General features: G+C 66.4%; 56 protein-coding genes and 1 riboswitch. Of the genes, 23 read left to right on the top strand and 33 right to left on the bottom strand.

What is annotated here, in order from left to right; genetic code table 11:
* The first annotated feature begins 5 nt into the window (after positions 1–5).
* The 4 genes from JMF82_RS09670 to JMF82_RS09655 all read left to right on the top strand — a co-directional run bounded on the left by JMF82_RS09670 (position 6) and on the right by JMF82_RS09655 (position 2,045).
* Complete coding sequence (locus tag JMF82_RS09670) at positions 6–149, top strand: hypothetical protein (RefSeq protein ID WP_201314323.1); 144 nt, start codon at positions 6–8, stop codon at positions 147–149.
* Between the two features lie 20 nt (positions 150–169).
* Positions 170–520, top strand: coding sequence for a hypothetical protein (locus tag JMF82_RS09665; RefSeq protein WP_201314322.1), 351 nt, complete (start codon positions 170–172; stop codon positions 518–520).
* A 139-nt stretch (positions 521–659) separates the two neighbouring features.
* Entirely contained in the window at positions 660–1,496 is an 837-nt protein-coding gene (locus JMF82_RS09660; RefSeq protein WP_201314321.1) for a GAF domain-containing protein, read from the top strand.
* An 81-nt stretch (positions 1,497–1,577) separates the two neighbouring features.
* Positions 1,578–2,045, top strand: a complete 468-nt coding sequence (locus tag JMF82_RS09655; RefSeq protein WP_201314320.1) for an SRPBCC domain-containing protein — start codon at positions 1,578–1,580, stop codon at positions 2,043–2,045.
* 65 nt (positions 2,046–2,110) lie between these two features.
* Here JMF82_RS09655 and arr read toward each other — a convergent pair whose 3' ends face one another.
* Both arr and JMF82_RS09645 read right to left on the bottom strand, forming a co-directional pair.
* Entirely contained in the window at positions 2,111–2,512 is a 402-nt protein-coding gene (gene arr / locus JMF82_RS09650) for an NAD(+)--rifampin ADP-ribosyltransferase (protein WP_201314319.1), read from the bottom strand.
* 166 nt (positions 2,513–2,678) lie between these two features.
* Positions 2,679–3,590 (bottom strand): LysR family transcriptional regulator, encoded by a 912-nt coding sequence (locus JMF82_RS09645; protein WP_201314318.1) that lies wholly within the window; start codon positions 3,588–3,590, stop codon positions 2,679–2,681.
* 128 nt (positions 3,591–3,718) lie between these two features.
* On the opposite strand from JMF82_RS09645, the gene JMF82_RS09640 reads away from it, so the two are divergent.
* The 7 genes from JMF82_RS09640 (at position 3,719) to JMF82_RS09610 (ending at position 10,366) form a co-directional block, all read left to right on the top strand.
* A complete protein-coding gene (locus JMF82_RS09640) occupies positions 3,719–4,282 on the top strand; it encodes an ester cyclase (RefSeq protein WP_201314317.1) in 564 nt (187 codons plus the stop codon).
* 11 nt (positions 4,283–4,293) lie between these two features.
* Entirely contained in the window at positions 4,294–5,313 is a 1,020-nt protein-coding gene (locus JMF82_RS09635; RefSeq protein WP_236585388.1) for a polysaccharide deacetylase family protein, read from the top strand.
* Positions 5,314–5,353: 40 nt separating this feature from the next.
* Positions 5,354–6,067, top strand: coding sequence for an SDR family oxidoreductase (locus JMF82_RS09630; RefSeq protein WP_201314316.1), 714 nt, complete (start codon positions 5,354–5,356; stop codon positions 6,065–6,067).
* Positions 6,060–6,500: a VOC family protein gene (locus JMF82_RS09625; protein ID WP_201314315.1), complete on the top strand. Its 441-nt coding sequence runs from the start codon at positions 6,060–6,062 to the stop codon at positions 6,498–6,500. The genes JMF82_RS09630 and JMF82_RS09625 overlap by 8 nt, the downstream gene beginning before the upstream one ends.
* A gap of 79 nt (positions 6,501–6,579) precedes the next feature.
* Positions 6,580–7,014, top strand: a complete 435-nt coding sequence (locus JMF82_RS09620; protein ID WP_201314314.1) for an Rrf2 family transcriptional regulator — start codon at positions 6,580–6,582, stop codon at positions 7,012–7,014.
* Positions 7,015–7,168: 154 nt separating this feature from the next.
* Entirely contained in the window at positions 7,169–9,454 is a 2,286-nt protein-coding gene (locus JMF82_RS09615) for a nitric-oxide reductase large subunit (RefSeq protein ID WP_201314313.1), read from the top strand.
* A gap of 192 nt (positions 9,455–9,646) precedes the next feature.
* The gene (locus tag JMF82_RS09610) at positions 9,647–10,366 is read left to right on the top strand and encodes a c-type cytochrome (protein ID WP_236585387.1); all 720 of its coding nucleotides are present in this window, start codon (positions 9,647–9,649) and stop codon (positions 10,364–10,366) included.
* 60 nt (positions 10,367–10,426) lie between these two features.
* Here the strand turns inward: JMF82_RS09610 and JMF82_RS09605 are convergent, their stop codons facing one another.
* The 5 genes from JMF82_RS09605 to JMF82_RS09585 form a co-directional block, all read right to left on the bottom strand.
* Complete coding sequence (locus JMF82_RS09605; RefSeq protein ID WP_201314312.1) at positions 10,427–10,957, bottom strand: nucleoside 2-deoxyribosyltransferase; 531 nt, start codon at positions 10,955–10,957, stop codon at positions 10,427–10,429.
* Between the two features lie 84 nt (positions 10,958–11,041).
* The gene (locus JMF82_RS09600) at positions 11,042–11,257 is read right to left on the bottom strand and encodes a hypothetical protein (protein ID WP_201314311.1); all 216 of its coding nucleotides are present in this window, start codon (positions 11,255–11,257) and stop codon (positions 11,042–11,044) included.
* A gap of 408 nt (positions 11,258–11,665) precedes the next feature.
* Positions 11,666–11,854, bottom strand: coding sequence for a hypothetical protein (locus JMF82_RS09595; RefSeq protein WP_201314310.1), 189 nt, complete (start codon positions 11,852–11,854; stop codon positions 11,666–11,668).
* Positions 11,855–12,037: 183 nt separating this feature from the next.
* Positions 12,038–12,895 carry a sigma-70 family RNA polymerase sigma factor gene (locus JMF82_RS09590; RefSeq protein WP_201314309.1) on the bottom strand — a complete coding sequence of 286 codons (858 nt, stop codon included), beginning with the start codon at positions 12,893–12,895 and terminating at the stop codon, positions 12,038–12,040.
* Positions 12,896–12,999: 104 nt separating this feature from the next.
* Complete coding sequence (locus JMF82_RS09585) at positions 13,000–13,305, bottom strand: antibiotic biosynthesis monooxygenase (RefSeq protein WP_201314308.1); 306 nt, start codon at positions 13,303–13,305, stop codon at positions 13,000–13,002.
* A 260-nt stretch (positions 13,306–13,565) separates the two neighbouring features.
* On the opposite strand from JMF82_RS09585, the gene JMF82_RS09580 reads away from it, so the two are divergent.
* Together JMF82_RS09580 and JMF82_RS09575 are read left to right on the top strand one after the other, a co-directional pair.
* Entirely contained in the window at positions 13,566–14,423 is an 858-nt protein-coding gene (locus JMF82_RS09580) for a PP2C family serine/threonine-protein phosphatase (protein ID WP_201314307.1), read from the top strand.
* Entirely contained in the window at positions 14,420–15,373 is a 954-nt protein-coding gene (locus tag JMF82_RS09575; protein ID WP_236585386.1) for a LysM domain-containing protein, read from the top strand. The genes JMF82_RS09580 and JMF82_RS09575 overlap by 4 nt, the downstream gene beginning before the upstream one ends.
* A gap of 21 nt (positions 15,374–15,394) precedes the next feature.
* On the opposite strand, the gene JMF82_RS09570 is transcribed toward JMF82_RS09575, so the two are convergent.
* The 4 genes from JMF82_RS09570 to JMF82_RS09555 form a co-directional block, all read right to left on the bottom strand.
* Positions 15,395–17,098 carry a protein kinase gene (locus JMF82_RS09570; RefSeq protein ID WP_201314306.1) on the bottom strand — a complete coding sequence of 568 codons (1,704 nt, stop codon included), beginning with the start codon at positions 17,096–17,098 and terminating at the stop codon, positions 15,395–15,397.
* Positions 17,099–17,101: 3 nt separating this feature from the next.
* The gene (locus tag JMF82_RS09565) at positions 17,102–17,626 is read right to left on the bottom strand and encodes an FHA domain-containing protein (protein WP_201314305.1); all 525 of its coding nucleotides are present in this window, start codon (positions 17,624–17,626) and stop codon (positions 17,102–17,104) included.
* 389 nt (positions 17,627–18,015) lie between these two features.
* Positions 18,016–18,213: a hypothetical protein gene (locus JMF82_RS09560; RefSeq protein ID WP_201314304.1), complete on the bottom strand. Its 198-nt coding sequence runs from the start codon at positions 18,211–18,213 to the stop codon at positions 18,016–18,018.
* A 30-nt stretch (positions 18,214–18,243) separates the two neighbouring features.
* Positions 18,244–18,870, bottom strand: a complete 627-nt coding sequence (locus JMF82_RS09555; RefSeq protein WP_201314303.1) for a glutathione S-transferase — start codon at positions 18,868–18,870, stop codon at positions 18,244–18,246.
* A 112-nt stretch (positions 18,871–18,982) separates the two neighbouring features.
* On the opposite strand from JMF82_RS09555, the gene JMF82_RS09550 reads away from it, so the two are divergent.
* Positions 18,983–19,453 carry an Lrp/AsnC family transcriptional regulator gene (locus JMF82_RS09550; protein ID WP_201314302.1) on the top strand — a complete coding sequence of 157 codons (471 nt, stop codon included), beginning with the start codon at positions 18,983–18,985 and terminating at the stop codon, positions 19,451–19,453.
* 37 nt (positions 19,454–19,490) lie between these two features.
* Here the strand turns inward: JMF82_RS09550 and JMF82_RS09545 are convergent, their stop codons facing one another.
* Positions 19,491–20,483: an aldo/keto reductase gene (locus tag JMF82_RS09545; protein WP_201314301.1), complete on the bottom strand. Its 993-nt coding sequence runs from the start codon at positions 20,481–20,483 to the stop codon at positions 19,491–19,493.
* 150 nt (positions 20,484–20,633) lie between these two features.
* Between JMF82_RS09545 and JMF82_RS09540 the strand changes: the two genes are divergently transcribed.
* Positions 20,634–21,533: a LysR family transcriptional regulator gene (locus JMF82_RS09540; RefSeq protein ID WP_201314300.1), complete on the top strand. Its 900-nt coding sequence runs from the start codon at positions 20,634–20,636 to the stop codon at positions 21,531–21,533.
* Positions 21,534–21,725: 192 nt separating this feature from the next.
* On the opposite strand, the gene JMF82_RS09535 is transcribed toward JMF82_RS09540, so the two are convergent.
* Entirely contained in the window at positions 21,726–23,762 is a 2,037-nt protein-coding gene (locus tag JMF82_RS09535) for an amidohydrolase family protein (protein WP_201314299.1), read from the bottom strand.
* A 224-nt stretch (positions 23,763–23,986) separates the two neighbouring features.
* Here JMF82_RS09535 and JMF82_RS09530 point away from each other — a divergent pair, with 224 nt between their 5' ends.
* Positions 23,987–24,355 carry a hypothetical protein gene (locus tag JMF82_RS09530; RefSeq protein ID WP_201314298.1) on the top strand — a complete coding sequence of 123 codons (369 nt, stop codon included), beginning with the start codon at positions 23,987–23,989 and terminating at the stop codon, positions 24,353–24,355.
* Positions 24,356–24,519: 164 nt separating this feature from the next.
* On the opposite strand, the gene JMF82_RS09525 is transcribed toward JMF82_RS09530, so the two are convergent.
* Positions 24,520–25,272, bottom strand: a complete 753-nt coding sequence (locus JMF82_RS09525; RefSeq protein ID WP_201314297.1) for a glutathione S-transferase family protein — start codon at positions 25,270–25,272, stop codon at positions 24,520–24,522.
* Positions 25,273–25,464: 192 nt separating this feature from the next.
* Between JMF82_RS09525 and JMF82_RS09520 the strand changes: the two genes are divergently transcribed.
* On the top strand, positions 25,465–27,798 hold the full coding sequence (locus JMF82_RS09520; RefSeq protein WP_201314296.1) for a S9 family peptidase: 2,334 nt from the start codon (positions 25,465–25,467) through the stop codon (positions 27,796–27,798).
* A gap of 207 nt (positions 27,799–28,005) precedes the next feature.
* Here the strand turns inward: JMF82_RS09520 and JMF82_RS09515 are convergent, their stop codons facing one another.
* A complete protein-coding gene (locus JMF82_RS09515; protein ID WP_201314295.1) occupies positions 28,006–30,135 on the bottom strand; it encodes a M56 family metallopeptidase in 2,130 nt (709 codons plus the stop codon).
* Position 30,136: 1 nt separating this feature from the next.
* Positions 30,137–30,523: a BlaI/MecI/CopY family transcriptional regulator gene (locus JMF82_RS09510; protein WP_201314294.1), complete on the bottom strand. Its 387-nt coding sequence runs from the start codon at positions 30,521–30,523 to the stop codon at positions 30,137–30,139.
* 353 nt (positions 30,524–30,876) lie between these two features.
* On the opposite strand from JMF82_RS09510, the gene JMF82_RS09505 reads away from it, so the two are divergent.
* The 4 genes from JMF82_RS09505 (at position 30,877) to JMF82_RS09490 (ending at position 33,184) form a co-directional block, all read left to right on the top strand.
* Complete coding sequence (locus JMF82_RS09505; RefSeq protein ID WP_201314293.1) at positions 30,877–31,074, top strand: hypothetical protein; 198 nt, start codon at positions 30,877–30,879, stop codon at positions 31,072–31,074.
* A gap of 5 nt (positions 31,075–31,079) precedes the next feature.
* Entirely contained in the window at positions 31,080–31,946 is an 867-nt protein-coding gene (locus JMF82_RS09500) for a prohibitin family protein (protein WP_201314292.1), read from the top strand.
* A 150-nt stretch (positions 31,947–32,096) separates the two neighbouring features.
* Complete coding sequence (locus tag JMF82_RS09495) at positions 32,097–32,567, top strand: bacteriohemerythrin (RefSeq protein ID WP_201314291.1); 471 nt, start codon at positions 32,097–32,099, stop codon at positions 32,565–32,567.
* Positions 32,568–32,713: 146 nt separating this feature from the next.
* The gene (locus tag JMF82_RS09490; protein WP_201314290.1) at positions 32,714–33,184 is read left to right on the top strand and encodes a bacteriohemerythrin; all 471 of its coding nucleotides are present in this window, start codon (positions 32,714–32,716) and stop codon (positions 33,182–33,184) included.
* Between the two features lie 43 nt (positions 33,185–33,227).
* Here the strand turns inward: JMF82_RS09490 and JMF82_RS09485 are convergent, their stop codons facing one another.
* From JMF82_RS09485 to JMF82_RS09475, 3 genes are read right to left on the bottom strand one after another with little or no spacing between them, the layout of a single operon-like run.
* Entirely contained in the window at positions 33,228–34,232 is a 1,005-nt protein-coding gene (locus tag JMF82_RS09485) for a ribonucleotide-diphosphate reductase subunit beta (RefSeq protein ID WP_201314289.1), read from the bottom strand.
* Positions 34,233–34,261: 29 nt separating this feature from the next.
* Positions 34,262–34,489 carry a hypothetical protein gene (locus JMF82_RS09480; protein ID WP_201314288.1) on the bottom strand — a complete coding sequence of 76 codons (228 nt, stop codon included), beginning with the start codon at positions 34,487–34,489 and terminating at the stop codon, positions 34,262–34,264.
* Positions 34,490–34,499: 10 nt separating this feature from the next.
* A complete protein-coding gene (locus JMF82_RS09475; RefSeq protein WP_201314287.1) occupies positions 34,500–36,989 on the bottom strand; it encodes a ribonucleoside-diphosphate reductase subunit alpha in 2,490 nt (829 codons plus the stop codon).
* Between the two features lie 149 nt (positions 36,990–37,138).
* Positions 37,139–37,354, bottom strand: a riboswitch (cobalamin riboswitch).
* Positions 37,355–37,578: 224 nt separating this feature from the next.
* On the opposite strand from JMF82_RS09475, the gene JMF82_RS09470 reads away from it, so the two are divergent.
* Positions 37,579–38,826, top strand: coding sequence for a cation:proton antiporter (locus JMF82_RS09470; RefSeq protein ID WP_201314286.1), 1,248 nt, complete (start codon positions 37,579–37,581; stop codon positions 38,824–38,826).
* 20 nt (positions 38,827–38,846) lie between these two features.
* Here the strand turns inward: JMF82_RS09470 and JMF82_RS09465 are convergent, their stop codons facing one another.
* The 9 genes from JMF82_RS09465 to JMF82_RS09425 all read right to left on the bottom strand — a co-directional run bounded on the left by JMF82_RS09465 (position 38,847) and on the right by JMF82_RS09425 (position 46,702).
* Complete coding sequence (locus JMF82_RS09465) at positions 38,847–39,695, bottom strand: hypothetical protein (RefSeq protein WP_201314285.1); 849 nt, start codon at positions 39,693–39,695, stop codon at positions 38,847–38,849.
* Between the two features lie 97 nt (positions 39,696–39,792).
* Positions 39,793–41,865, bottom strand: coding sequence for a M13 family metallopeptidase (locus tag JMF82_RS09460; RefSeq protein WP_201314284.1), 2,073 nt, complete (start codon positions 41,863–41,865; stop codon positions 39,793–39,795).
* 134 nt (positions 41,866–41,999) lie between these two features.
* A complete protein-coding gene (locus JMF82_RS09455; protein ID WP_201314283.1) occupies positions 42,000–42,359 on the bottom strand; it encodes a hypothetical protein in 360 nt (119 codons plus the stop codon).
* 256 nt (positions 42,360–42,615) lie between these two features.
* A complete protein-coding gene (locus JMF82_RS09450; protein ID WP_201314282.1) occupies positions 42,616–43,152 on the bottom strand; it encodes an SRPBCC family protein in 537 nt (178 codons plus the stop codon).
* A gap of 32 nt (positions 43,153–43,184) precedes the next feature.
* Positions 43,185–43,847, bottom strand: a complete 663-nt coding sequence (locus JMF82_RS09445; protein ID WP_201314281.1) for a glutathione S-transferase family protein — start codon at positions 43,845–43,847, stop codon at positions 43,185–43,187.
* Positions 43,848–43,868: 21 nt separating this feature from the next.
* The gene (locus JMF82_RS09440; RefSeq protein WP_236585390.1) at positions 43,869–44,459 is read right to left on the bottom strand and encodes a YceI family protein; all 591 of its coding nucleotides are present in this window, start codon (positions 44,457–44,459) and stop codon (positions 43,869–43,871) included.
* Between the two features lie 192 nt (positions 44,460–44,651).
* A complete protein-coding gene (locus JMF82_RS09435) occupies positions 44,652–44,984 on the bottom strand; it encodes a DHCW motif cupin fold protein (protein WP_201314279.1) in 333 nt (110 codons plus the stop codon).
* A gap of 28 nt (positions 44,985–45,012) precedes the next feature.
* Positions 45,013–45,996: an NAD(P)-dependent oxidoreductase gene (locus tag JMF82_RS09430; protein WP_201314278.1), complete on the bottom strand. Its 984-nt coding sequence runs from the start codon at positions 45,994–45,996 to the stop codon at positions 45,013–45,015.
* Positions 45,997–46,063: 67 nt separating this feature from the next.
* Entirely contained in the window at positions 46,064–46,702 is a 639-nt protein-coding gene (locus JMF82_RS09425; RefSeq protein WP_201314277.1) for a flavin reductase family protein, read from the bottom strand.
* Positions 46,703–46,785: 83 nt separating this feature from the next.
* On the opposite strand from JMF82_RS09425, the gene JMF82_RS09420 reads away from it, so the two are divergent.
* Complete coding sequence (locus JMF82_RS09420) at positions 46,786–47,490, top strand: helix-turn-helix transcriptional regulator (RefSeq protein WP_201314276.1); 705 nt, start codon at positions 46,786–46,788, stop codon at positions 47,488–47,490.
* A gap of 39 nt (positions 47,491–47,529) precedes the next feature.
* Here JMF82_RS09420 and JMF82_RS09415 read toward each other — a convergent pair whose 3' ends face one another.
* The 5 genes from JMF82_RS09415 to JMF82_RS09395 form a co-directional block, all read right to left on the bottom strand.
* A complete protein-coding gene (locus JMF82_RS09415; RefSeq protein WP_201314275.1) occupies positions 47,530–48,429 on the bottom strand; it encodes a DUF2167 domain-containing protein in 900 nt (299 codons plus the stop codon).
* 127 nt (positions 48,430–48,556) lie between these two features.
* Entirely contained in the window at positions 48,557–49,939 is a 1,383-nt protein-coding gene (locus JMF82_RS09410) for a M28 family metallopeptidase (RefSeq protein WP_201314274.1), read from the bottom strand.
* A 404-nt stretch (positions 49,940–50,343) separates the two neighbouring features.
* Positions 50,344–51,117, bottom strand: a complete 774-nt coding sequence (locus tag JMF82_RS09405) for a glutaminyl-peptide cyclotransferase (RefSeq protein WP_201314273.1) — start codon at positions 51,115–51,117, stop codon at positions 50,344–50,346.
* Between the two features lie 41 nt (positions 51,118–51,158).
* The gene (gene dbpA, locus JMF82_RS09400) at positions 51,159–52,535 is read right to left on the bottom strand and encodes an ATP-dependent RNA helicase DbpA (RefSeq protein WP_201314272.1); all 1,377 of its coding nucleotides are present in this window, start codon (positions 52,533–52,535) and stop codon (positions 51,159–51,161) included.
* Positions 52,536–52,576: 41 nt separating this feature from the next.
* On the bottom strand, positions 52,577–54,016 hold the full coding sequence (locus tag JMF82_RS09395) for a sugar porter family MFS transporter (protein ID WP_201314271.1): 1,440 nt from the start codon (positions 54,014–54,016) through the stop codon (positions 52,577–52,579).
* Positions 54,017–54,663: the final 647 nt, after the last annotated feature.

The following is a 54,663-nucleotide window of genomic DNA, read 5'->3' as shown; positions in this document are numbered from 1 at the left end:
GTGACATGAGCGAGAAGACCTGTGCCGCGTGCGATTACCCGCTGGATGAAAACGCCATCAAGGTGACCATCGGCCATCGCGTGGTCGAAGTATGTTGCGAGGAGTGTGCGCAGAAGTTGCGCGAGGCCAGCGCCAAGGCCAGCGCATGAGGCTGGGCCAGCCCCTGGTCATGGCGATCGCCGTGCTGGGCGCTGGCCCGCTGGCATCCGGCGCCGGGCAGGAACACGCGGCGCCGGATGCCATCGCACGCCAGGTGCGGGCCTGCCTGCATGATCACTATGCGAACCAGGACAGGCTGGCCATGGTCGATCGTGTGTTCGGCATCGAGGAACGCCTCGGCGCCTATCGTGCCGCTCGCACCCGGGCCGAACTGGTGGCGCGCCTCAACGCCGACCTGCGCGTCGCGACCGGCGATGCCGGCGTGCGCGTCGATGAAGGCAAGGTGGCATCCGCTGGGGATGTCGGCGCCTATGCGCTCGGCGAAGGACTGCATCTGGTCGTGCCTGCCACGCGGCGGTGAGCCGTGCTTCCGTTCGTTGCCATGACCGTCGGTGCGATGATTCCGTTCGCCACTACAAAAATTCCTATCGGCCGGCGCGCGCGGCACGCCTTCGTCTTCCCGCATACTGGCGTCGTCAGGTTGCAAGGGGGAGCGTGCCATGGCCACGTCCAAGCCGACGTCCGAGTATGTCTGGCCACCCGCGGTGGTGGGCTTCGACATGCCTTCGCCTTCCGTGGCCGGCCATGAGGGCGGGAAACCTGTCATGGTTGCCTTCTTCAGTGGCCGGCCCGACCACTACTGGATCGAGGCCTTCGCGTCGGAGGTCTGCGATTTCAAGTCGCAACACGAACTGGCCGACGTGCGCATCGACGCGCGCGGCCTGGTGGTCACCGGGCCCGCGCGGCAACTCCGCAGCCTTACCGGGCATCTGCGCGACTTCGTGCATCGCGTATCACGCATCAGCCTGCAGCGGCGCGTTCTGGAAAGGATCAGCCGGAAGGACGTGTCGACGTCCGGCCATGCGGAAAATGCGGCCGCCGTGCGCGACGTGGAGCTGGTGGCGAAGCTGCCGATGGTGGCATCGATTCTCGAAGCCGTCTCGCGCGAGACGGGCATGCGCTTCGCCACCGTTGCGCGCGTATCCGAAACGCGCTGGATCGCCTGCGCCGTCTACGACACGATCAACTTCGGCTTGCGCGTCGGCCAGGACCTCGTCCTGGAAACCACCATCTGCAATGAGATCCGCGAACACGGCCATACCGTGACGTTCGATCACGCCAGCACGCACCCCTTGTACTCCAGGCATCCGACGCCTGCGCTGTATGGCTTCGAGAGCTACATCTCGGTGCCGATCTATCGCGCGAACGGGCGCTTCTTCGGCACCTTGTGCGCGGTGGATCCCGAGCCGCGGTCGATCGACCAGTCCACCATCCAGGCCTTCGAGCACTTCGCCAGCGCGCTGGGCGAAGTGATCGACGCCGCCATGCCGGAGTAGCCCGCGCTGGACAAGGCACGGGGCCAACAGGCGTAACATCACGCTTCTGCCGGCGGAAGCCGGGCTGGAACGAGAGCGACGATGGCCACCAGCGAGCGCACGCACAAGGCTTTCCGTGACATCCACGCAACTCCCGCGGCGGTCTATCGCGCCTTCCTCACGCGGGAAGCCATGTCGAGCTGGCTCCCGCCTGCCGGCGCCAAAGGCGTTTTCGATGCGTTCGAGCCTCATGCGGGCGGTCGCTTCCGGTTGACGCTCACGTTCGACGCCGCCCAGGGCAAGTCCACGGAGCACAGCGACGTGGTCCATGGCTGGTTTACCGAATTCGTGCCTGACCGGCGCATCGCGATGGTGGTGGAGTTCGACTCGACCGATGCGGCCTTCGCAGGCCGCATGACCATGACGTGGGAGCTGCAAGCCACATCCACAGGCACGCGCGTGACAACGATCGCCGGGCACGTGCCTGTCGGTATCAGCCAGGGTGATCACGAGATCGGCATGCAATCGAGCCTTGCCAATCTGGCGGCGTTTGTAGAGCGAACCAACTAGGCGAAGCAGGCGCGTGCAGGAGCGTGCCTCGCTGGTGGAATGCGGAAGGGACGTCCAAACCTGGCTCAGTCGTTGATGGCCTCGACACCCTGGCGCCTGAGCTCTTCAACGCGGTCGAGCATGTCCTTCAGCCGCTCGGGCGAATGGCCGGTCCACGGCGACACTTCACCGACTACCCGGAACGGATGGCGCGATCGATAGAACAGGGTCGGGTTGCCGGGAAACTTCTTGTCGGTGAGATTGGGGTCGTCCTCGATGGGGCCGGTGGGCTCCACGATGTAGATCCGGCCGCGCCCTTCGCCGACCGCGAGTTCCGCGCCCCAGGTGGCCGCATCCAGCGTGGCACTGAGGTAGACAAAGGCTGCCCGTTCCCGCTTGCCGTCATTGGAGGCGTACCCCGGTGCGATCAGGTCACCTGACTGCAGGTCGACCTTGGTGCCGTGATAGTAGATGGGCGCATCAGCCATGGTGTCACTCCGCTACCTGTCATTGTCGACAGGCCGGCGATGCGGGGCCAAGGAAGGGGACTTTCGGCAAGTCCCCCCACGTTGTATACGGCAACAGTGGGGCGCATGGCGCCTCTTCTTTGTGCCGCGTGAAAGCCGGCGCGAGTGATCGACACCGGCGGCATGTTCAGCCGGATGCCGACGTTCCCCAGCGCCATGCCTTGCCCAGGCGCTCGCTCAGGAAATCCACCAGCGCACGAACGCGCGGCGCGAGATGGCGCTGGCTGGGATAGAGCGCATTGAGGGGCGCGGCGGAGATCGCGAAATCAGGCAGCACCCGCACCAGGCGCCCCTGCGCGAGATCATCGCCCACGTCCCAGATCGATTTGCGCGCGATGCCCGCGCCCTCCAGCGCCAGCGTGTGCGCCGCGCCGCCATCGTTGGTGGTGAAGGCCGCCATGACCTGCACGGAAAGTCTTTCCTCGCCGTCGAAGCGCCATATGGCGCGACGTTGCTCGCCGATGAGAATGCATTGGTGATGCACCAGTTCCGCGGGGTGTCGCGGCATGCCGAATTGCTTGAGGTAGGCCGCCGACGCGCAGAGCACGCGAAAGTTGGGGGCCAGCGGGCGTGCGATCAGCGATGAATCCTCCAGGCTGCCGTAGCGGATGGCGACATCCACGCCGGCGTCGAGCAGGTCCACCACGGCGTCGGTCACCATCAGTTGCACGCTCACTTGCGGATGCAGGCGCTGGAAGGCGGCGAGCGCGGGTGCAATCCACTGGCGGCCGAGCTCGCCGGGAGCGGTGATGCGTACCGTGCCGCTGATCGCCTGCGCGCGACCGGATACGACGCTTTCGGCCTGCTCGACCGCCGCCATGATCCGCAGCACTTCGGCGTGAAAGGCCTCGCCTTCCTCCGTCAGCGCCTGCCGCCGCGTGGTGCGCTGGAGCAACCGCACGCCCAGTTCCTTCTCCAGCTGCGCCAGGCGCTTGCTGACCACCGTCAACGACAGGTCCATGTCGCGCGCGGCGGCCGACAAGCTGCCAGTCGCCACCACTCGCGCGAAGGTCCGCAGGCCCGGGAGATTGTCGATCATGGCGTCATTATGGAAAAAAAAGAAAGGATGATCGGGCGATTAAAGGGTATTTCCGCCCGGATGGGCAAGTGACCATGCGCTCAACCCGGCCATGCCGCCATGTCACGACCCCGTCAAAGGAAGCGCCCATGAACGTCACCGCACCCTCCGCGATCCGCCGCGGCCTCCGCTGGTCCTCGACCTTGCTGCTGGCGCTGGCCGCCGCCGCGCCGGCCCTGGCCGGCCCTGGCGACCTGGTCCAGCCGAAGGTGCTGGTTGCCGACCACAGCCTGCCGCCGCAGACGCTGGAGGCGGAAGTCCTCGCCGCCCGCCGTTACGACACGTTCTGGAACACCGGCGACGAAGCCGTGGCGCGCGCGGCGTTGGCGCCGACGTTCTTCGACAACACGCTGCCGCAAGGGCGGCCGCAGGGTATCGATGGCGTGCTGAAGGCGTCGAAGGCCTTTCGCACCGCCGTGCCGGATCTTCGCAGCGAAGTGACGCAGATGATCGTGGCGGGTGACCGCGTGGTGACGCATCTGCATTTCACCGGGCACTTCAGCGGCACGTTCGGTGGCAAGCAGGGACAAGGCCAGCCGATCGACTTCATCGCCACCGACATCTATCGCATCGCCGATGGCCGCATCGCCGAAGACTGGCATCTGGAAGACAACCTGGCCTTCCTCCAGCAGGCAGGCCTCGTGACGAAGTGAAGGAGACCGACATGCATACCGCCGACACGCTTTCAACCGATGGCCTGCAAGCCAGCCGCCGCAAGTTCCTCGCCAGGGCCGGCGCAGCCGCGGGCGGCATGGCCGCGATGGCGCTGGCCGCGCACGCGAAAACGCAGGCTCCCACCACCATGCCCAACGCATCCTCGTCCGGTGAAGGCAGGTTCTGGCCAGGCGATACGCGGCTGGTCATTTCGATCTCCATGCAGTTCGAGGCCGGTGGCCAGCCGCCCAAGGGCACCGACAGTCCGTTTCCGCAGGTGGAGTTTCCGCAAAGCGTGCCCTCCGATCCGGCGACCAACACATGGTTTGCCTACGGCTATCGCGAAGGCATCCCGCGCATGCTCGACCTGTGGGACAGGCACGGCGTAAAGGTCACTTCCCACATGATCGGCGAGGCGGCCAAACGCCACCCGGAACTCGCCCGCGAGATCGTCGCGCGCGGCCACGAAGCGGCGGCACATGGCCCGCAGTGGCGTTCGCAATACGCGATGGCGCGCGAGGAGGAGAAGCAGTTCATCGCCGAAGGCGTGCGCATGGTGGAAGAGGTCACCGGCCAGCGTCCCGTCGGTTACAACGCGAACTGGCTGCGGCGTGGACCGCACACGTTGTCGCTTTTGCAGGAACTGGGGTTCCTCTACCACATCGACGACCTGAGCCGTGACGAGCCCTTCATCGAGCAGGTCAACGGCAAGGATTTCGCGGTGGTCCCGTACACGCTGCGCAACAACGACATCCTGCTGGTCGAAGGCCGGCACTACTCGCCGGACAAGTTCCTCGGGCAGATCAAGCGCGACTTCGATGAGCTGTATCGCGAAGCCGGCGCGCGCCGCCGCCTCATGTCGATCAGCGCGCATGACCGGATCAGCGGCTCGCCGCAGATGGTCGGCGCGTGGGATGCGTTCATCCGCCATGCCAAGGCCAGGCCGGGCGTGGCGTTCATGCGCAAGGACGAGATCGCGCGGTTCGCCCTGCAGAGCCCGTTGACGCTGCGCGAATCCGAAACCATCTGACCGCGCCAGTGCGCGCAGTCGCTTCTACCGAGGATCCAACATGACATCGCTTGCTTCCCAATCCGTGCTGATCGTTGGCGGCAGCTCCGGCATCGGCGCCGCCGCGGCCGAGGCCTTTGCCGCGCTTGGCGCCCACGTGACCATCGCCGCGCGCGACCGGAAAAGACTCGATGCGGCCGCCGCCGCGATCGGGCACGGTGTACGCACGGCCGTGCTGGACACCACCCGCGATGACGACGTGGCGGCGTTCTTCGCAAGCGCGGACACGTTCGACCACGTCGTCATCTCCGCCGCCCAGACACCGACGGGCCCGGTACGCGGCCTGGCGCTGGACGACGCCTATGCCGCGATGGACAGCAAGTTCTGGGGCGCGTATCGGGTGGCGCGCGCGGTGCAAATCAACGAGGGTGGATCACTGACGTTCATCAGCGGCTTCCTGAGCGTTCGCCCAAGCAGGAACTCGGTGCTGCAGGGGGCCATCAACGCGGCGCTTGAAGCCCTGGCCCGGGGACTTGCGATCGAGCTCTCGCCGGTACGCGTGAACACCGTGTCGCCCGGCCTCATCGCGACGCCGCTCTGGTCGAAGCTGGAAGCGGGTGCGCGCGAGGCGATGTACGAAAACGCATCGGCACGGCTGCCGGCGCGCCGGGTGGGCCAGCCGGAAGACGTCGCCAATGCGGTGGTGTACCTGGCGAGCACGCCCTATGCCACCGGCTCGACCGTGCGGGTCGATGGCGGCGGCGCCATTGCCTGATGACAGCGCTGCCGTGAAGCTCGACCACGTCACCATCGTCACGCACGACCTCGAGCGGGCCCGCCGCTTCTTCACCGAGGTGGTGGGCCTGCACGAAGGCGAGCGTCCGCCGTTTGGCGTGGCCGGCCACTGGCTCTACGACGATGACCGGCGGGCCGTGCATCTCGTCGACGCCACGGAGCCGGCATCAGCCGAAAGGCGCGCGCCACGCATCGACCATCTCGCCTACCGCGTGCCGGACGCCCAGGCGTGGGCCGGGCTCACCATGCGACTGGAACGTCATGGGCTGCGCTATGGCGTCGCGCGCGTGCCACCATCAGGCGCCATGCAGCTGTTCGTCTCGCTCGGCCCTGGCGTGACCGTCGAGTTCCTGCTCGACCCTTCGCCAGGACGCGGGCATTTACCTGGCGCCGGTCTCCTTCGAGACGGATAGTCGCGGCAGGCCGCGCCGATGGTCGCCCGGCATGGCGTGCACTATGATGCATTGGATATACATATTTTTAGTGCATGCCATGCGCCTGAATACCTTCACGGATTACTGCCTGCGTACCCTGATGTACCTCGGCCTGAACACCGATGAGCTGGCGACGCGCGCCGATATCGCGGCGGCGTATGGCATATCGGACAACCACCTGATGAAGGTCGTGCACTGGCTGGCGCGCCAGGGCTATATCGAAACGGTTCGCGGCAAGGGCGGCGGCATGCGGCTCGCCCATGCGGCTGCCGACATCAGCATCGGCGAACTCGTGCGCGCCAGCGAGTGCTCCACCCCGCTGGTGGAATGCTTCGAGGCAGGCAATCGCAACTGCCGCATCACGCCCTCGTGCCGGCTCAAGGGCATCCTGGCCGAGGCCATGGAAGCCATGTTCGCGACGCTCGACCGCTACACCCTCGCCGACCTGATCGTGAAGCCCAGGCCGCTCGCGAACCTGCTGCAGATCGCCTGACTCCACCCAGGATTCTCGGGTTCCATTCGGCTCCCAAGACGCATTGACGCAGCTCAAGGTGAAACATGCATTTCGGATGTATGTTTCGCGCCATGGTCACATGCGTATGCCTTTTCATGCGGAGCCATGCGCCCCGCTTATCGGGAGCACACTGATGCAATCAACACGGAAACTATGGCGCTGGCTCGCCATCATGTTTTTCGCGTCCTTCGCCGTCCTGGGGTGGCTGGGGCGCGAGATCTACCTGTCGGCGCCCCCCATTCCCAAGCAGGTGGTCACCACCGACGGGCGGGTGATCTTCACCGGCGAACAGATCCAGCGTGGCCAGGAAGCCTGGCTGCAGGCGGGCGGCCAGCAACTGGGCACCGTCTGGGGACATGGCAGCTATGTCGCGCCCGACTGGTCGGCCGACTGGTTGCATCGCGAAGCGCTCGGCTATCGCGAGCTTATGGCGCAGTCGCACTACGGTCGGCCGTATGAGGAGCTCGACGCTGCCGCCAAGGGCTCGGCGGACGCGCTGATGAAGTCCACCCTGCGCGGCAACACCTATGACGCCGCCACCGGCACGCTCACCATCGACGCCGATCGCGCCCAGGTGATCCAGCAGGTGGCCGGGCACTACACGTCGCTGTTCGGCACCGACCCCGCGCTGGACAAGCTGCGCGAACAATACGCGATGATGCCTGGCTCGCTGCCGGACAAGCAGGATCTCACCGCGCTGCCTGCCTTCTTCTTCTGGTCGTCCTGGGCCGCCGCCACGGATCGCCCGGGCGAAACGCACCTGTCGTACACCAGCAACTGGCCGCACGAGCCACTGGTCGACAACGTGCCGACCGCCGCCAACGGCATGTGGTCGATCGCCAGCTTCATCGGTTTGATCGCCGCCATCGCGGGCATGGTGTGGTTCCATGCCGCCCATCACGAAGAAGGCGACCCCGTCGCTCCCAAATCAGACCCGCTGTTCAATCTCGCGCCGACGCCATCGATGCGCGCCACCATGAAGTACTTCTACGTGGTGATCGCGCTGATGGCCCTGCAGGTGATCATGGGCGTGATCACCGCGCACTACTCGGTCGAAGGCAACAGCTTCTTCGGCATACCGCTCGGCGCGGTGCTGCCCTTCGTGGCCAGCCGCACGATACACACGCAGTTGGCCGTGCTGTGGATCGCCACCGCGTGGCTCGCCACCGGCCTGTACATCGGCCCCGCGTTGTCGGGCAAGGAACCGACGTACCAGAAGCTCGGCGTCAACGCCTTGCTGGTTGCGCTGGTGGTGGTCGTGGCCGGCTCGCTGGTCTGCGGCTGGCTCGGCACCATGCAGAAGCTGGGCTTCGACTATGGCTTCTGGATCGGCAACCAGGGCCTGGAATACACCAGCATGGGTCGCATCTGGCAGATCCTGCTGTTCGTCGGCCTGCTGTTCTGGCTGTTGCTGATGGGGCGCGCGTTGTGGCCCGCACTGATGCGTCCGTCGGAGAGCCGCGGCCTCATCGCCATGGTGTTCATCGCCGCCACCTGCATCGGCCTGTTCTATGCCACCTCGCTCACCTGGGGCCAGCACACGCACTATTCGATGATCGAGTACTGGCGCTGGTGGCTGGTGCACCTGTGGGTGGAAGGCTTCTTCGAAGTATTCGCCACCGCCGTCATCGCGCTGATCTTCTCCCGCCTGGGCCTGATCCGCGCCTCGACCGCCAACGCCGCCATCGTGCTCGAGACCATCGTGTTCCTGTTCGGCGGCATCCTGGGCACGCTGCATCACCTGTACTTCACCGGCACGCCGACCTCGGTCATAGCCGTGGGTGCGATGTTCTCCGCGCTGGAAGTGGTGCCGCTGGCGATGATCGGCTTCGAAGGCTACCGCAACTACCAGCGCAGCAAGGCCGCGCCCTGGGTCGCCAACTACAAGTGGATCATCCTCTGCTTCATCGCCGTGGGCTTCTGGAACACCGTCGGCGCGGGCCTGCTCGGCTTCGCCATCAATCCGCCGATCTCGCTGTACTACGTGCAGGGCCTCAACCTCACCCCGGCACACGGCCATGCAGCGCTGTTCGGCGTGTACGGCATGCTCGGCATCGGCCTGATGCTGTTCTGCCTGCGTGGCCTGGCGCCGCGTGCGAACTGGTCGGACTCGCTGCTGAAGTCCATGTTCTGGCTGCTCAACATCGGCCTGGCCATGATGGTGTTCATCTCGCTGGTTCCTTCGGGCATCTACCAGGCCTGGACCAGCGTCGAGTACGGCCTGTGGTATGCACGTTCGCCGGAGGTGGTCCACTCGGCCTTCATGCAGTGGATGGTGTGGCTGCGCGTGCCGGGCGACGTGGTGTTCGCACTGGGCATCGTCAGCCTTGCCACCTTCGCCTGGAAACTGCTCGGACGGAGCAAGGCACCGGCACCAGCCACGGTGATCGCCGCACAGGCGAGCCACTCCGAAGCCTGAGCAACACGCTCGACGAAAGGAGGCTGGCGCCATGGCCAGCCTCCTTTTCCCTTGGCCAACGAAAAGCGCCGTACGGCACACGAGGTGAAGCGTGCTGCGCATTTCCCTGGCGCGATGAAGGAATCGCCTCGTTATCCCATGAAACACCCACAACGTCGGCGACGCGCATCAGTGCGCGCGGTTCGCCTGATCATGGCATCGGCCATCTATGCGGCCTGCGCGTTGGCCAATGCCGCCGCGCAATCGGCCAGCGGTGGGGGTGCAGGCGTTCCCGATACCCTCGGGCAACGCGTCATCGCCTGTACGTCCTGTCACGGGCAACGGGGTGCCGGCTCGCCGGGCGGCCGGGCCGGCCCGCGCATCGCGGGGCAGCCGGCGGCCTATCTGGCGTTGCAGCTCACGTATTTCCAGAGCGGCCAGCGCAAGAACGATGCCATGCAGTACATCACCCAGCCACTCACCCCGGCCTATGCGAGGGAGATAGCGGAGTATTTCGCGAGCCAGGTCGTGGTCGGTGACGCCGCCAAGGTCGCAGCCCCGGCAGACGGCGTGATGCCGCGCGGTGAAGACGTCGTGCTCAGGGGTGATCCGAGTCGGGGCGTGCCGCCGTGCGCGAGTTGCCATGGCAGCCGATTGACCGGCCGCGAGCCGCTGATCCCCGGGTTGACCAGCCTGTCGTACCGGTATCTTGCCTCCCAGTTCGCCCAATGGCGCTCGCACTCGCGAGCGGCGGATCGGCCCTATTGCATGAGCGTCGTGGCCAATCGCATGAGCGAAGCCGAAATCGATGCCGCGGCCCGGTGGCTCGCCAATCGCCAGGCTGCCGATGTGCTCCCGGGTGACGCTGCGATGGAAAATGACCCGCCGCTGCCGGATTGGTGCGTGATGGATGAGGCCGGCGGGGAATGGTGAGCGCATATCGCTCCAGCTCGCCCCGAACGCCGCACCAATGCCCGCCCGGCACGCCTGTGCCTACTGCCCGGAGGGCCGCAAGACACCCTGGACTTCCCTGGACGACAGCAGGGATCGCAGGTCGGCATAAAGGCCGCTGAGCGAGTGATGGATCATGAGGTTGTCGAACAGGCCGAAATCCTCGACGAGCATGCCTTCCTCGTCGATCCAGTTGTCGCCTCCCACGGTCGTCCTCGGGCTCACTCGCGTCACGTAATGAGAGAGCGCGGACGAGTAGGCGAAGACCTTCTTGCCTTGTGAGTAGGCATAGCCGATCTCCCACACCGTGCCGACGTCCGCCGATGGGCCGCGAAAGGGCTCAAGGTTGGCGAAAACCAGCGAGGCGCGATCGATCAGGGCGAGGTTCTTCCTGAAGATCTGCAGCGACAGGGCTTCCTTCGTCGAGGTGTGCGACACCTGGCCGTCGTTGTCGGCCGGAATGAGCGGCTCTACGCCGTACTGCCTGCATAGCGCGCGTACTTCATCGGCCTTCTCCTGCGCGTTCTGCAGGAACACGTCGGGGCCAGCCATATATGCCTTGATGCGATGCATGACGTTCGCCCTATCGGATGGCCTTCATTGCACGAGCCACATCAGGACCAGGTGGCAAGCATGATGGTACGCGTCGTGGAGACATCACCGCGGATCACGGCTTCTTTTTTTATCGGCGGTGGAAGCGCGCTTCACAGCCGGCTCGGCCTTTCGCCCGTCGGCCTGGCCCGCGGGTCGAGCCGTCTTGAGCCGCCCGGGCGTGCTGATGGCGACTTCGATGGCGCCGTCGGATACCCGCGACACGGTCAATCGCACATCGACGGCATTCGCCCGTTGTCGCCGGCCAGGCACCTTGAGCATGGGTGATTCCTTTCGTGGATACGAAAGGAACGAGCATAGGGAGAAGGCGCGATCACCCCATTGCCCTAGGTCATGGGGCCGCTCCTGGTTGTCGCGGAATGCCTCGCCGGCGCGGCATGGGCAGGGCAGGAGGCAGGGGAATCCCGATCGCGGCGAGCGCCGTGCCGGATCCACACGAGCTGCATGAGCACGTCTTGATGGCGAGGCGGCGGTTATCGGCACCTGCGCTGCTGGCCTTCAGTGTCGCTTGGAGGCTTTCCAGAAGCGCGGCACGCACGGCCATGCCTGGGATGCGCGCAAATAAAGTTGCCTTTCATCGGGCCGGAAGGCACGCATATCCATCGGGAACGTCCGCGTGTCGACCACGGACATTCGGCTTCCATCGGAGCCCAGGTTCAAGTCACCGCGCTAGCCGCGGCGGAACGGGCCTTTCTCGTTCTTGGGTTGCTGCGGCGCGTGCCCCGAATGCGCGGGATCTCGTGCAAAGCGGTTGGTCGAGCGGAAGTCCTTGCCCGGATCGACGACCGAAGAAATCGTCTTGCCTGCGTATACCGAATGGATCGTCTCGGCCGACAACGGTTTGGGTGTGTCGTTCATGCGAATACCTGTGTGTTCGCGGGCGGTCCCGCCACCATACATCCAAATCCGCTGCCCTGCACTTGGCGTCGTGGCCTCGCCGTTGGGGTGTTCGCTCAAAGGCCCTCGATATCCGGCCCGGTCTCGTGCACGTTTGGACGTCTGTCACCGGCTTGAGCGACGATTCGCTTCGATAACCCTGCGTCAACCCAGCAACACCCAGTCGGCGGCTTCGATCGCGTAGGGGGTGAAAAGGAAGTCGCGGATGCCCACGATGCGATCGCCTTGCCAATCGATCAGGACGAAATAGGCGGGTTTCCGCGACGTGCCGCTGCTGTCGAATACCAGCATGGCGGGGCGACCTTCGATGGCCCCGAAGGCGTAGCGCCATTTGCTCTCTTCGGCATAACGGGTGAAGTAGCGATCGACGCTTTCGCGACCCTCGAGCTTGAGCCGGTTGACCAGGTCCAGCTTGACGTCTTCGGCGAGCATGGCGCGGATGGCATCGAAATCGCCCTGCTGGAACAGCCGGACATAGGTGCTGGCCCTCTTGCGGTCCGCGTCCGGGATGAGCGGCACGCGTGTTTCGCCGGGTCGTTGCGCCCAATGCCGCAACGTTGCACGTCCGCGCTGCAGCGCCGACTTGGCGGCTGCCGGCGTGCAGCCTGCAATCGAGGCCGCTTCTTCGATGGAATGCCCGAGGACATCCTTGAGGATGACCGCGCAGCGCTGCAGCTCCGGGAGCCGCATGAATACGTGGAAGCTCACTTCGACGATGTGCGGATCGGGCGTGGACGTGTCCTCCGGCGCTTCGGTGATCGGCACCACCGTGTGCCTTGAGCGGCGACGGAGAAAGTCGAGGCAGGTGTTGTGCGCGATGCGCAGCAACCAGGCCTCCACGTCGTCCGCCTGCATGCCTTCGGCGCGCGCCCGCAGCGCTTTCAACAGGGCGTCCTGCACGACGTCTTCGCCGTCCACCGCGGAACCGACCATGCGTGCGCAGTAGCGATGAAGCCGTGGCCTGAATTCGCGCAGGCGATCTTCGAACGGTTCCTCGATCATGCGCCCAGCCTCATGCAGGTGTCCTCCATCGCCGGTGCAACGACGGCCGTTCCATCGAGGACAACGGCGGCCGTCGCCGTGTTGCCAAAGCCATCATGGCAGCCTCAGGGGTTTTGGACGAACACTTCCTCGCCGGCCATGGAATCGATGCTGGCGAGGGCGCGAATCCGCGGGAAGTAGGCCTGCATGCGGGGGGCGGCGCGCATCGCCTCGACGGCGGCCAGCGTTTCCCATTCGGAATAGATGACCACGCTGTGGCCGTCGATGGTCGCGATCAGGCGCGTGCCTTTCCAGCCTGGCAGGCCGCAGATCACGTTCTCGATGTTGTGTCTCAGCAAGGAGACCAGTTCCTGGCAGCTGCCCGATTCGATCTTGAGCACATTGACGAGGGTAACGGGAGAGGAGGGCATGGCGTGGTTCCTTTTGCGAGGGGCACACCAAGGACGAATCGGCGGGCAGGAACGGATCGCATGGCGGACATTTTTTTTCGGGCCCGGGTAGACCGGCTTCACCGATGGCCTGCCGCCCCGCGTGACACTCTGGGGCCATGGCGGGGCTGTCCGCTCCGGAGGCGCGACTCGCGCACCGGGACCGGGCGCAAACTATCATGGGCCCAAGTCCCCTAAGGTGCGGGTCGTAGGGGCGGCATGGGGGCGAAAGGGGGAGGGCGATGGAACAGGCTGTCGACTTTCAGGCGATCCCTCGGGTCGTCGCCGGACGCGCGCGTGGCGGGCGCGATGCACAGCAGGACGAGGTGCTGTGTCTCCATGACGCCGGGCAGGATGCTTTCCTGCTGGTGCTGGCCGACGGCATGGGAGGCGATGGCGCGGGCGAACTGGCGTCGGCCGGCGTGATCGACGCGGCGCGACGCCTGTGGAACGAGGGTCTGTGGCGCAACCAGCCGGGCCCATTGTTCCTGGAATCGCTGTGCCAGGAAGCGCATGCCGAGCTGCATCGCCGCCGCGCCGGCTTGTCGGGTGGCGAGCCGCATTCGACCGTGGTGGCGATGATGGTGCAGGGCGATCGCGTGTCCTGGGCGCACGTGGGAGATAGCCGTCTATACCGCTTCCAGGGCGCCCGGCTGCTCGGGCGTACCGAGGACCACAGCCTGGCCCAGCTGCGCCTGCTTCGCGGCGAGATCACCGAGCAGCAACTGGCGACGCACCCCGATCAGCACAAGCTGCTGCGCGGGCTGGGTGGCCCCGAAGCGCCCGTGGTCGAGCACGGATGCGCACGGTTGCGCTCCGGACAGCGTTTTGCCCTCTGCAGCGATGGCGTGTGGGAGCAGCTGTCGACGGAGGAGCTGTGCCGACTTTCGCGGCGCCGCGATCAGGATGCGGCCCTGCGCGAAGCCCTGGCCCTGGCGGTCGAACGCGGTGGCCAGGATGGCGATAATGTCGCGCTGATTTTTGCCCGCCCGGTCCGCGAGGGCTGGTGGCGGCGCTATCACGAGCGGTTGCGTTCGGTCCTGCGTCGCCGCGCCACCGGCGAACGGGCCGTCCCCACGTACAACGAGGCTTCCTCTTGATCCGATTGTTTCATGCTTCACGCGCGGCGGGCGTACGAACCCTGCGCCTGGTCTTGCTGCTGGCGGCCATGGGCGCTGCCGGCTGTGCCCAGATGGGTGCGCTCAAGTCGAAAGTCAGCGATTCGTTCAACGGATCCGGCACGGCTTCGTCGTCATCGGCAAGCGGTGCGCCGGACAACAGCGAGCCGTTGCCGCTCAACACCATCGTCGGCAGCTACCTGATGAAGGGCCGCTATGCCGAGGGCGAGCAGCGCTTGCGCCAATACCTGGCGAAATATCCCAACGACCGTGCCGCGCAGACCATGCTGCGGCAGCTGACGACCGACCCCAAGGTGGCGCTGGGCGCCAAATCGCGCGCCTACGTGGCGCAGGCCGGCGATTCCTACAGCACGCTGGCCGCACGCCACCTGGGCGATTCGAACCTGTTCCTGATACTTGCCCGCTACAACGGCGCCGCCAATCCGTCGGTGCTGCACGCCGGTGATCCGCTGCGCCTGCCGCTGGCGGGCGTGCGGGCGAACCTGCCTTCGGAGACGGTGGCCAAGGGCAGCACGCGAGGCACGGCGGCCCCGCCGGCAGGCGCTGCCAACGCGGCGCCCCTACCCGCATCGCCAGACACTGCGCCGGTCGATTCCGGGTCGACGAAGGCGCAGCGCCTGCAGGCGGAGAGTTCCGCCCTGCTCAGGCAGGGCCAGAAGGACCAGGCGCTGGCGCGCCTTGACGAGGCGCTGACGCTGGACCCCCACCTGAAACCCGCCGGCAACCAGGCATTGCGCGACCAGTTGCTGGCGTCCTACCACGAGCGCGCGGTGGTGCTGTATCGCGACCAGAAGCTGGACCAGGCCATTGCGCTGTGGGATCACGTGCTGGCGATCGATCCCGGTTACGAACGGGCCGCGGTCTACCGCACTCGCGCCATCGAACTGCAGCAGCGGCTCAAGCAGATCTGAGGTTTCGCGGGGCGGCGACGCTCAGCGAGCGTCGTCGTTCGCGGCCGGGGGCGGCATCACCAGCGTGGGCTGGGCGGCATCTTCCGCCGTGGGGCGCGTGGGCATGGGCGCTTCGGCCGGCTGGCGCGATTGCAGGGCGCTGTTCATCAGGTTGAAAGCGGCGAACAGACGTCCGAGTTCGTCACGGCGCACGAGGCGAATGCGATAGCCGTAGTCGCCGCGCGCCACGCGCATCAGTGCGTCGCCGAGCATGCCGAGCAGGGCGAGCGGCTGGCGGAACAGCCAGTAGGCCGCGCCCACCAGCGCCACCAGCGTGATCACCAGTACGGACGCGATGACCCAGAACGTCGTGCGTTGCGCCGCAAGCAGCGGGGCATTGCTCACGCCCAGGCGTAGTTCGCCCACGGCCTTGGCCTGGTAACGGATGGGCACATCGAACAACAGCATTTCGTTGCCGTGGTCGTCTTCGACGACGCGACCGAGGAAACGCTCCACGCCATCGGCGAGCGTCTGCTGGCGCGTACCGGCGACGGCGGGCAGGCCATGGCCCACGTCGGAGGGCTGCGTGCTCGCCACCACGTTGCCTTCGCGATTGGCGATGGCCAGGTAGTGGATCTGCCCGTTGCGCGCCATGTCCGCCACCAGCGCGCGCGTGGCCGCGTCATCACCCAGCAGCAGGTTCTCGGCCGATTCGCTGGCGACCATGCGGCCCAAGGTGCTGCCGTAGTCGGTGGCGAGGCCGGTCACGGCGCTGTTCTGCTTGGTGTAGATCGCGGCCAGTCCGAGCAACAGCACAAGGCAGAGGATGGCGCTCAGCGCGCCGATCCAGCGGAAGCGCAGGGAGATGATGCGCGAGGCCAGCGGCGACTCGCTGGTGCGTTCGTACTCGCGACGTGCGAGGCGCAGGTCGTTGATCACTTCCGCGCCACGCTGGTAACGCGCCTCCGGCGTGGGCGCCAGCAGGGTGCGCACGATGCTGGCCAGCATCGGTGGCGTGGCCGGATCCAGCGGCGTGACGGTGGGGCGCGGTTGGCGCTGGCGTTCGCGGACCAGGCGCTTGAGATCGGTGGTGTCCGGCCAGGGCAGCTTGCCGGTGATCAGCCAGTAGAGCACCACGCCCAGCGAAAACAGGTCGCCGCGCGCATCGGCCGGTTCGCCGCGCAGCCGTTCGGGCGCCATGTAGGCGGGCGTGCCACCGGTCTTCCTGTCGCTGGCCTGCAGGTTCAGGTGCGCGGTGCGCCGCTCGGCGATGCCGAAGTCGCTGAGCTTGGCGTAGTGCCAGTCCTCGGCGAGCATGATGTTTTCGGGCTTCACGTCGTGATGGATGACGCCCTGGCCGTGCGCATAGTCGAGCGCCGCGGCCACCTGCGACACGAGTTCGATCGCCACCGGCAGCGGCGGCAGGCCCTCGCGTGACACGCGGCTGGCCAGCGTCTCGCCGGACAGGCGTTCCATCGCGATGTACTTGCGACCGTCCTCGGTTTCACCGGTATCGAAGATGGTGACGATGTTCGGATGGACGAGGTGGCCCGAGGCGCGTGCCTCCTGCAGGAAGCGCTGCCGCGAACCGGGATCGGTCGCGATGCTGCGATGCAGGCACTTGATCGCCACGGGCCGGTCGATGCCGGGGTCGAAGCCGGCGTAAACGATCGCCATGGCGCCTTCGCCGAGGACGCCATCGATGCGGTAACGGCCGATGGTGCGGGGAATGGACGATTCGCCCATGGGCTAGAACAGCCACCAGGCAAATCCGGCGACCGCCACCAGGGCGACCACGCCGATTGCGATGGCGACGCTGCGCGTGCGCGAATGCTGGCCGGGTTCGCGGGTGAGGAACACGAACTCCGCCTGCCCGAGGCGGATGCGGTCGCCGTGCTTGAGAGTGGCCTCGTGCACGCGCTTGCCGTTCACGAACGTGCCATTGGTGGAGAGCGTGTTCATGATCACGTAGTGGCCCTGCTGGTTCATGATCCAGGCGTGGGCCGAGGACACGCTGGGGTCGCCGATCACGATGTCGTTGTCGTCGCGGCGGCCGATGGTCTGGCGTCCCGCGCGCAGCGAAAAGCGTCGCCCTTCCAGGCCTGCATTGGTGCCCTCGAGCACCGGCTCGTGCACGCTGGCGCGCCCGTCGGACACCGCGCCGGCTTCGTCGGCGAGGCGGTTCAGCTCGTCCGCCGAAAACAGCTGCGTTCCCTGCGGGCCCGAGGGGCGGCGGGTGGAAGCGGATGGCGTGACGTTGCGAGGGGTGTTCATCGGAGCCTTGGTAACAAAAGCAGTTCGACAATATAGCGAACAAGTCGGCCATTCCGGCCTGAACTGAAGCGTGGCGTCACCCGAAGCAGCGCGGGGCTTGCGGGACCCTGACGCGCGCAAGCATCCATCGGGAAAAGTCCAGGCCGCGTCGACGCGGCGGGTGCCGGTGCCACGCAGGTGGCGGGAGGCGCAAAGAAAAAGGCCCCCTTGCGGGGGCCAATGAGCCGGATCTAGGGGGGCGACCGGCCCGGGTGTCAGGCGCTCGTGGAAACGCCGACCGGGATACGTTGCCGCAGTCACATGGCTTGCGATGTAAGGGAATACCTAGTCCATTGGTAAGCCATCGACCTGTTTCATGTGGGCTCGCGCGATGTTCACGTGCGTGCGGATCACTGGGTGCGCACTTCGCCATCGCCAATGCCCAGGCAAAAGCGAAACGGCCAGCGAAGCCGCTTCCTGCCGGGCGCCGGGAGGCCCTGTGTGGCGGGATGGTGGCCCGGGCGCGGCAGGTCCTTCAGCCGGCGCAGCAGCTTGAGGTCGGTGATATGGCCATGCAGGAACAGCAGGTCAGCCCAGAGCGAGCTCATGGAAATCTTCGGAGGAAGGTGGCGCACGCGTCAGTCGACGGTCTGCCCGGTGAGCGGAGTAGCCAGCATCGAGGGACGCCCGATGAAGCGGCGATACCAGGCGGCCAGCCGCGGGCGACCTTGTTCGAAATCCGGCAACTCGCGGAAGGCCAGCCAGCTCAGCGCGGTGGCGACGGCGATCTGGCCGAGGTCGACCGGCGCATCGCCCGCGGCCTGGGCCCATTCGCGTTCCAGGAAGTCGTAGGACGCCACCAGCTTTTCGATCTGCCCATCGCGCATGGCGGGATAGCGCAGTGCTTCGGGCCGACGCACGGTTTCGTGGCGCACCGCGATGCCGGCATCGCACAGGCCCTGCGCCAGCGCCTGGGTGCGAAGGGCCCGCAGCCGCGCCATGCGTTCGCGTGGAATGAGCGGCCGGCGATCGTGCAGGCTGTCCAGGTACTCGCAGATCACGTTGGAGTCGAACAGCGCGACGCCATCATCGAGCAGCAGCACCGGCACCTTGCCCAGCGGGTTCAGGCGGAACACTTCGTCGTTGCGCCAGGTCGGGCTGGTTTCGTGGTGAAGCACGTCCAGCCGGTCGGCGAGGCCGGCCTCGTGGGCGAGCACCAGCACCTTGCGGGCGTAGGGGGAATGGGTCTGGTAGAGGAGTTTCATGCGTGCCTGGGCGGATGGAATGCACGCATTCTGGGGCCCGGGGACGCGGCCAAGGCGCGTAATGGATGCTATAGGCGTTGTCAGTCCGCATTTTTTGGCTTATCTATGCGGCATGGCGACCGACTATGAGCTGGACGACTTCGACCGCGAGATCCTCCGCCGCGTACAGCGCGACGCGCGGGTGACGGGTGAGGAGATCGGCGCACAGATCGGTCTTTCCGCGGCCGCCGTGCAGCGGCGCATCAAGCACCTGCGCCAGCAGGGCGTGATCACCGCCGAGGTGGCGCTGGTGAACCCCGCGACGGTGGGGCAGGCGATGACCTTCATCATCGGCGTGGAGCTGGAGCGCGAGCGCGTGGACATGCTCGATGCGTTCCGCCGCGCGGCGCGCGCCGATCCCAACGTGCAGCAGTGCTACTACGTCACCGGCGAGTCGGACTTCATCCTCATCGTCACCGCGCGTGACATGGACGACTTCGAGCAGTTCACGCGTCGCCTGCTGTTCGACAACGCGAACATCCGCCGCTTCACCACCAACGTCGTGATGGCGCGCGACAAGGTGGGGAACGTCGTGCCGGTCTGATCGCCGCGCGGCCCACAGGCCGCGCGGCCACGCCGGATCAGACGTTGACCATGCGCATCATGGTGTCGACGTAGCGGGCGCCGGCGGCGGCATCCGGCGGAAACACCGCGTCGATGGCTTTCAGTTCGTCCTGGCTGAGCGTGACGCCGAGCGCGCCGAGGTTTTCATCGAGGCGGTCGCGGCGCTTGGTGCCCGGGATGCCGATCGCGTTCGGATCCTGCGCCAGCACCCAGGCCAGCGCGAGCTGGGCGGGCGTGCAGCCCTTGTCAGCGGCGATGGCTTTCACCTTGTCCACCAGCTCTAGGTTGCGATAGAAGTTCTCGCCCTGGAAGCGCGGGCTCTGGCGGCGATAGTCGTCGGCGTCGAAGTCTTCCGGGCTGGCGAAGGCGCCGGTGAGAAAGCCGCGGCCGAGCGGCGAGTAAGCCACCAGGCTCACGCCCAGGCGGCGGCAGGCATCCAGCATGCCATTCTCCTGCGGATCGCGTGTCCAGAGCGAGAACTCCACCTGCAGTGCGGCGATGGGGTGCACCTTGACCGCACGTTCCAGCGTCGCGGCCGAGGCTTCGGAGAGACCGAGGTAGCGCACCTTGCCGGCCTGCACGAGCTCGGCCATCGCGCCCACGGTTTCCTCGATGGGCACGTTCGGGTCGACGCGATGCTGGTAGTACAGGTCGATGTGATCGACGCCCAGGCGCTTGAGGCTGGCATCGCACGAGGCGCGGACGTACTCCGGGCTGCCGCTGACGCCGCGGCGGCCCGGGTCGCCGGGATCGCGCAGGATGCCGAACTTGGTGGCGAGGAAGGCCTGGTCGCGACGGTCGCGAATGGCCTTGCCCACCAGTACTTCGTTGGTGTGCGGGCCGTAGACGTCGGCGGTATCGAGCAGGTTGATGCCGCGATCCAGCGCGTGGTGGATGGTGGCGACGGATTCGGCGTCGTCGCGCGAACCGTAGAAATCGCTCATGCCCATGCAGCCGAGGCCGAGGGCGGAAACGGAAGGGCCATGCTTGCCGAGCTGTCGCATTTGCATCGGGGGATTCCTTGGCGGGGAGAGAAGGCAGGCAAGCATTCTTCGACATGACGGCTCGCGGATAAATGCTCAATAATCGCCATGTCTGTTGTCGAAATGATCAACAATCAACGGATCGCGGCGCTGGCCGGCGCCACCCGGAGAGGCCCCATGGATCGTCTGCAAGCCATGCGCGTGTTTACCCGCATCGTCGAGCTGGGCAGCTTTACCCGCGCGGCCGACGACCTGAACCTGCCGCGCGCCACGCTCACCCACACCATCAAGCGGCTGGAAGAACACGTGGGCGCGCACCTGCTGCAACGGACCACGCGCCGCGTGCGCCCCACCCGCGACGGCGAGGTCTATTACAACCATTGCGTGCGCCTGCTGGCCGATCTCGACGCGGTGGAGGCGGATTTCCGCGAAGCGGCGGTGGTGCCCAAGGGCAAACTGCGCATCGACCTGGCTGCTTCGCTGGCGCGCCAGGTGCTGATTCCCGCGCTGCCGGATTTCCTCGCGCGCTATCCGCAGATCGAACTGGACATCGGCACCAGCGACCGCTTCATCGACATGGTGCAGGAAGGCGTGGACTGCGTGTTGCGCGCGGGTGACCTTTCCGACTCCACCATGGTGGGGCGCCGCGTCGCGAGCATGTCGCAGGCCACGGTGGCGAGCGCCGATTACCTGCGCCGCCACGGCACGCCGCAGACCCTCGCCGACCTGCAGGACGGCCACGTTGCGGTGAACTGGGCCTCGCCCACCACGCGGCGCACGACGCCGCTGGAATTCATGGTGGGCAGGCGCATGCGCGAACTGATGCTGCCGGCGCGGGTGACGGTGAGCGGTACCGAGGCCTACTTCGCGTGTTGCGAAGCAGGCCTGGGCATCGCGCAATTCCCGCGGTACCGCCTCGGCGAAGCGCTGGCCAACGGTTCCCTGGTGGAACTGCTGCCGTCGATGCCACCGCCGTCCTTCCCCGTCTCCGTGTTGTACCAGTCGCAACGGCAATTGCCGCTGCGACTGCGCGTATTCATCGACTGGGTAGCTGAAGTGCTGGGCGATCTGCCCTGAGGCGTGTCCCTCTATCGCTTTTTAGGAGCGCACCCCGTGCGGTTTGCAGGAGCGCACCCAGTGCGCGAAAAGCCAACGAAGCGGAGTAGCCGCCCCCTCCCTCCCGCAGACGCGACGACCGCTCGCAACCGTGTCGACGCGCCTGTGCAGTCGCGCACAGGGTGCGCTCCCACAGGGGCGGGACAGGCGCGCTTATTCAAACCACGCCGGCCGCTTGCTGATGCCGCCTTCGGCACGCAGCGCCGTGGCATCCATCAGCTTGCCGTCCATCATCACGACCTCGGTATGGCGCAGGTCGCCGATGCGCTCGGCCGGATTGCCTTCGACCAGCACGAGATCGGCGGCCTTGCCCACCGCGATGCTGCCCGTGCGCTGGTCCGCACCGACCAGGTGCGCGGTGTCGATGGTGGCGCTGGCCAATGCTTCGGCGTTGGTGAAGCCCGCCTGCACGTACAGCTCCAACTCGCGCACCAGTTCCAGGCCGCTGCCGTCGGTGCCCGCCACGACGGGCACGCCGGCCTTGTGCATGGCGCCGACCAGCGCCTGCAGCTTGGCGAAGCTGGCGCGGTAATCGGCACGGGTGAGGTCCTTCGGCACGGTGAAGCCGCCCTGGCGGAAGCTGCGTTCCACCGCTGGCGGCAGCGCGCCGACGTAGGGCGCATAAGCCGGCGAAAGATCGCCGTTTTCCGGCATGAACAGGCTCTCGGCCACCACCAGCGTGGGGTCGGAGGTGATCTTGCGCTGCGCCATGGCGGCGATCAGCGACTTCATCGGCTCCTTGGTGAGGTCCACGTCCTTGGCGTAGCGGCCCGGGCCTTCGAAGCGGGCCATGCCGTTGGATACCTTCACCACCGAGTCGGGCATGGCCTGCATCATCACGAAGTAGATGTGCGTGATCTCGTCGTAGCCGTCGTCGATGGCATCCTTCGGCCGCATGCCGGCCGGCAGGTGGCCATGCACGTGCAGGCCCAGCTTGTGCGCCTCGGCGGCCGTCGCCTTCACCCAGTCGGGGTTGAAGGTGCCGTAGAGCTTGATCGCATCGAAGCCCTCGTCCTTCGCCTTGTGCACCAGCGCGATGGCTTCGGCCTGCGAGGTCGCCACGTCGGCCACCTGGGCGGTGTTCGGGCCCTTGCCGTCGATCAGCATCGAGGGATAGACCTTCGGTCCCAGCAACTCGCCCTTGGCGCGGCGTTGCGCGCGCGAGAGGGTCTGCTCGTCGACGTTGCCCGGATCGCGCACCGAGGTGATGCCCAGCGACAGCAGCATCGGGCCGCTCGCGTCATCAGGCACATGCTGGTGCGAATCCCACAGTCCCGGCACCAGGGTCTTGCCCTTGCCGTCGATCACCTGGGCGCCGCTCGGCACGTTCACCGTAGCGGCAGGGCCGACCTGCGCGATGCTGCCCTTGTCGACCACTACCGTCTGGTCATCGACGAAGCGCGTGCCGTCGACGAAGGCGCGCATATGGGTGAATGCCACCGGGCCCGCCGGCGCCTTCAGCAGCTTCGGCACGATGGCCTTGGCGTGCTCGGCCAGCGCGACGGTCTGCGCCTTCTCCAGCTGCGCCTGCGCCGACTCGTAACCCTCCGGCATCCACGACAAACCGTCGACGAAGGCGAAGAACTTGCCCGAGGCATCGACCCACACCGGCACCGGCGTATTGCTGAGCCCGGTGACCGCATACGCCGTGACCTGCTTCTTCGCCGAACCTTCGCCCACCGTGGCCGTGGTGAGCGGCTCGGCATGCGCCTGGCCGCCGGGCAGCAGCGCGAGCGAGCGATGGGGCGACGCGAGCAGTTTTTCGACGAGATCGGCGTTGAGATCCATCGGGCCGCCGAAGGCGACGTATTCGGCGGGTCCGTGATAGGGCGCGGAGCCGGCATCCACCGGACTCTTCCAGGTCGCGGTGGCGTCCTTGATGGAGAAGGTTTCCGCGGCGTCGCCATTGGGCGTATGGCCGCGGACCACGACGCGTTCCAGCACGCCGTCGCGGCCCACCGTCGCGCTGCTGTCCATTTCGGTGACCATGCCCCGCAACAGCAGGCTGTCACGCCCCATGCGGGTGCCGTCCGCGGTGGTCCATCGCGCGGAGGTGCCGTGCTTGCCGGCGGTGGACATGATGGTGAAGCGTTGGGCGTTGGAGGGCGGTTTGGCCAGCGACTCGGTGGCTGTATCGGCGAGGCAGGGAAGCGCAAGGCAGAAGGCGAACACGACGAGCGGGGCACGCATGGCAAACCTCCGTGGGCGGTCGCGCGGAGTATCACCGGCCCTTGGATGTCGCCATAGTGCCCGCGGGGGGTGCCGGATGGACTAGACTCAAGTCCCCGGGCCCATGGCCGATACCGTGAACAGCGCGTCGTTCGCTCTCCCTGAACGGCATCGCCCCGGCCCGGACGCTGGCACGAACTGCCGGCGTTGCCGCCGTACCTGCCCGACCGGAAGTAGCTACCTGCATGAAGCCCCACAAGCCTCACACCAAGGGACATCGCGTGGATTGGAACGATCCACGCCTGGCGGACCTGCTGCGTCGCTCGGAAAACTGGAAGCTGGACAACCGCGGCCAGTACGACCCCAAGGATGTGCAGATCCATCTCGGCTGGGGCGCCAATACGGCGCGCGATGCGGTGCTCGTGTGGGAGCGCGACCAGGTGATGATGCTGGAGACGCGGTTTCCCATCCCCGTGGGCGAACACGTGCGCGTGGACGAGCCGCGAGGCGAAGCGATGCGCACCGTCTGGGGCATCGTGGTGGAGGGGCGCGAAGGTTTCCGCGTCGAAGACCGCGAGAACGGCATCCACCTGTATTGGCTGCACCTGCGCTGAGGCGGCATCTTCCAGCCTGACCCCCGTGCGCCGCGGCAACGCCGAAGCGCTACCCGGCCAGCATCACGACCCGGCCGTGACGTTGCGTGGGTCACTGCGTCGTCAACCGCGCACAGGGAGGTTCCGCGCCATCCCCATGCGGCTGGGCTCCCCAAGGCACGGCATTACGCGAAACGCGGCACGCCCTTGCGTGGGGTAAGCGTGGCCATGGTATCCGCCGTCAACGGCGCGCCCGCGGCTGCGAGCGCATCGCGATGTTGCGCGAACGGAACGCGCAGGACGACCTCCTCCAGTTTCGCCAGCTTCTGGAACGGCGGCAGGGCCTGCACGCGCGCCACCAGCGCCGCCGTGCGCGGCCAGCGATCCGCGTCGATCATGTAGCGCACGAAAGAGGCCGTGCGGAAATACGAGGCGACGCTGATGTCGGCGATCGACAACGACCCGAACAGATAGCCATCCACTGGCGCCCAGCGTTCCAGCTGATCGAGCGCGGCGGGAATTTCCACCGCGCAGGCGTGGGCGACCAGCGCCTCGTCGGGTTCTTCCTGGAAGAAGTGGCGACGAATCGCCTTCTGGTAGAACAGCTTCCAGATCAGTGCGCCGGCCAGGTGCGTGTCGCAATATTCCTCCACCCAGCGCGCCTTGGCGCGGTCGGCGACATCGATGGGATAGAGCGATGGCTGCGCCCAGCGATCTTCCAGGTACTGGCAGATCACCGACGAGTCGTTGAGCACCAGGCCGCCGTCGATCAGCACCGGGATGCGCCGAAGCGGGCTGAGCTGGGTAAAGCGGTCGTCGCCGATGAAGGGCGTGATCGGATCGATCTGGTAATCCAGGCCTTTCAGTTCCAGGCACGCCAGCACTTTGCGGACGTACGGCGAGACGTAGTTGCCGATCAGGGTCAGGCACGGCGACATGGCGAACCTCCGATGAGAGACCGGGAGGGTGGTTGCGCGGACGCCTCAGCGTCAAGCGCGCCATCGGGCGCAAGTGCGAACGGTCCTTACCGGGACCAATGGCAGGGGTCCCCGCCAGCCAGCCTCGGTAGCATGAAAGGTTGGACGTGCGACTCGAGGCGGCGTCCTCCATAAGCAGACTGGGGAGTACGCATGGTTCCGATGAAACACGGCTCGCGCCTGCTGGGCGCGCTGGTGCTGGGTGCACTTTCGACGGGCGCGGCCGCACAGGGCCGCACGCTCGGCAACGACGACTACGCCAGGGCCGAGCGCTACGTGGGCTACAACACCACGCCGTTGGTCGATCACGCCGTCACCAGCGTGACGTGGCTGGACAACGGCCACTTCTGGTACCGCGACCACGACGCCAAGGGCGACCACTACCTGCGCTATGACGCCGCCACCGGCAAGGCCGCGCCGCTGTTCGACCATGCACGCCTCGCGGCCGCGCTGGGCAAGGCGCTCGGCAAGCCGGTCAAGGCCGACAAGCTGGGCATCACCGGCTACAGCGAAACCGCCGATGGCCATCTCGACGTCGCCATTCGCGGCAAGCACTACCTGTGCGACGCCAAGGGCAACGCGTGCGCCATCGGCAACGACGAGAATTCCGAAGCGGTGGGACACGAGCCGGGCGTGCCCTCGCCAGACAAGCGCAGCGAAGCCTTCGTGCGCGACTGGAACCTGTGGGTGCGCGACGTCGCCACCGGCAAGGAAACCCAGCTCACCCTGGATGGCGTGGAAAACTACGGCTACGCCACCGACAACGCGGGCTGGAAGCACACCAACAAGGCCATCCTGGTGTGGTCGCCCGATTCGAAGCAGATCGCCACCTTCCAGCAGGACCAGCGCAAGACCGGCGACATGGTGATCGTCGGCACCAACGTCGGCCATCCGAAGGTGGAGAAGTGGAAGTATCCGCTGGTGGGCGACAAGGACGTGACGATGATCGAACGCGTCATCGTCGACGTCGGCAGCCACAAGACGCTGCGCCTGAAGATGGAGCCCGACCAGCACCGCTCCACGCTGTGCGACGACGTGAGCTGCGGCCGCGACGGTGGCTGGGACGACGTGCAGTGGGCGCCCGACGCGAGCTCGCTGGCCTTCGTGTCGTCCTCGCGCGACCACAAGCAGGCCTGGTTCCGCGTGGCCGACGTGCACACCGGCGCCGTGCGCACCGTGTTCGACGAAAGCGTGCCGACCTACTACGAAAGCGGCAACGGCAAGGTCAACTGGCAATACCTGCCGGAAAGCCATGAAGTGGTGTGGTTCAGCGAGCGCAACAACTGGGGCAACCTGTACCTCTACGACCTCGACAGCGGCAAGCTCAAGCACGCGATCACCACCGGCGAAGGCAACGTCACCGAAGTGCTCAAGGTCGATCCGGCGTCGCGCACGGCGTGGTTCCGCGGCGTGGGTCGCGAACATGGCGTCGATCCGTACTACCAGCAGTTCTACAAGGTAAGCCTGGACGGTGGCGCGCCGACCTTGCTTGCACCGGAGCCGGCCGACCACACCATCAGCCTGTCGCCGGATGGACGTCTGTTCGTCGATGCGTATTCCACGCCGACTACCGCACCGGCAACCGTGCTGCGCAGCGCCGACGACGGGCACGTGCTGGGCAATATTGCGAAGGCTGACATCTCGCGCCTGCTCGCCACCGGCTGGAAGGCGCCCGAGCCGTTCACGGTGAAGGGCCGCGACGGCAAGACGGACATCTATGGCCTGATGTTCAAGCCGACCCACTTCGACCCGTCGAAGAAGTACCCGATCGTCGACTACATCTATCCGGGCCCGCAGACCGGCTCGGTCGGCTCGCGCAGCTTCGCGGCGGCGCGCGTCGATCACCAGGCGCTGGCGGAGCTGGGCTTCATCGTGGTCGCGATGGACGGCATGGGCACGCCGTGGCGCTCCAAGGCTTTCCATGACGCCTACTTCGGCAACATCGGCGACAACACCTTGCCGGACCAGGTCGCCGGCCTGAAGGAGCTGGGCAAGCGCGATGCCTGGATCGACATGGACCGCGTCGGCATCTGGGGCCATTCCGGCGGCGGCAACGCGACGGTGACCGCGATGTTCCGCCATGCCGACCTGTTCAAGGTGGGCATCGCCGAGAGCGGCAACCATGACAACCGCAACTACGAGGACGACTGGGCCGAGAAGTGGCAGGGCCTGTTGACCACCGACAAGGACGGCAAGGGCAACTACGACGACCAGGCCAACCAGAACCACGCGGAAGGCCTCAAGGGGCACTTGCTGCTGGCGCACGGCACCATGGACGACAACGTGCCGCCGTACGAAACGCTGCTGGTGGTCGATGCGCTGATCAAGGCCAACAAGGACTTCGACCTGTTGCTGATTCCCAACGCCCGCCACGGTTACGGCTCGGCCAGCAACTACATGATGCGCAAGCGCTGGGACTACTTCGTGCGCCACCTCGCCGGCGATACGCCGCCCAAGGAGTACACGATGAAGCCGCCGAAGGACTGATGCTCTGAAGCCCCTCTCCCCTTGGGAGAGGGGTTGGGGAGAGGGTGCGGACGTGCGAAACGCCTGATGGCCGCGCTCCGCTCGTACCCTCATCCGCTGCGATCGAAGGGAGTCCCTGTGGGACCGGCACCTTCTCCCAAAGGGAGAAGGGTTCGCGCCTGAGGGTTTGGATCGGCCCAACGCTACCGGTCTGTCACCGAAGCACCCTCACCGCAAGCTCGTCGGCTTCGCCACGCCCCTGGCAATCGCATCGTCCAGCAGCTTTTCCATCTGGCTGTCGGCTTTGCGGTTCTCGCTGCGCTCGCGTTCCTCCAGCGCCCGTTGCTGGTATTCCAGCTCACGTTCCTGGCTCGCCAGCTCTTCCTGCTGGCGCTGGAATTCGCGGTCGTCGGCCGGGGCGTGCACACGCGAGGCCACGGCCCGGATTTCGTTGTCCAGCATGCGGATCTGCGTGTCCATGTCGCGCAGGTCGGCCTGGGTGACGCCGGGCCTGGATTCGAGCACGGCGCGCTGCGATTGCAGCTGGGCGCGCTGGGATTCGAGCTCGCCATGGCGTGCCGCCAGCTCACCCTGCCGCGCGGCGAGTTCGCCCTCGCGGCCGGCCATGCGGCTCTGCATGCTGGCGATGCGCGATTGCTCGCGGGAGATCCGGCTCTCCATCGAAGCGATCTCATGCATCGGCGCGTAGGCCGCCCGTGCATGATCGATGGTGGCGCCATCGCGCACGACATACGCCTGGTTGCCGCGGCGGAACCACAGCAGCGGTTCGGTGCCCTTGCGTTCGCGCTTTGCCGCTTCGATGTCGCGGTCGGTGCCGTTGACGAGGATAGTGCTGGCCTTGTCGTCGAACAGGGCAAAGCCGTTCCGCGCATCGCTATCGATGTCGATGTCCACGTGGTGACCGCGCAGCCCGATGGTCGGCGGCGTGGGGGGCGTCATCGGCGTGGGCGGCGTCGGTGGCGTTGCTGGGGTGGCAGGCGTGGGCGGCGTCCGCGGCGTCGCGGGTGTGGGGGGCGTCGGAGGTGTGGGCGGCGTGGCCGGAACCGGCGGTGGGGATGGTGGCTCCGGCACCCAACCGTGCGAAGTGTCGGCGAGCGTCGCCTTTGTCGCCGGTGTGGCCTTGGCAGCGGGCTTGGCGTCCGCGGCAGGCGCAGCCGGTGTCGCCGAGACCGCCGGTGCTGCCTTCGGCGCCGGCTGCACGCTCGCCGCGACCGCCGCCGCAGGTGCCGCGGCGGTGGAGGCCGGTGCGGGCGCCGGTGATTCGGCTGCTGCCTCCGTCACGCGATAAGGCAGCACGCCGGCGCAGGCCACGATCAGGATGAGCAGGGCGCTGCGCACCCGCGAGGTGGCGTCGTGCGATGCGGATTGCAGCATGGTCAGGCGGCGCTTGAGGTTGAGGAAGGTGGGCGATGCGCCGGCGAGGCCGGCGTGCAGCGGATGGGCCACGCCCAGGCGCAACAACAGGCGACCGTAATCCTGCGGTGCTGCATCGTGTTGCTGCATCACCTGCGCATCGCACGCGGCTTCGCGGTTCAATGCATATTCGCGCATCGCCCAGGCCACCGCCGGGTGGAAAAAGAACACGCGTTGCGCCATGGCCGGCACGCAGCCGAGCCAGAGGTCGCCACGACGCAGATGGGCGAGCTCATGCGCCAGGGCCAGCGTCGATTCCTGCGCGGTCAGCGCATGCGCTGCCGGCAGCAGAATCACCGGCCGCCACCAGCCACTCACCTGGGGCGAGCGGATGTCGTCGGAAACGCGCAGTTCGGGGCAGCGACGCAAGCCCATCACGCGGGCCTGCGAGCGGCAGGCTTCCTGCAGGACCGGATCGCCGGGCACGCGCGAACGGCGCAACACGGCTCGTGCCTCGCGCCATTGGCGCAGGGCCATCAGCGCATGCAGCAGCACGCCGGCCAGCCACAGCGCGAGCAGGATGTTCCGCCAGGGCAGGGAGCCGTTCGTCGTGGCAACGCCAGGCGCGTCGGTGACGTCGCCGCCATCCACCATCGGCGAGGACGGACGGGAGGCACCACCGAAACTCCCGATGCGGTGTTCACTCGGCGCCACGAAGGTTGGCGCGGCCGGTGCGGTAACGATCACCTGCGCCACCTCGCGCTTGGCCGGCGCCAGCAAGGGCAGCGACACCGGCGTGGGCAGCATCAGGCCCAGCAGCACCTGCATGCCCACCAGCCACCACAGCAGCGAACGCGTGGCTGCGCTGAGGCGCGGCGCGAGACGGCAGACGAGCGCGATCGCGCCGATCAGCAGCACCGCCTGTAGTGACGTCCAGCCGAGGCGGCCGGGCAGGGCATCCATCCATAGCGAGAGCGTAGTCATGTCAGGTCTCCTTGCGCCGCGTCTGCAGCTGGACCACGAGGGCTTCCAGTTCGGCCAGTTCCGAATCGCTCACCTGGCCGCGCTCGGACATCCACGCCACGAAGGGCGACACCGAACCACTGAGGGTTTTCTCGACGAACTGGCCGACGGCGCTGCGCATCACTTCGCCCGGGCCGGTGGCGGGGCTGTAGCGATACACGCCCTGCACCTGGCGGCGGCGCAGGTAAGCCTTGCCGCGCAGGCGCTCCATCATGGTCAGCACGGTTGAACGCGCCAGCCCGCGTGGCTCGCCATAGCCGGCGGCGACTTCGCCGACCGATGCATTGCTGTGTTCGGCGATGTACTGCAGGAGCGCCAGCTCCTGGTCGCCGATGGTGGCCTTGCCCATGTGCACGATCCTTGGTGACTACATCTGTAGTCACGCTACGCCTTGACTACAGATGTAGTCAATAGGCCGTTGGGCATTTCAAGATCGCCGCCTGGCTTGTTGCATTGCACAATAAACGGAGTAGAGTGCGCGCCGTCCTCATCCAGCAGCGCGCATCGGAGTGCGCTTATGAAGACCCTATCCTGCGTCATCGCTGAACCGTCCGGCCCCGCACGGCCCTCGCTTTCGCCAGCGGGTTAGCGCACCCCCACGACACTCCCACGGCTTTGACGTCGGCGCATACCGCCGCGCCGCACCCGGCCGTCTGGACGTCCAAATCGGCATTCGCCGTTGATCCAACCCACGAGGAAACCATGAAGACGCTTGTCAACCGGCTGGCGCATCGGCCGTGGCCGTTCGTCGCCTGCCTGCTGCTGTACGTCGGTTTTATCGGTCCGGAACTCATCTCGGCCGCCAGCACGACCGCCGTGCTGTTGGGCCTGGTGCTTCTGGCGTTGCTGGTGGCCTGGGGCATCGCGCTCCTGCGCCGCGGATTCACCCACAAGGAATGATCTCCATGAAACGCGTAGTGAAGTTGTCCCTTTCGCTTTCGGCGCTGTTGCTGGCGGCCTGTTCCAAGGTGCCGGCGGGCAACGTCGGCGTGAAGTTCCAGATGTACGGCGACGGCAAGGGCGCGCTGCAGGAACTGCCGCCAGGCCGCTACTGGGTGGGCTGGGGCTACGAGATGTACACCTTCCCGACCTTCACCCAGACGTACACCTTCACGCGTTCGCCGACGGAAGGACGCCCGACGGACGAATCCATCAGCTTCCAGACGTCGCAGGGCCTCACCGTGAATGCGGACGTGGGCATCACCTATCACATCGATCCGGGCAAGGTGACGCTGATTTTCCAGAAGTACCGCAAGGGCATCGACGAGATCACCGACGTGTACCTGCGCAACATGGTACGCGACGCGCTGGTCAAGGAGGCGGCCAGCCTGGACATCGAGTCGGTGTACGGCAAGGGCAAGGCCAACCTCATCGACGCCGTGCAGCACGACGTGAGCGACGAAGTCGGCCCGGTCGGCATCGTGGTGGAAAAGATCTACTGGATCGGCGAGCTGCGCCTGCCCGAGAACGTGGTGCAGTCGATCAACGCGAAGATCCAGGCCACCCAGATGGCCGAGCAACGCCGGAACGAAGTGGCGCAGGCCCAGGCCGAGGCGCAGAAGGTGGAGGCCGAAGCGCAAGGCCAGGCCCAGGCACGCATCACCATCGCGGAGGCCGAAGCGAAAGCCATCGCGTTGAAGGGCGAGGCGCTGCGCCAGAACCCGCACGTGGTGCAGATGTCGGCCATCGAGAAATGGGACGGGCGCCTGCCGACCTACAGCGGCGGCGCGCTGCCCTTCCTTCGCATCGACGCGACCGATGGCGCCAAATGAGCCAGGCGCCAGCCATGCCGATGGCTGGCGCCTTCGTGCGGCGTAGTGTCGCTATCGCAAGTCGTGGGCTGGGTTGATTGATAGAGGTCAAGCCGCTGACGAAAAAAATACACGCCAATAGCCGGACCACCGCGCAACGGAGGGTGCGATATGCCCTATATGGTCTGGCAAGATGATCTGAACACCGGCATCAAGGTCATCGACAATCAACACAAGCGCATCGTGGAGATGATCAACCATCTCCACGACGCCATGGACCATCACGACCGCGAGGAGCTCAACGACATCCTCGACGGGCTGGTCGATTACACGCTGTCGCACTTCACCTTCGAAGAGTCGCTGATGGAGGACGCCGGCTACGAGTTCACGCGGGCGCACAAGCGCGTGCACGAGGTATTCGTCAAGCGCGTCGCGGAGTACCAGATGCGCTTCCGCGCCGGCGAGGACATCGGCAACGAACTGCTGCACACGCTGTCGCACTGGCTGTTCAACCACATCCGCAACGACGACAAGGCCATCGTCGATTCGGTGCGCCGCCACATGCACGAGGTCGGCAAGGACGAACACGAGGACGGCTGGCTGGTAAGGTCCTTGCGGCGCCTGTTCGGTACCGCCCATTGATCACCCGGCGGTCCGGTGCGCCGGGCCGCCCTCGGCGTTTCCGTCGCGGTTTTGCGAGCTCGGCGCACGGTTCCTGACCTACATCAAAGCTATGTAGGAAACTATCGGCAACCTCTGTCGGCGAAAGGGAGACAGGGGTAAGGGAAATGAGCAGGATCGAATGGCAGGACGATCTCGATACCGGCATCGAGGTCATCGACCATCAGCACCGGCGCATGGTCGACATGGCCAATGCCGTGTGCGAGGCGCAGGCACGTGGCGACCAGACCGCGATCGGCGGCGTGCTCGAGGGCCTGCTGGACTACACCTTGTCGCACTTCACCTTCGAGGAAGCGCTGATGGAGGACGCCGGTTACGAGTTCACCGACGCCCACAAGCGTGTGCACCAGGTGTATGCCGGGCGCATCGAGGACTATCGCCGGCGCTTCCGGTCCGGCGAGGACATCAGCGAGGAACTGCGGGCCATGCTGCTGGGCTGGCTGTTCCAGCACATTCGCGACGATGACTGGGCCTACGTGGACTCGGTGAAGCGCAACATCCTCAAGCTGACCGGCGATACCAGCGAGGGCAGCTGGCTGGCCACGGCGTTGCGGCGCTTCTTCGGCGCAGGGAAATGAAGCCTGGGCGCCACGCGCTTCCACCGCGCGTGGCGCCGCATGGTCAGAACGCCATGTCGAACGCGACCTCGCCCTGCACGCCGACCTGGTAGGCGGAGACGCGGCGCTCGAAGAAGTTGGTCACTTCCTGCACGTCCTGCAGGTCCATGAAGTCGAACGGGTTCTTCGCACCGTACTTCCTGGGCAGGTCGAGCTGGGCCAGGCGCTGGTCGGCGCAGTATTCCAGGTACTGGCGCATGTCCTTCACCGACAGGCCCGCCACGCCGCCGGAGAGCACGTCTTCGGCGAACTGCGTTTCGCAGGCGATGGCTTCTTCCAGCATCTGCTCGATCTGCGCGCGCATGTCTTCGTCGAACAGGTCGGGCTCTTCCGCACGCACGGTGCGCACCACGTCGAAGGCGAACGCCATGTGGCAGCTCTCGTCGCGGAACACCCAGTTGGTGCCCGAGGCGAGGCCGTGCAACAGGCCGCGCGAGCGCAGGAAGTACACGTACGCGAAGGCGGCGAAAAAGAACAGGCCTTCGATGCAGGCGGCGAAGCAGATCAGGTTGAGCAGGAACTGGCGGCGGTGCTCGCGCGTTTCCAGCTTCTTCAGGTTCTGCAGGGAATCGATCCACTTGAAGCAGAACTCGCCCTTCTGGCGGATCGAAGGAATGTTCTCGATCGCCGCGAACGCCTTGTTGCGCTCGACCGGGTCGGGGATATAGGTGTCCAGCAGGGTGAGGTAGAACTGCACGTGCAGCGCTTCCTCGTACAGCTGGCGCGACAGGTACATGCGCGCCTCGGGCGCGTTGATGTGCTGGTACAGGTTGAGCACCAGGTTGTTCGCCACGATGGTGTCGCCGGTGGCGAAAAACGCGACCAGGCGGTGGATCAGGTGGCGGTCGGCCTCGCTCATCTTCGAGCGCAGGTCGGTGACGTCCAGCGAGAAGTCCACCTCGTCCACGGTCCAGGTGTTCTTGATGGCGTTGCGGTACATCTCGTAGAACTCGGGGTAGCGCATCGGGCGCAAGGTGAGTTCGAAACCGGGATCGAGGAGGTGGGACATGGACAGTTCCTTGGTGACGCCAGCGGCGCTCAATCGAGCTTGCGTGCGTAGCGGTCGCGCACGAAGCGACTGATGTAGGTGGAAAGGCCAAGGCCGGCCGCAGCGAGCTGCTGCATGTTGCGCACGTGCATGCGACCGGTCCTGGCGTCGGTGTATTCGTAAGTGCCGTCATTCACGAAGCGCACCCGGATGAAGCCGTCGCCAACCTCGTAGCTGGCGACGCCGGATTTCCCGCTGCGGTTGCGGTAGCGCTTCATGGCATGACGGTTACTGGCAGGCCTCGCAGTATTCCGGATTCTCCAGCGAGCAGAACACCGCGGCGGTAGCCTGTTCCTGGTCGGCGACCGGCGCCGGTTTCGCGGCGGGCGCGGCGGACACCGTGGTCTTGGCGATCTTGGTGGCGGGGCGCGAACGCAGGTAGTAGGTGGTCTTGATGCCGGACTTCCACGCGTACATGTACATGGAACTGAGCTGGCCGATGTTCGGGTTCTCCATGAACAGGTTCAGCGACTGGCTCTGGTCGATGTATGCGCCACGCGCGGCACCCAGGTCGATCAAGGCCTTCTGCGGCAGTTCCCACACGGTGCGGTAGATGCTGCGCAGGCGCTCGGGAATGGCCGTGATGCCCTGGATCGAGCCTTCCGCCAGCTTGATCGCGTCGCGGACTTCAGGTGTCCAAAGGCCCAGCGTCTTCAGTTCTTCCACGAGATAGCGGTTCACCACCAGGAAGTCCCCGGACAGCGTCTCGCGCTTGAACAGGTTGCTCACCTGCGGCTCGATGCATTCGTAGCAACCGGCGATGGAGGCGATGGTGGCGGTCGGCGCGATCGCGATCAGCAGCGAGTTGCGCAGGCCCTTGGCCTTGATGGCGTCGCGCAACGCGTCCCAGCGGGCGCGATCGTTCGGCTGGGCGTTCGTCCAGTAGTCGAACTGCAGTTCGCCGTTGGCGGCCCGGCTCTCGGCAAAGCCCGGATGCGGGCCGTGCTCGGCAGCCAGCTCGTTCGACTGCGACAGCGCGTGGAAGTAGATCTCCTCGGCGATGCGCGTGGACAGCGCCAGCGCCTCGGCCGAATCGAACGGCAGGCGCAGCTTGAAGAACACGTCCTGCAGGCCCATCACGCCCAGTCCCACGGGACGCCACTTGGTGTTGGCGACCTTGGCGGTGTGGATCGGATAGAAGTTGAGATCGATCACGCGATCGAGCTGGCGCACCGCGGTACGTACCGTGGCGGCGAGCTTGTCGAAGTCGAAGCGGCCGTCCACCACGTGGCGCGACAGGTTCACCGAGCCCAGGTTGCACACCGCCGTTTCCCCGGCGTTGGTGACTTCCAGGATCTCGGTGCACAGGTTGGACAGGTGGATGACGTTTTCCGCCTTGGCCGTCTGGTTGCTGGTGGCGTTGCTGCGATCCTTGAAGGTCATCCAGCCGTTGCCGGTCTGCGCCAGCGTACGCAGCATGCGCGCGTAGAGCTCGCGCGCCTTCACCTTCTTCACGGCGTGCCCGGCGGCTTCCGCTTCACGGTACGCCTTATCGAACGTCTCGCCCCAGCTGTCGACGAAGTGCGGCACCACCTTGGGATCGAACAGCGACCACTCGCCGTCGCTCTCCACGCGGCGCATGAATTCGTCGGGAATCCAGTTGGCGAGGTTGAGGTTGTGCGTGCGGCGTGCTTCGTCGCCGGTGTTGTCGCGCAGCTCGAGGAACTCCTCGATGTCGCCGTGCCATGGCTCCAGGTATACGCAGGCCGCGCCCTTGCGCTTGCCGCCCTGGTTCACCGCGGCGACGGAGGCGTCCAACGTCTTCAGCCACGGCACCAGGCCGTTGGAATGCCCGTTGGTGCCCTTGATCAGCGAACCGCGCGAACGCACGCGCGAGTAGGCCAGGCCGATGCCGCCGGCGAACTTGCTGAGCTTGGCCACGTCGCCGTACTTCTCGTAGATCGACTCCAGCGAATCGGCCGGCGAGTCGAGCAGGAAGCAGGAGCTCAACTGCTCGTGCGCGGTGCCCGAGTTGAACAGCGTCGGCGAGCTGGCGATGTATTCCAGCGAGGACAGCAGGCGATACAGCTCCAGCGTCTCGCCGATCTCGCTGCCACCCAGTGCGCAGGCGATGCGCATGAAGAAGTGCTGGGGCGTCTCGATCACCAGGCGCCGCTGCGGATGGCGCAGCAGGTAACGGTCGTACACTGTGCGCAGGCCGAAGTACTCGAAGCGGCGCGTGGCGAGCGGGTCGATCGCGTCGTTGAGCTTGCGCGCGTTGGCCGCCACGAAGTCGCGCAGGCGCGCGTTGACGATGCCCAGCTCCGCGCCGCGCGCGATCGACTGCGAGAAGCTCTGGATCTCCTGGCCGCTCACTTCCTTGTCGATGTACGCGCCCAGCAGGCGCGCGGCGAGCTGGCCGTATTCGGGCTCTTCGGCGGTGAGCGCGGCGGCGGTGCGGATGGACAGCTCGTCCAGCTCCTGCGTGGTGGCGCCGTCGTACAGGCCGCCGATGGTCTTGAGGGCCACGCGCAGCGGATCGACCGCATGCAGGCCTTCGCTGCTGCGGGTCACGGCGCGGACGATCTTGTTCACGTCCACCGTTTCCTGGCGGCCGTTGCGCTTGGTCACGCGCATCTGGCCGGGGTTGTGCGGCGGGGTCAGCGCAAACGGCGTATCCGTGCGGGGCGCCTCGGCCACGGCGGTATCGGCGGTGAAAGCGGCGGCGTCGGCACGATCGTCATCACGTTCGCGGCCGGTGGTATCGATAGGTTGCATGGCGACTTCGCTCCAAGCGTGGTCATCAACCGCCTGCTCCCGCGCGCAGGGCTGAAGAGATGCACTTCCACGGACGGTCGAGCAGCGGGGCTGGTGGCCCCGCGCATCGACGCACTTCCCCGCGGAAGCCGTCATCTCGCACCGCGGCGCTCAGGCCACGATGTGCCGGCAGGTCTTCGGACTCGCGGACCCCGGGCCTTGCGACCCGACCTACTCGCTCCCGCTTCCCAGCCGCTGAGGGCCAGTGCGTTGTTGGCTTTCGTTTCCGCTTACCGCTGCGGGGCAGTTCCGGATTTCCACCGGATTCCCTGTTAGGCCAGTCCGACCATGGGTCTGAGAGTGGCACCGACAGAGCACAACATATCGGGCTGATTGGGGCGGGTCAACCCAACAACTTGTGGATGGGGCGTGGATAACTGGAAAAAGCCGAGGCGGCCGGGAGGTTTATCGCGCGCCGGGAATTTTGCGCAGGAGGGCCGGATGGGGCCCCTTGGGCCGGGCCCCGACCCGGTGTGTCGGGCGACGGCGTTGCGGCGAATTCCATCGCCATGCAAGCTGCCCGTTCGTCTCGCGGGGAAGGGATGGATCGATGGGGCATCCGCTGTTGCTCGTCCAACTGCTGGTGATCGTGGTGGCTTCGCGCCTGCTGGCCTGGCTGCTGAGGGGGCTCGGCCAACCGGCCGTGGTGGGAGAGATGTTGGCGGGGCTGGCGCTGGGGCCGCTGCTGTTCGGCACGCTGGCGCCGTCGTGGCAGGCAAGCCTGTTTCCCGCCGATAGTCTTGGCGCCCTGCAGAGCCTGAGCACGCTGGGCCTGGTGTTGTTCATGACGGTGGTGGGCGCCGAGCTTCGCGTGCCGACCGGCAGCCGCCTGCTGCGGCCGGCGATGTGGGTTGGCGGGCTGGCGTTCGTGTTGCCCGGCCTGCTGGCGCTGGGTGCCTCTCCTTGGCTGTTCCACGGCTATGCGCCCGCCGGCGTGTCCTATGCGCCGTTCGCAATGTTCATGGCCACGGCTTGTGCGATCACGGCACTGCCGGTGATGGCGCGCATCGTGAAGGAGCGGGGGCTCACCGACAGTCTTCCGGGTCGCCTGGGCATCGCCGCGGCGGCCGTGGCCGATGTGCTGGCCTGGGTGGCGCTTGCCCTGGTGGTGGCGTTGATCAGCGCGCGCGGCGATTGGCTGCCGTTCTGGCGAACCATCGCCGGGCTCGCGTTGCTGCTCGGCGTCGCCTGGTTCGTGTTGCGTCCGTCCTGTGCCTGGCTGCTCGCGCGGCATGCGCCCGATGGGCAGGCGAACAGCGCGGTGCTCGCCTTCCTGCTTGCCGGGGCGATCGGTTGCGCGGCGATCACCGAATGGCTGGGCCTGCATGCCGTGTTCGGTGCGTTCCTGTTCGGCCTGTGCCTGCCGCGCGACGACCGGTTGCTGCAGGGCCTGATCGAACGCGTGGAGCACGTCACGCTGGCGACCCTGGTGCCGGTGTTCTTCGTGCTCGCGGGGCTGAGCACCACCGCGCAGCTGTTGAGTGCGGACGCCGGCCTGGCCTTGGGCCTCGTGCTCGCCGTTTCCATCCTCGGCAAGCTCGTCGGCGGCACCCTCGGCGCGCGCGTTTCCGGTCAGGGCTGGCGCGACAGCCTGGCCATCGGCTCGCTGATGAACGCGCGCGGCATGATGGAACTCATCGTGATCAAGGTGGGCCTCGACGCCGGGGTGATCACCCCGGCGATGTTCACCATCCTGCTGGTGATGGCGATCGTCACCACGATGATGACGACGCCGATGGTGGTGGCGTTCCACACGCGGGAACGCGGTGACGACGCAGGCGTGGCTCGCTCCGGGTAACCGGCTTTGGGGGCCGACGCTTAGTTCGCCAAGGGCGTAAGAAGCCTGGCGCCTGCGCCCACTGGATGAATCGACCCGTCCGGCACGGCATCGGGGGCTTCCGACACCAGCGACGCATCCTGACGCCAGCCGATCTGTTCCTGCGGGCCGCGAAGATAGATGGCCCAGGAGCCATAGCTCTCGCCCGAGCGGTTACCCCGCTCCGCGTTGAAGTCCACCGGGATCTGCGCGTCCCAGAACGGAGCTTGCATCTCTTCCCCGGATGTTGGCGTCTCGAATGTCCAACGTCTGGAGACCTTTATTGCGGCGTCGGCGAGGTCCTTGCGGAATCGCGCCATCTCTTTTTGATCCGGCACATATCGACGCAAATTGACCTGTTCCAAGCCGGTATTGATGACCTTGCCGTCTCGGCCAATGCGAACGAGGATGTAGACGGTGCCTGACATGCCGTGGTCGAGCGAGAATTTTGGATAGAGCGGAGACACGCGATGCTGCCATCGGATCGAGGAACTTTCGGGCGAGTCTCCATCGCTGAAGTTAGCGCCGGCAAGACGTAGGGTCATGTGCTGGGCGTCCTCATCCTTAGCGATGATCCGAAGCGACATGTCCTCCTTGATGGGAGTCGTAGATGGCGTCTTGAGCTGGAACTTCCATGTCGAGACATTGCGCTTGATCAGATCGATGACCGGGGCGGGCAGCTTCTCTTCCTTGTAGAGCGCATAGCTGCCGACGCTGCCATCGGGCAACACCTCAATGGTTCCACTGACCAGCATGCTGGCCTCGGCGATATCCTTGAGATCCACCGCACGTGTGGACATTCCCGCCAGCATGGCGGCTGCCGTGAAGACGGCCAAATAACTGCGGCGCATGACGATCCCCCTGGAGTACGCCACTCACTCTAACCGTGCCGAGCTGGCGGCGGCAACGGGCGCGCCCACCGCCACCTGGAGGCGGGCGCTTTTTTCATCACCAGATGCGAACGCGATCGTTGGGCGCCAGATACAGCCGCTGGCCTGATTCCACCCCGAACGCCTGATACCACGCATCCATATTGCGCACCGGTCCGTTCACGCGGAACTTGCGCGGCGAGTGCGGATCGCTGGTGACCTGGCGGCGGATGGCGTCGTCGGTGAGCTTGCCGCGCCATGCCTGGGCCCAGCCGAGGAAGACACGCTGGTCGCCGGTGAGGCCATCGATCACGGGCGCGGGCTTGCCATGCAACGACGCGTGATACGCATCGAGGGCGAGCGTGAGGCCGCCGAGGTCGGCGATGTTCTCGCCCATGGTGAGGTTGCCGTTGATGTGCACGCCGGTGATCGGCTGGAACGCGTCGTACTGCGCGCCGAGTCTCTTCGCGCGTTCCTCGAAAGCCTTGGCGTCGGCCGGCGTCCACCAGTCGCGCAGGTTGCCGTCGGCGTCGATCTTGCGGCCCTGGTCGTCGAAACCGTGCGTGAGCTCGTGGCCGATCACGCCGCCGATGGCGCCGTAGTTGATGGCGGGGTCGGCGTTGGGATCGAAGATCGGCGGCTGCAGGATCGCCGCGGGAAACACGATGTCGCGCAGCGAGCCGTTGTACGCGTCGTTGGTCTGCGGCGTCATCGACCAGTCGCCGCGATCCACCGCGCCGTCGAGGCGGTTCACGTAGAACGTCCAGTCGGCCTTGGCGGCGCGCAGCACGTTGCCTACCAGGTCGTCGCTGCTGGTGCCCACGTTGGTGTAGTCGCGCGGGTGGTCCGGATAGCCGACCTTGATGGTGTAGGTGTCCAGCTTGCGCAGCGCCTGCTCGCGCGTCCTGGGCCCCATCCAGTCGAGCTTCTCGATACGCACGCGATAGGCCGCCTTGAGGTTGGCCACCAGTTCCTCGATCTTCGCCTTGGACGACGCCGGGAAATACTTGGCCGTGTAGAGCTCGCCTACGCCCCAGCCCAGGTTGCCGAAGCAGGACAGGCGATCGCCCACGCCGCAATCGCCGCCGGACACCGCATGCACCGCGCGCTTCCAGCGCACCTCCTGTTGCTGCTGGCCGGACAGCGTCTTGTCGTGCATCTCGAAGTAGGCGTCCTGGAACGGCTTCGAGAGGTAGTAGGCGGCGTTGTCCGCGATGCGCGCGGCCTGCCACGCCTGGAGGGTGGCGACCGGCGTCTTCGCATACACCGCGGTGAGCTTGGGGAACGCCGTCTTTTCCGCGACCACGATGCGCTTGAGGTCGCCCAGCTGTGCCGACGCGAGGTAGTCGCGCCATGCAAAGCCGGGTGCGAGCTTCTGCAGGTCTTCCACGCTCATCGGGTTGTACATGGCGACCGGATCGCGCTGCGCGACCTTGTCCCAGCTGGCCTCGGCAATGGCGGTTTCGAAGGCCACCACGTCCTTGGCCGCGGCTTCCGGTTGCGGCCAGCCGACGAGGGTCAGCAGCCTGGCGACATACGCCTGGTAGGCGGTCTTCTCCTTGGCGAAATCCGGCTTGAGGTAGTAGTCGCGATCGGGCAGGCCAAGGCCCGCCTGCGTGACATAAACCGCGTAGCGCGAGTTGTCCTTGAGATCCACGTCGAACACGAGGTTGAACAGCGCGCCGTCGAAGTCGGTGTTGGTGCGACCCATCAGCGCGGCCTGTGCATCGCGCGTGGTGGCCTTGCGCACGGCGTCGAGCTGCGGCGCGATGGGCTTGGCGCCCAGCGCATCGATATGCGCTTCGTCCATGTACGACGCATAGAAGGCGCCGACCTTGCCTTCGAGCGAGCTGGCCGGTGCACGGCTTTGCGCCGCCGCTTCCATCAGCTCGTGCAGGCGCTGCTCGGTGAGGTCGGTCATGGCCAGCCGCAGGCTGACCGCTGGCTTGTCGGGCGGGATGGGCGTGTGGTCGAGCCAGGTGCCGTTGGCGTAACGGAAGAAATCGTCGCCCGGTTTCGTCGCGGTGTCGGCACCGGCCCGATCGAAGCCCCACGTGCCGTACTGCGGCTTGGTTGCCGCCGGGTCGGCGGCGTGGGCCGCACCGAACACCAACGCACTCACGCAAGCGACCGCCAGGATCCTGCTGACCATAAGCCCTCCACCCGTGTTTGAGGTGAAGGGATGCTCGCACGGCGGCGGGGCGCTGCCAGTGCTGGAAGTTGTACGTCACGGCCCGGGCGACACGGCCCGGCACGTGCCGGGCCGTGGTCCGCCGTCGAGAGAACTCAGCCGGCGGCTCGCTGCTTGTGGATGCGCTTGCTGTCCTTGTTCAGCGACTTGTTGAGGTTCTTCTGTTCCTGCCTGGTGAGATGGCCGCCATGCTCGGCTTCATCACGGCTCTCACGGGCGGCGATGTTGGCGTCCTGCTTCTCGTCGCGCGTGGCCTGCCTGGCGTTGAGCTGGCCGTCGGCGACGCCGGCCTGGACGCGGTCCTGCTGGTTTTCCAGGCGCTGGTTCACTTCGCTCACGCGCGGATGGCCGGGAACGTTTTCCGGCGAGGTGGATTGCGCCATGGCGCCGGCGCTCGCGCAGGCAGCGACCAGGGTGATGGCGATCAGGCTGAAACGCGACGTCGACTTCTTCATGGCGAATGATCCTCGGGTCTGGTGATGAGCTGCCGCAGCGCCACGCTCACGCGTAGTCGCTACGGCTTCGCTTCGGGTGTTGCCCCTGCGAGCCACCACGGGTGGCTGGCTCGATGCGGAGAACGAGGGATCACCACGGTCGTTGACGGCCTTGGCGGCTGCCTGCGCGATTTCATTCAGCTGCAAGCAGGTTCGGCCGCCACCTCGCGCGTCATGTCGTCAGCCGGGCGAAAGCCATGCCGGTAAAAAACGGCTTTCACGCGGTTGCGCGGTCTTCGGAAAGCTTGCGCAGATGACCCAGGCCTTCCTCGAAATCCTTGCCGACCATCTTGTCCATGTTGAACACCAGGCCCATCAGCTTGTGCATGAAGCTCGAGCGGCCGTGCATGGCCCAGGTCACCTGCGTGCCATTGCCGTGCGGTTCGAGCACGAACTCGGCGGTGTTGGTGGCCTTGAATGGCGCGAAGAATTCCAGCCTGATTTCGATGCGCGACGATGGCGTGGACCCGGTGATCTGCATGCGACCGCTGCCGATGTCCTTGTTGCCGTTCCAGCCGTAGATCGCGCCTTCGCCGGCCTTGGGGCCTTCGTAGCTGCGCTCCATGGCGGGGTCCTTGCGCTCATAGGGCGACCACGCCTGCCAGCGATGGAAATCGTTGATCAGGGGAAAGATGCGTTCCGGCGACGCCTGGATGGTGGCGGACCGTTCGATGCGGAAGCGGTCGGGACGCGTGGCGGCCACGCCGACCAGGGCAGCGATGGCGAGCAGCACGATGACGAGCAGGGTAAGCATGATCAGACTCCTTGGGTTGGGGTGGCCGGGCGTCACGCGCCGGCTTGTTCCTTGGGCACCATGTGCATGTATGGCTGGGCCTCGCGCAGCACGCGCGCAAATGATGGCCGCTGCATCAGTCGAAGCAGATAGGCGGCCGTATGCGGGTGTGCTTCTTCCAGCGGGATCACCAGGTTGGCGTAGAACAGCGCCGGCGAAGCCGCGCAATCGGCCATGGTGTAGCGCTCGCCCACGGCCCAGGTGCGATCGGCCATGTCCTTCTCCAGCACGTCATAGGCCGCGAGAAGCTTGTCGCGCGCGGCGCCCACGCCGTAGTGGTCGTGCGCGCCCGATGGGCGCAGGCGATCGGTGACCACCTTCTGCATCATCTCGTTGACGTACAGGTCGAAGAAGCGGTCACGCAGGCGCACTTCGCGCGCCAGATCGGCATCATCCGGAATCAGCGGCACCTTGCCCGGATAGTGCTGCGCGAGGTACTCGATGATGATGGTGGATTCGGGTACCAGGCAATCGCGGGCCTCGTCGCGCAGCAACGGAAAACGTCCCATGGGCCACAGCGCATGGAACGCGGCACGTGCCTGCGGATCGGCCAGGTCCACCAGATGGGCATGGAATGGCGTGTCGTTCTCGTACAGCGCGATCAGCGCCTTGTGGCAGAACGAGGCGAGCGGGTGCATGTAGAGCGTGAGTGACATGGTGAGCCTCTTGCCTGCGGATCAGTGTTGCGGTTGCGCCAGCGCGACCTTGTCCCGGGACGACGTGTCATCGATCAACGCCTCGACCTGGATGCGCAGCACCACGTCCATGTTGAAACCATAGGACTTGCCGCTGTCCATGCCGAAATCGTCGCGCTTGAACGTGGCATATGCATCCGCGCCGCAGAATTCGCGCTTGAACATCGGATGCGGCATGCACTTGAACGTGTTGATGGTGAGGTCGAGCGGCCGCGTGATGCCATGCAGGTTCAATTCGCCGGTCACCTTGGTCGGCGCACCGTTGACGAAGGCGGTGAGCCTGCCCTTGTACGTGGCCTTTGGATATTTCGCGACGTCGAACAGCTCCGGTCCGCGCGCGGCCTCGTTCATCTTGTCCAGCCCGAAATCCGCACTGGACGTATCCACGGTGATATCCACGGTGCCCGTGCCGGCACGCCTGTCCAGGGTGATCTTGCCCTGGGTCCGGTCGAACTTGCCGCGCCACGTCGACAGGCCGCCGAAGTGGTCGGCCTCGAAGCTGGGGTAGGTGTGCATGGGGTCGATGGTGTAGGTGGCCGGGCCGGCGTGTACCGGTTCGAGAACGGATGCCATGGCCAGCGTGGCGAAGGCGGCGTGCCGGGCAAAAGGGGACAAAACGGTCATCGTTGGCTCCTGGACGGTGGGTTTCGCGGGCCGCTCCGGCCGCGCTCATCTGAATGACGAACGGGCCAGGCGCATTTCGACATCGGTGGGGCTTATGGCGGGCGCGGTCCTGGCAGCGCGCCGCCCGGTGCGCCCACTGCGTCAGTCGACGATGAAAAGCCGGGCGCCCGTGGGCGTGTACGAGCGATGGGCGGCGTCGCCCCAGTCGGACACCTGGTAGCTCATGCCCGGCGTGAGCACGAAGCGGCGGCCATCCGCCAGTTCCGAGTGCAGCTCGCCTTCCAGCACATAGAGCACGTGGCCACGATCGCACCAGTGATCGGCCAGATAGCCCGGGCTGTATTCCACCAGGCGCACGCGCAGGTCGCCGACATGGAAGCTGCGCCAGAGCGCTTCGCCGGTGTCGCCGGGATGTTTCGTGGGCGGCACCTCGGCCCAGTTCGTCACGGTGAACGGAAGAGCGGGGATCTTCATCGGCGTGGCTTCCTCGGCGCGAACGAGACTACTCGACGGGATAAGGGCCTTCGGCAAAGACTTCGGCGTGATAGCCCTTGGCGCCGACGAGTCGCGCCAAGGGGCTGCGGATGTCGCCGCCGTTGGCCAACCGGTCGACCAGCAAGGCGAAGTCGTATCGCGGTTGCCAACCGAGTTCCTCGCGCGCCCGCGCGTTGACGTACACGCGGTCGATGCCCGGCGCCATCTTCCAGCCCAGTCGCGCGTATAGCGATGCATATGCGGGCACGCGTCGCTGCACGACAAGCGGCGCATTGGCGCGCAGCGCGGCCATGTCTTCCGGTTGCAGCGGCGAAGCGGCGCTGATGATGTAGCGGCGAAAGCCGAGCGTGGTGGCGTGGCGCGCGGCGAGCAGGTGCGCGCTCACCACGTCCTCGATGTCCACGCGTCGATGCAGGTACTCGTTCACCTTGAGGTTGTCGTCGGCATAGTTCGCCCGTGCATTGCGGTCGTCGTCCTCTTCCGGAAAGAAACGCGACGTGCGCAGCACCATGCAGGCCAGTCCCTGGTTGCGCTCGAACAACTGGCACAGGTCTTCCGCGGCCGCCTTGGTGACGCCGTAGATGTTCTTCGGGATCGGCGTGACGTCCTCGGTGATCCACGCGGACGGCTCCCCGGCCGGCGGCACCAGCGCATCGCCAAAGACGCTGGTGGTGCTGGTGTACACGAAGGATTCGACGCCCGCGCTTACCGCCTCTTCCAGCAGGTTGAGCGTGCCGGTGAGGTTCACGTCGATGAAGGCCTGCCGGCTGTGCGTGGCGACATGCGGCTTGTGCAGCGTGGCCGGATGGAACACGTGGCGCACGCCCGCCATGCAGCGCTTCACCATCGCGCGGTTGGCGACGGAGCCGAGCTGCGTGGTGAAGGGACCGTCGACGATATCCAGGCCGACCACCTCATGGCCCTGGTCGCGCAAGCTGCGCGCCAGCGCTTCGCCGAGATGGCCGGAACTACCTGTGACCAGGATACGCATGCGTGTGGTCCGCCGGGCAGGAAGAGGGCGATGCTAGCACCCGTCCGGCGCGCGCGACATGCGCGCCTTACACCTCCGCCTTGAACGTCTTGCCCAGTGCGCGGCCGCGGCCCACGTAATGCCGGAACAGGTAGAACAGCGGCTGGTAGCGCCGCGGATCGATGTGCTGCGTACCGGGCACCACGACCTCGTCGCGCGCGTGCACATGCAGCACTTCCAGTTCGGCCATCACGTAGCCGCCGGCGCCATCGCGCCACGCATCCAGCGGGCGTTGGACGGCGAGCAGCAGGCGCGCCTCCAACTGCAGGGGGCATTCGGCGATGCGCGGGGCGTCCACGGCCAGCGAGGGTGCGGTGTGCAGGCCGGCCAGCGCGAACTTGTCGGCCTCATGGCGATAACCGGCAGCGCGTTTCCACGCGGGCACCGGGTCGCGTCCGGTGGTCGGCGCCATGCGTTCCACGGCTTCGTGCTGGTCCTCGCCCGCGAGGTTCAGCACGCACTCGCGTTCGCGCTGCAGATTGGCCAGGCCCTGTCCGCCGCCGGTGAGGCCGATCACGACGCGGTCCGCCAGCGCCCACGCGGACGACATGGGTGTGATGTTGGTCGAGCCGTCCGCGTTGCGCGTGGTGATCAGCACGACGGGCGTGCCGAAGTAGAGGATCGACGGATGGATGACACGGGTATCGGGGCTGCGGTAACTGTCCATGGGGACAGTGTGGGGCGCAGGGTTGCCTGAGGTTTCGCCGCGCAACGAAATGTTCCGCGACGCCCGGCGCTAGACTGCGACGCATGAGCGATACCACCGTCCCCAGCCGCTACCAGCTCGCGGAGATCGGCTCGTTGCTGGCCGAGCCCGCTCGCGCCGCGATGTTGCTGGCGCTCATCGATGGCACCGCGCGCCCGGCGGGCGAGCTGGCGCAGGCGGCAGGCGTGGGCGCCGCGACGGCGAGCGCGCATCTCAAGCGATTGCTGGAGGGCGGCTTGTTGGCCGTGCACGTGCAGGGCCGCCATCGCTACTACCGGCTGGCCGGCGAGGAGGTGTCCGCCTTGCTGGAAGCCATGGCCCTGCCGCGCGTGCGCCCGGCCTTGCCGGCGCCGGCCGGCGGCGATCGCGCGTTGCGGCTGGCGCGCACGTGTTATCGACATCTCGCCGGTCGTCTTGGCGTGGGGCTCTGCGATGCGATGCTGGCGAACGATCACCTGCACATGACGGGTGAAGGCCTGCGCCTGCGCGACTCCGGTGTCGTGGCCCTGGTCTGTGCCGGTTTGCCGCAGGATGCCGCGCAGGCCCTGTTGCCGCTGCAGGGGCGCAGTTGCCTCGACTGGACCGAGCGGCGCATGCATGTGGGCGGTCCGCTCGGTGTATCGCTCACCGACGCCTTGCTGGAGGCCGGTTGGTTGCGGCGCCGCTCCGGCAGCCGCGCGTTGCAACCGAGCGACGATGGCCTGCGCCGGTTGATCGCCCTCGGCGTGCGTATCGATGCCGGCGCGTGACAGCGGCACCCTGGCGAGTGCCGCCGTCGCCGCGGATCTTCAGGCCTGCTTGCGCTTGAACAGCTTGGCGAACACGCCGCCGAGGGCGGCAATGCCGAGCACGATGAACTTCTTGAACGCCAGCAACAGCACGCCGAGCTTGGCGAAGAGGCCCGCCTTGGCCGCGATGCCGCCCGCCACCAGCGCGGCGATGCCATAGGCGGCGGCCTTGTCGGTGCTGGCGTTGTAATCGGTATAGCGCTGGCCCGCGTCGAACTCGGCCATCTCCACCACCTGCGGCATGTCCGCGCGCACCTGCGCCAGTTGCTCGATGGGCGCCACCGCGTTGAGCGAGAGATAGCCCTTGCGGCCCAGCACGCGGATCGCGTAATTGAGCGTGCGTGCCTCGCCGGAGCCATTGGCTCGCTTGAACTGCAGGTCCTGCGCCCAGTAGAGCTTGTGGTTGACCATGTCGTAGTGCGGCGGCTCGGCCCAGCCCATCAGCTCGATGGCCGGATAGCCTTCCTTGATGCGGTCGGCGTTCTCGTCCTTCGTCGCCGCCTGCATGTCCTTCAACATGTCGTTGTAGTCGATCTTGGCGGCGTCCGCGTCAGTGACATAGCCCTCGTCGACAAAGGTCACCACGACCGCCCAGTTCTTGTCTTCGAGCACGGCGTGCGCATCGGTGCCGGGCAGGATCATGCCCAGAACGTCGCTGTCGGGCGGGTTGTTCCACAGCTCGCTCAGCACGCGCTGTGCATCGGCGGCGGGCAGGAAGCTGTAGCCGTCGGCGATATCGAGCGTGGCCTGCGCGGCCGGCAGGCTCACCTTGCCGGTGAGCGGGTGCAGCGTGGCGACGAACTGTTCGGCCGTCATCTGGCCGGATTCCTCGCCCCACGCGGGCGAGGCGCACACCAAAGCGGCCAGCAGCAGCGCTGGCATCAGCGACTTGCGAAACATCGAGAGTTCCCCCGGTATCGTCCATGGATACGCATCGATCGATGCGGCCGCGGCTCCCCCAATGGCGCAGCGACCGCACGATCTTACGACGTGCGGCGCGCCGCGGCGACAACCGGGTTCGCTGGGCTCAGGGCGACTTGGGTGCGGGCGAACGCTCGAAGCCGCCGGCATCGCCCGGGAACACCACCGGGCTTTCATAGCCGTCGGCCGAGACGGCGGAGACGCCGAAGAACCAGTCGTCGATCACCACGTCCTTGATCACGGCCTGGTCGGTATCGCCCACGACGCGGCTGTACTGCCACTGCGGCGCGGTGGTGTCGCGCCAGTGCACCACGTAGCCGGCGGCGCCGGGCACCTTCTTCCAGTGCACGGTGGTGTCGGTGGCCAGTGCGCCCTCGGTGCTCACGCCGCTCGGCGGGGCGGGCGCACGGCTCAACGACGCCATGGTCACGGTGTTGAGCGCGGTGACGCGGGCGAGATAGCGGAAGTCGACGCCGTCGATGGTGTCGCCGTACTTGATGCCCTTTTCCGTACGGAGGTCCTGGTGCTGGCGCGTGTAGTCCTCGTGGCCTTCGCTGACGCGCACGGCGGGATAGCCGGCTTCCAGGAACGGCACCTGGTCGCCGCCGCGGCTGTAACGGTCGGTGCGGTAGACCATGTGCACGCGGAAGTCGGGCAGGTAGCTGGTCGCGATGCGCTCCATGTAGCGCGCGACGTTGCGCGAGGGCGAATCCACCTCGCCGCCGTGATAGGCGCGGTACTTCGCCTGCTCGGGCGTCTCGTTGCTCTTGGTGCCTTCGGAGAAAACGCGCACCGTGAGGTTGTCGCGCACGCCGTTCTGGCCCAGGCTGTTGCCCACGATGTCGTTGTTGAGGTCGGCCTCGACCTGCCAGCCCTGTGCGGCCGCGTAGTCGGCGAGCACCTTGCCGCCATAAAGGCCTTGCTCCTCGCCGGACAGCGCGGCGAATACCAGGGTGGCGTCGTTGTCCTGCCTGGAGAGGATGCGCGCCGCTTCCATCAGCGCGGCGACGCCCGAGGCATCGTCATTCGCGCCGGGTGCGTCGCTGGTGATGTTCATCACGTCGGTAACGCGAGAATCGAGATGCCCCGTCATCACGATCACGCGCTTGGGATCGGTCTTGCCACGCTTGATCGCCACCACGTCCATCACTTCGGTCGGCTGCGGGATGCGCTTGCCGGTGAATACCTGCGAGGGCGTGGCCACTTCGATGCAGCCGCCGCATTCCTTGGATATCTGCTCGAAGCGCGACTTCACCCAGCGGCGCGCGGCGCCGATGCCGCGCTTGTCCGACTTGGTATCGGACAGCGTGTGACGCGTACCGAAGCCGACCAGCTTCTCGATGGTGGCATGCAGCTCCGCTTCGCTGGGCTGCGTGGACAGCGCCAGCAGCGAAGGCTGCAGTCGCGGCTGCACCGGCGCCTCGTCGGCAAAGGCGGTGGACATGGCGAGGCTGAGTGCCAGTGGGAGCAGCAAGGGAGCGGGGCGCATAGGATTCTCCGGTAAGTCGACAGCCGACTTTAGCGCTGCCGCCAGGGCACGCCCCCTGCCGGACGGCAGGGGTGGCCGGTAGCCTGTTCAAAATATCCGTGTGGACCACGAGCGCACCCCCTCCCAACCTCCCCCTGCGAGCAGGGGGAGGAGTCAAAAGCGTGCCCGTGCTTACTCCCTCTCCTGTATGCAGGGAAGAGTCAAAAGCGTTCCTGTACTTACTTCCTCCCCTGCAAGCGGGGAGGAGTCAAAAGCGTGCCTCTACTTATTCCCTCCCTTGCAAGCAGGGAGGGGTCAAAAAGCGTGCCTCTACTTACCCCTCCCCTGCAAGCAGGGAGGAGTCAAAAAGCGTGCCTCTACTTACCCCCTCCCCTGCAAGGCAGGGGAGGGTTGGGGAGGGGGCTCTAACGTCCCGGCGGCACCAAGGTGATCTCGAACAGCTTGGGCCAGCGCTTGCCCGTCACGAACAGGCGATCGCGCTGGGCGTCGTAGGCGATGCCATTGAGCACGTCGTTGGTGGGGTCGGGCAGCCTGCTGGTGTCGAACAGGCCGGTGAGGTCGATCCAGCCCTTCACATGACCGGTGGCCGGATCGATGCGGGCGATGCGGTCGGTCATCCACACGTTCGCGTAGATTTCGCCCTTCACCCATTCCAGCTCGTTGAGGTTGAGCACCGGCCGGCCGTTGTCGGTGACATCGATGGTGTCCACCACGGCCAGTGTGCCGGGATCGAGTATCTGCAGCTTCGACGAGCCGTTGCTCATGTAGATGTGCTTGTCATTGCGCGTCAGCGCCCAGCCTTCGCCGGTATAGTAGAAAGTACGCTTCTGCTCGAACGTCCGCGTGTCATAGACGAAGCCCAACTGGTCCTTCCACGTGAGCTGCACGATGTGCGCGCCCCAGTCCACGATGCCTTCGCCGAAGTATTGCGCCGGCAGGTCGTGGCGCTGCACCACCTTGCCGGTTTCCAGCTCCACCTTGCGCACCGTCGATTCGCCGGCCTCGCCCGTGCTCTCGTAGAGATAGCCGTCCTTGTAGAACAGGCCTTCGGTATAAGCCGAGGTGTCGTGCGGGTAGGCGTGCACCACGCGATAGTGGTACACCGGCGTGGCGGCTTGGGCGGGCCGGGCCATGGCGAGAACACCGAGCGCGACGGCGCAGGCAAGCCAGCGGATCATCCGGGGACTCCTCAGGGTGGAACGCGGATGGTACACGCCGATCAATGCAGCGCGCGCACGCGGAAGTTGCGGCCCTTGATGCGGCCGGCGCGCAGGCGCTCCAGCGCCTTGTTCGCAAGATCCCGCCGGATCGCCACGTAGGCGCGCGTGGCGAACACGTCGATCTTGCCGATGTCCTTCGCCTCGAGGCCGGCATCGCCGGTGAGCGCGCCGAGGATGTCGCCAGGGCGCAGCTTGTCCTGGCGGCCCGCATCGATCACCAGCGTGCGCATGGGCGCGAGGTTCAGCTGCTTGCCGCGTGGCGGCGCCAGCTTCAGCGGATGCCACGGCAGCGGCCGGCCGAGCTGGTCTTCGATGTTGAGCGCCTTGGGGCGTTCACGCGGCGTCACCAGCGTGAGCGCAAGGCCGGCTTCGCCCGCGCGGCCGGTGCGACCGACGCGATGCGTGTGGGTGTCCGGATCGTGCGCGATGTCGTAGCTCACCACCAGCGGCAGGCCGGCGATATCGAGGCCGCGGGCCGCGACATCGGTCGCGACGAGGATCGAGCAGCTGCGGTTGGCGAACTGCACCAGCACTTCATCACGGTCGCGTTGCTCCATGTCGCCGTGCAGCGCCAGCGCGGAAAAGCCACGCTTGTCGAGCTCGTCCGCCACCGCGTCCACGTCCTTGCGCATGTTGCAGAACACCAGCGCGTGCTGCGCGTGTTCCTTGCCGAGCAGCTGCGCCAGGGCATCGATCTTCTGTGCCGGTTCCACTTCGTGGAAACGCTGCTCGATGGTCGATTCCTCATGCGGCGCTTCCACCGTCACTTCCACCGGGTCGCGCTGCAGGCGCTTGCTCACCTGGCGGATCTCCTCGGCATAGGTGGCCGAGAACAGCAGCGTCTGGTGATGCTTGGCGATGCGGCCGACGATGTCGTCGATGGCCTCGCTGAAGCCCATGTCGAGCATGCGATCCGCTTCGTCGAGCACCAGCACCTTGATGCCGCCGCCATGCAGGCTGCCGCGCTTGAGGTGCTCCTGCACGCGGCCGGGCGTGCCGACCACGATGTGCGGATCATGCGTGAGCGATGCGAGCTGCGGACCCAACGGCATGCCGCCGCACAGCGTGAGCAGCTTCACGTTGGGAATATGGACCGCCAGCTTGCGGATCGACTTGCTGACCTGGTCGGCCAGCTCGCGGGTGGGGCACAGCACCAGCGCCTGCAGCCGGATGGTGGCCACGTCCAGGCTCTGCAGCAGGCTCAGGCCGAACGCTGCGGTCTTGCCGCTGCCGGTGCGGGCCTGCGCGATCACGTCGCGGCCCTCCAGCATGGGCGGCAGGCTCTGGGCCTGCACCGGGGTCATCTCGGCATAGCCGAGCGTTTCCACGCTGGCGAGCAGCGCGGGCTTGAGCGGGAGCGTACGGAAATCAGTCATGCGCCATGATCGCATCTACGCGTTCATGGCGCATGAAAACCTCAACCCTGCATCTGTTCCAGCTCCATGCCCTTGGTCTCGCGCACGGCCTGGGCGACGAACAGCAGCGACAGCAGCGCGAACGCGGCGTACAGGCCGTAGGCGAAGCTCAAGCCCACTTCGGCCAGCGCCGGGAAGCTGCTGGTGATGATGAAGTTGGCGATCCACTGCGCCGCGGCCGCGACGGCCAGTGCGATCGCGCGGATGCGGTTGGGGAACATCTCGCCCAGCAGCACCCACACCATCGGACCCCAGCTGAGGCCGAAGAACACCACATAGGCGTTGGCCGACACCAGCGCCACCATGTTCCACGGCGAAGGCAGGCTGAGCGTCGCGCCGCTGCCGGTCGCCTGCGAGAAGCACCAGGCCATCGCCGCCAGCGTGATGGTCATGCCGGCCGAGCCGATGATGAGCAGCGGCTTGCGGCCGATGCGGTCCACCAGCGCGATGGCCACCAGGGTGACCAGCACGTTCACCACCGAGGTCGCCACGGTGATGGAGAACGAGTCGGACTCGCTGAAGCCCACCGAATGCCACAGCGTGGACGAGTAGTAGAAGATGACGTTGATGCCGACGAACTGCTGGAACACCGAGAGCAGGATGCCGATCCACACCACCGGCAACAGGCCGAAGCGCGGGCCGCGCAGGTCGCGCAGCCGGGGACGGTATTCCGACTGCAGGCTGTCCTGGATGTCCTTCACCTTGGCGTTGAGCGCGGCCTCGCTGCGCATGTCGAGCACGCGACGCAGCACGTCATGCGCTTCGGCGAGGCGACCCTTCGCGACAAGATGGCGCGGCGATTCCGGCACGCCGAGCACCAGCGAGCCGTAGATCAGCGCGGGCACCACGGCCACCAGGAACATCCAGCGCCACGCGGCCAGGCCCATCCACAGCGGCTGCGCGGCACCGCCGGCCGTGCCGGCCAGCCATGCGTCGCTGAGCAACGCAGCGAAGATGCCGAGCACGATGGCGAGTTGCTGCAGCGAGCCAAGGCGCCCGCGCACGGCGGCTGGCGAGACTTCCGCGATATAGGTCGGCGCGATCACCGAGGCCATGCCCACGCCGATACCGCCGACGAGGCGCCAGAACACCAGGCTGGCCACGCCGGACACGAGGCCCGAACCCAGCGCGCTGAGCGCGAGGAACAGCGCCGCGACCTGCATGCTGCGCACGCGGCCAAAGCGATCGGCCAGCGGGCCGGCATACCAGGCGCCCACCGCCGAACCGAGCAGCGCGCACGACACGGCAAAGCCGATTTGTCCCGCGCCCAATCCGAAATTGCCGCGCACCGCATCGACCGCGCCGTTGATCACCGCGGTGTCGAAACCGAACAGGAAACCACCGAGCGCCGCGGCGCCGGCGATCAGAACCACGCGCGCCGTAGCGTGCTGGCCCAGATCCTCGACCGCATTCGCCGGCTTGTCAGATGTATTGAGATTCATTGCCTCTCCCCATGCAAAGTCCGGCGATTCTGCGCTGGCAGTCGCCTCGCTTCGAAGTGAATACGTATGCACTAGAGGCGGAGGGATGTCGAGGTTTTGTTGGAGGTCGCGGTGATGATGCAGGTGCGCAATGGTTGAGGTTGTTGTGTGGCGTGAGATGTGGGGAGGTTTCGGGTTGGCGCAGTACGTAGTTTGCTGCGTCGCAATATCGTTGGTGGTGCTTTGGGCATCTCGCCAATCAGGCGCACCGCCCCCCAACTGTAGGAGCGCACCCTGTGCGCGACAGCCTTTCGCGACAGTCTCTATGGTCGTCATCCCGGCGCAGGCCGGGATCCAGTAGTGTCCAGTCTTCGGCTGTCGCGATAGGCTAGGTTGCCGCTTACGCAGCGGGCGTTTCGACGTCCTGCCGGCCGCCGAGTCACTTTTCTTTTGCTGGCCCAAAAGAAAAGTAACCCAAAGAAAATGGCCTTCAGAGCCAGGGCTCATAGCGATATGCGGGATAGGAGCGTCGGCCGACCGAGGCTAGCCGTGGCGTGCTCGTTACTACCTCGAACGGCGCGGCTACACCGCAACGCGTCCTAACGAAGAGGACTTAAAGCCACTTCGCTGAGTCGTGATGAAGCCCATGGGCCGCCACGCACTGCCTC

The organism is Dyella sp. EPa41 (assembly GCF_016586165.1).
Taxonomy (GTDB): Bacteria; Pseudomonadota; Gammaproteobacteria; order Xanthomonadales; family Rhodanobacteraceae; genus Dyella.
This window is presented reverse-complemented; position numbering and strand designations above follow the sequence as displayed.

What these genes read in the sequence shown, in the direction of transcription:
- JMF82_RS09660 (WP_201314321.1), top strand. Translation starts at nt 660, where the DNA reads ATGGCCACGTCCAAGCCGACGTCCGAGTATGTCTGGCCACCCGCGGTG.
- JMF82_RS09510 (WP_201314294.1), bottom strand. Translation starts at nt 30,523, where the DNA reads ATGGGCAAGGCCACCATCGGCGACCAGGAGCTGGCGCTCCTGCAGTAC.
- JMF82_RS09635 (WP_236585388.1), top strand. Translation starts at nt 4,294, where the DNA reads ATGCATACCGCCGACACGCTTTCAACCGATGGCCTGCAAGCCAGCCGC.
- arr (WP_201314319.1), bottom strand. Translation starts at nt 2,512, where the DNA reads ATGGCTGATGCGCCCATCTACTATCACGGCACCAAGGTCGACCTGCAG.
- JMF82_RS09410 (WP_201314274.1), bottom strand. Translation starts at nt 49,939, where the DNA reads ATGCGCCCCGCTCCCTTGCTGCTCCCACTGGCACTCAGCCTCGCCATG.
- JMF82_RS09665 (WP_201314322.1), top strand. Translation starts at nt 170, where the DNA reads ATGGCGATCGCCGTGCTGGGCGCTGGCCCGCTGGCATCCGGCGCCGGG.
- JMF82_RS09615 (WP_201314313.1), top strand. Translation starts at nt 7,169, where the DNA reads ATGCAATCAACACGGAAACTATGGCGCTGGCTCGCCATCATGTTTTTC.
- JMF82_RS09425 (WP_201314277.1), bottom strand. Translation starts at nt 46,702, where the DNA reads ATGGACAGTTACCGCAGCCCCGATACCCGTGTCATCCATCCGTCGATC.
- JMF82_RS09550 (WP_201314302.1), top strand. Translation starts at nt 18,983, where the DNA reads ATGGCGACCGACTATGAGCTGGACGACTTCGACCGCGAGATCCTCCGC.
- JMF82_RS09655 (WP_201314320.1), top strand. Translation starts at nt 1,578, where the DNA reads ATGGCCACCAGCGAGCGCACGCACAAGGCTTTCCGTGACATCCACGCA.
- JMF82_RS09645 (WP_201314318.1), bottom strand. Translation starts at nt 3,590, where the DNA reads ATGATCGACAATCTCCCGGGCCTGCGGACCTTCGCGCGAGTGGTGGCG.
- JMF82_RS09470 (WP_201314286.1), top strand. Translation starts at nt 37,579, where the DNA reads ATGGGGCATCCGCTGTTGCTCGTCCAACTGCTGGTGATCGTGGTGGCT.
- JMF82_RS09495 (WP_201314291.1), top strand. Translation starts at nt 32,097, where the DNA reads ATGCCCTATATGGTCTGGCAAGATGATCTGAACACCGGCATCAAGGTC.
- JMF82_RS09610 (WP_236585387.1), top strand. Translation starts at nt 9,647, where the DNA reads ATGGCATCGGCCATCTATGCGGCCTGCGCGTTGGCCAATGCCGCCGCG.
- JMF82_RS09525 (WP_201314297.1), bottom strand. Translation starts at nt 25,272, where the DNA reads ATGTCGCCGTGCCTGACCCTGATCGGCAACTACGTCTCGCCGTACGTC.
- JMF82_RS09555 (WP_201314303.1), bottom strand. Translation starts at nt 18,870, where the DNA reads ATGAAACTCCTCTACCAGACCCATTCCCCCTACGCCCGCAAGGTGCTG.
- JMF82_RS09500 (WP_201314292.1), top strand. Translation starts at nt 31,080, where the DNA reads ATGAAACGCGTAGTGAAGTTGTCCCTTTCGCTTTCGGCGCTGTTGCTG.
- JMF82_RS09475 (WP_201314287.1), bottom strand. Translation starts at nt 36,989, where the DNA reads ATGCAACCTATCGATACCACCGGCCGCGAACGTGATGACGATCGTGCC.
- dbpA (WP_201314272.1), bottom strand. Translation starts at nt 52,535, where the DNA reads ATGACTGATTTCCGTACGCTCCCGCTCAAGCCCGCGCTGCTCGCCAGC.
- JMF82_RS09640 (WP_201314317.1), top strand. Translation starts at nt 3,719, where the DNA reads ATGAACGTCACCGCACCCTCCGCGATCCGCCGCGGCCTCCGCTGGTCC.
- JMF82_RS09620 (WP_201314314.1), top strand. Translation starts at nt 6,580, where the DNA reads ATGCGCCTGAATACCTTCACGGATTACTGCCTGCGTACCCTGATGTAC.
- JMF82_RS09570 (WP_201314306.1), bottom strand. Translation starts at nt 17,098, where the DNA reads ATGGGCGAATCGTCCATTCCCCGCACCATCGGCCGTTACCGCATCGAT.
- JMF82_RS09430 (WP_201314278.1), bottom strand. Translation starts at nt 45,996, where the DNA reads ATGCGTATCCTGGTCACAGGTAGTTCCGGCCATCTCGGCGAAGCGCTG.
- JMF82_RS09445 (WP_201314281.1), bottom strand. Translation starts at nt 43,847, where the DNA reads ATGTCACTCACGCTCTACATGCACCCGCTCGCCTCGTTCTGCCACAAG.
- JMF82_RS09405 (WP_201314273.1), bottom strand. Translation starts at nt 51,117, where the DNA reads ATGATCCGCTGGCTTGCCTGCGCCGTCGCGCTCGGTGTTCTCGCCATG.
- JMF82_RS09395 (WP_201314271.1), bottom strand. Translation starts at nt 54,016, where the DNA reads ATGAATCTCAATACATCTGACAAGCCGGCGAATGCGGTCGAGGATCTG.
- JMF82_RS09455 (WP_201314283.1), bottom strand. Translation starts at nt 42,359, where the DNA reads ATGAAGAAGTCGACGTCGCGTTTCAGCCTGATCGCCATCACCCTGGTC.
- JMF82_RS09595 (WP_201314310.1), bottom strand. Translation starts at nt 11,854, where the DNA reads ATGAACGACACACCCAAACCGTTGTCGGCCGAGACGATCCATTCGGTA.
- JMF82_RS09590 (WP_201314309.1), bottom strand. Translation starts at nt 12,895, where the DNA reads ATGATCGAGGAACCGTTCGAAGATCGCCTGCGCGAATTCAGGCCACGG.
- JMF82_RS09450 (WP_201314282.1), bottom strand. Translation starts at nt 43,152, where the DNA reads ATGCTTACCCTGCTCGTCATCGTGCTGCTCGCCATCGCTGCCCTGGTC.
- JMF82_RS09560 (WP_201314304.1), bottom strand. Translation starts at nt 18,213, where the DNA reads ATGAGCTCGCTCTGGGCTGACCTGCTGTTCCTGCATGGCCATATCACC.
- JMF82_RS09540 (WP_201314300.1), top strand. Translation starts at nt 20,634, where the DNA reads ATGGATCGTCTGCAAGCCATGCGCGTGTTTACCCGCATCGTCGAGCTG.
- JMF82_RS09440 (WP_236585390.1), bottom strand. Translation starts at nt 44,459, where the DNA reads ATGGCATCCGTTCTCGAACCGGTACACGCCGGCCCGGCCACCTACACC.
- JMF82_RS09465 (WP_201314285.1), bottom strand. Translation starts at nt 39,695, where the DNA reads ATGCGCCGCAGTTATTTGGCCGTCTTCACGGCAGCCGCCATGCTGGCG.
- JMF82_RS09670 (WP_201314323.1), top strand. Translation starts at nt 6, where the DNA reads ATGAGCGAGAAGACCTGTGCCGCGTGCGATTACCCGCTGGATGAAAAC.
- JMF82_RS09420 (WP_201314276.1), top strand. Translation starts at nt 46,786, where the DNA reads ATGAGCGATACCACCGTCCCCAGCCGCTACCAGCTCGCGGAGATCGGC.
- JMF82_RS09415 (WP_201314275.1), bottom strand. Translation starts at nt 48,429, where the DNA reads ATGTTTCGCAAGTCGCTGATGCCAGCGCTGCTGCTGGCCGCTTTGGTG.
- JMF82_RS09600 (WP_201314311.1), bottom strand. Translation starts at nt 11,257, where the DNA reads ATGCTCAAGGTGCCTGGCCGGCGACAACGGGCGAATGCCGTCGATGTG.
- JMF82_RS09490 (WP_201314290.1), top strand. Translation starts at nt 32,714, where the DNA reads ATGAGCAGGATCGAATGGCAGGACGATCTCGATACCGGCATCGAGGTC.
- JMF82_RS09585 (WP_201314308.1), bottom strand. Translation starts at nt 13,305, where the DNA reads ATGCCCTCCTCTCCCGTTACCCTCGTCAATGTGCTCAAGATCGAATCG.
- JMF82_RS09535 (WP_201314299.1), bottom strand. Translation starts at nt 23,762, where the DNA reads ATGCGTGCCCCGCTCGTCGTGTTCGCCTTCTGCCTTGCGCTTCCCTGC.
- JMF82_RS09605 (WP_201314312.1), bottom strand. Translation starts at nt 10,957, where the DNA reads ATGCATCGCATCAAGGCATATATGGCTGGCCCCGACGTGTTCCTGCAG.
- JMF82_RS09545 (WP_201314301.1), bottom strand. Translation starts at nt 20,483, where the DNA reads ATGCAAATGCGACAGCTCGGCAAGCATGGCCCTTCCGTTTCCGCCCTC.
- JMF82_RS09520 (WP_201314296.1), top strand. Translation starts at nt 25,465, where the DNA reads ATGGTTCCGATGAAACACGGCTCGCGCCTGCTGGGCGCGCTGGTGCTG.
- JMF82_RS09485 (WP_201314289.1), bottom strand. Translation starts at nt 34,232, where the DNA reads ATGTCCCACCTCCTCGATCCCGGTTTCGAACTCACCTTGCGCCCGATG.
- JMF82_RS09505 (WP_201314293.1), top strand. Translation starts at nt 30,877, where the DNA reads ATGAAGACGCTTGTCAACCGGCTGGCGCATCGGCCGTGGCCGTTCGTC.
- JMF82_RS09630 (WP_201314316.1), top strand. Translation starts at nt 5,354, where the DNA reads ATGACATCGCTTGCTTCCCAATCCGTGCTGATCGTTGGCGGCAGCTCC.
- JMF82_RS09435 (WP_201314279.1), bottom strand. Translation starts at nt 44,984, where the DNA reads ATGAAGATCCCCGCTCTTCCGTTCACCGTGACGAACTGGGCCGAGGTG.
- JMF82_RS09565 (WP_201314305.1), bottom strand. Translation starts at nt 17,626, where the DNA reads ATGAACACCCCTCGCAACGTCACGCCATCCGCTTCCACCCGCCGCCCC.
- JMF82_RS09530 (WP_201314298.1), top strand. Translation starts at nt 23,987, where the DNA reads ATGAAGCCCCACAAGCCTCACACCAAGGGACATCGCGTGGATTGGAAC.
- JMF82_RS09480 (WP_201314288.1), bottom strand. Translation starts at nt 34,489, where the DNA reads ATGAAGCGCTACCGCAACCGCAGCGGGAAATCCGGCGTCGCCAGCTAC.
- JMF82_RS09515 (WP_201314295.1), bottom strand. Translation starts at nt 30,135, where the DNA reads ATGACTACGCTCTCGCTATGGATGGATGCCCTGCCCGGCCGCCTCGGC.
- JMF82_RS09460 (WP_201314284.1), bottom strand. Translation starts at nt 41,865, where the DNA reads ATGGTCAGCAGGATCCTGGCGGTCGCTTGCGTGAGTGCGTTGGTGTTC.
- JMF82_RS09580 (WP_201314307.1), top strand. Translation starts at nt 13,566, where the DNA reads ATGGAACAGGCTGTCGACTTTCAGGCGATCCCTCGGGTCGTCGCCGGA.